A 56,663-nucleotide genomic window follows, 5' to 3' on the forward strand; every position below is an offset into this window, starting at 1 on the left:
TCAAAATTTTAGAACCTAACATGCTGTACACCGTTCCATTGCCCCCGTATCCGAGTAAATAAAAGAGATTGGGGCGGTCCGGGTGTTCCCCGATAAAGGGCAGTTGGTCGATTGACTCACCGAACAAGGCTACCCAGGCGTATTCAACTGTCAAATCATACATCGGGAACAAAGCCTCGACTTCTTGGCGCAACCGCTCGGCCCGTTTTTGAATGAGCGCCTCGCTATGCGGCGTCTCTGGTTTCTCTTCATCGAGCCCGCCGGCGATGATGCGGCCGTCGACGGTCGTCCGTAAATAAAGGTACGGCCGTTTCGTTTCCCAAATGAGCGCCTGGCCATCCCATTCTTTAAAATCAGGGACGGGATTCGTCGCAATCGCATAAGAACGGTTGAGTTCGATTCGATGCGTGTCGAGGAGCGGGGCCGGGCGATAGCCGGTCGCGAAGATGACGTGGCCCGCCTTGAACGTTCCTGCTGGAGTCAGCACGAGCCAGTCGTCTCCGTCGGCGACGACTTCCGTGACGTCCGTCTCTTCAAAGATGGGGACGTCCTGTGTCGACAAGTAACGGACGACTTGGCGGCTGAGTGTGAGCGGATTGACCTCGGCGTCCCCGTTCGTGATCAAGGCGGCCGGTTTGTCGAACGGATAGCGTGCGCGTAACGCCTCCCGGTCGAGCCATTCGGCTTGAAGCCCATGTTTCGTCAGCATCTCATACTCCCGTTTCAATTTGGAGACATCTGCCTCACTGCTGGCAAAGCAAAGGCTGTCGCGCCGGATGTAGACGTCTTTGGCATCGACCGTCTCGGCGACCTCGTCGAGCGCATCGACCGCCTCGGCACACAATTTATAGAAGCGGACGGCATCCTCTTCGCCGATTTGCTCGGCGAGTTCATGCAACATGATGTCGTTCGAGTATTGAATGAGCCCGGTATTCGCGGCCGTGCTCCCGGCACCGACTTTCCCTTGGTCGATAACGGCGAAATCGACACCATCCTTGTGAAGCGTATAGGCCGTCAGCGTTCCGGACATGCCGGCGCCGATGACGAGTACGTCGTAGCGTTCTTTTTTGATTGGTTTCTGTAAGACAATCTGTTCCGATTCCGTGATCGGCCAATATAAGTTCCCGTTGTGCATTTCCATGACGTCATCCTCCGATAATCAGCATCTCCTTCTTAATCCCCGAATTTCACGATTGAAAACGCCAAAAACCGCAGACGACGTGTCTGCGGTTTTTTAAATCGGATGTGTGTTCGTTACTTCTTGATGACGACCGTGTTAGCGGATGCGCCTTTCGTGTAGCTGATTCGTTTCACATTCTCTGCGCCACGGATTTCAGCCAAGTTCGTTCCATCTACCACGACTTCTTTGACAGTTGCGCCGTCGAAGTCGATGATGGCACCGGCTTCTTTCGGTTTCACTTGAACGACGACGTTTTTAAGCGGCTCACCTGTCAATTCAGTGTAAGCGCCACGTACGAAGATACCGTTCTTGAAGTTCGTGCCCTTGCCGATCGTCACGCCGATGAAGTCGTCTTGAAGGACGAGGCGAGCAGCACGGTTATTTTCGACCGTGTAACGTGTCAATTCCACTTCCGGCTCCGGAGTGAGATCGATTTGAGCGAGCACCGGATCGTGGTCACTTGCGCGACCAGACATTTCCGTGAAGTCTGCGTTGACGTGGATCATATCGATCTCGGTCGTCGCCGCTAAGTGGTTCGACACGAGGATATGGTCGAGCACTTGCGAGTTCCCTTGATAGACGTACGAGTAACGGTCGACGGCAGGTACTTTTTCGACCATGTTCGTCATCAAGTCGCCTTTGAAGATTTGCATCGCGTCTGAGAACTCGAAGTCGTTAAAGTCACCGAGGGCGACGACGTTCGCGTCCGGATTGTCCGTCTTCACATCGGCCACGAAATCATGGACGATTTGTGCGATTTGTTTCCGTTGGACTTCGCTGCCAAGAACGACCGGCTGTTTCGAGCCGAAGAAGCCAGTGTCGCCACCTTTCGAGTTCCAGTGGTTGGCGATGACGACGACGTTCTCGCCTTGGAAGTCGAATTGCGCCGCGAGCGGTTTACGTGAGCTGTTGAACGCCGGGTTGAGCGGGTCGATGCGGCCCGGGTTGTGCGTCAACTTGCCGTTCTCATAACCGACAGCTGTCGTCGCGTCACCGGCAGGGATGCCTTCTGTGAGCGAGACACGTTCCGGGTCATACAAGAAGCCGACACGGATGTTGGCGTTCGGTGCACCGCCATCTTTGTTGTTTTCTGGGTCGATGTTGACGTACTTGTACGATTTGCCGCCGATCGAGACGATATTGTCAATCAAGCGTTGATAGCTTTGGTCGGCCGCAGAATCGCCTGTGCCCTCACCGTTGTTGTCTTGAACCTCGGTCACGCCGATGATGTCCGGGCTGTTCAATTCCTCGACGAACGCTTTCGCGAGTTTAAGTGCCTTCTCATCCGATGTTTCCTTCACGTTGTTCGAGAAGTTCTCGAGGTTGTAAGAGGCGATCGTCAATTTGTCCTCTTCGGCTTCGATGAACGTCGTCTCGCGCTTGGCATCGCCTTTGACGAAGGCGGCTTTCATTTCGTCGAGTGAGGCTTGAATCTTGTAGTTTCCGAACGAGTATCCGACGATTCCGACGATCGGGCCGTTGAATCGGTCACCGGTCGCGACATCGAATTCACGCGCTTCCGCGTTTGGTTCGAGACGGAATTGGATCCGTTCCGGGTTGGCGTCATCTTTTTTAAGAAGCACACCACCGTTGAACGTCTCCGTCGGTGTTCCTTCGAGCACGGTCACGAGGTCGCCGTATTGTTGTGGGGAGACAGATTTAAGGTTGCCCGTCTCGACGCGCATCCCTTCAAGGCTCTCCCAGAAGTCGATGGCGTCTTTGTCCGGGTTGAAGACGGCGAGGGCGTCGCTGTCGATGAACTCGGTCGGCAAGTTCGACTCGTCGATTTTCACTGGCGTCGGGAGGGCGACACCGCTCTTGATGACGTCAACACCACCGTTACGTGTATCGATTTGCGTCATCTTCATGTCCGTCTGTTGACGGTCGCTATATCCTTCGATGGCGTACTCGCTGACGAGACCTTTCACGCTGACGAGGTCTCCGACTTGAATGCCGGCGATCGAACGGCCGCCATACAAGATGATTCCTTCTGACGTGCGTGCGTCTTGGTCCGCTTCCATGTCAGGTGTTTGAATGTAGTAATACGTCGTTCCGTTCGAGACGAACGAGTACGTGACGATTCCTTCGACACCTTCGACCGTCTGTCCGTTCATCGGCGACGTATGGCTCGCGCCTTGAATGTCGTGGATGCGGATCTTGTCCGTGATTTTATAGTCGAACGTCGTCACGGCGCTGAACGCATCACCTGATTTGACGGCCACTTTGAGCGTCTTCGTTTCTTCAATGCGGACTGGTGATGTATAAAGCGTACCGTTCACTTTCGGGTCCGACCCGTCGAGCGTGTAATAGATGTCAGCGCCCGCTGTCGTCGTCGAGAGTGTCACGTCTTGTGGTCCGACGAACGTGCCCGCACCTGGCTTCGCAGTTGCCGGACGGAGTACCGACGCGTCGATGACCGTGTCAGATGCGTCACGCGGGATGATTTGATACGTGTTATCGAACTGTTGCACGATTCCTGTGATTGACGAGTAGTTGACGTCCGTCTGTAAATCGAGAATGCCGCGCTCATCGCGCACGACGAATTCTTTCGTTCCGTCCGTGGCCGTCAAGTTTTGACCACTGCCCGAGAGCGTGACGTTATTGACGGTGACGAGTTCAGACTCGACGTCCTCATTGATCTGTTCGCCAGTGAGAACTTGCGCAGCCGGGACGCTCGCCGCTTGTTTTGAAACGACGACGGCGCTGTTCAATTGAAGCAGTTCACGATACGAACCGATCGCACCCGTGACGACGACTTCATCCCCGACGTTGACGGCGAGTGACGTCGGACGGACCGAGAGGCCGCCTGTCGCATCTTGAATCGAAATCGTGTTGGCCAGTTTCGCCGTGACGACGCCTTTAATCGTGACCGTTTCACCTTCGGCTTTCGTACGGGCGTCACTGATCGAGATCGGAGTGACCGGCGCCGGTGGTTCTACTGTACCGCCATCGCCGTAGTCGACGCCTTGGAACGTGTGGGCTCCGAGGTTCGTGAACGTATCGATTGGTTGTGTGTTCCATTCAGTGGCCGGGTCGAACGCATCGGCGCCGTTCGCATCCCCTGTCGTGACCGTATCTTTTCGAACCAACGACTGGTCAGCCGTGGCGACGCTAGTTCCCCATTTCGTACCCGGATCGAATCCGACTTGACCGAAGACGTCGAGCACCGTGTCGCCTTTTTTCAAGACGAGCGTGTCATCGCCGTTAAAGTTCGTCACACCGCTTGTCGTGTTCGACTTCGCTTTCAAGGCATCGCTCGCGTTGGCGTTGACGATGACATACGTGCCACCTGGCTCGAGCGTACCTGTCAAGTTGAGGGTCGTTCCTGGAGCCGTCCCGCCGTTTGAATACAGTTCAAGTTTATAGGCCGAGAGGTCGATGGCCGCATTCGTTCCATTGAACAGTTCGATCGCTTTATTGTTGCTAGAGCCTTCAACATATTCCGAAATGAATAAATCTGTAGCGTTCAACGTCTCTGCGTGTACGTTTGCCGCAATCGGCGTCATGCTGCTGACGATGAGTCCAGCCGATAAAGCGAGGCCGGTCATTTGTTTGAATGAACGTGCTTGTGGTTTCCCCATGTGTTAGTCTCCCTTTGATTATGTAGATGGCCGATACGATGTCCCAGTTCGTGTGGTCACTTGCTTGAGCGGATGCCCCCTTTAGGCCAAAACAAAATGATAGCGCTTACATTACTCGACTTGATGTAAGGAAGATGCGTTCGTATTCCCTCCATCGATTGACGGATTCCACTATCATTTACCAACTTTTCAACTACATGTTAAACATAACCAAGCAGACGTCAGAACTCAATCCACTTATTGCGAAGTTCATATTACAGTTTGATTACAGACCAGAAGAAAACAAGGCAGAGGTCAATCGGGTTGACGGGACGTCGTCCAACTCTTACAATTCATTAATACAATTAAGTATATCGGTTAACTGTGGATTAAATAGGGAGGAAACGAATGACGACAATTACTTATCCGGTCATCCCGGGAGCGGGCGCGTTTTTTTATGAAGGAAATGAAATAGGAATCTTATTGTGTCACGGCTTTAACGGAACGCCTCAAAGTGTGCGTGATGTCGGGATCGCTTTGATGGAGAAAGGATTCACCGTCTATGCGCCTCGGCTCAAAGGACATGGGACGGACCCGGAAGAATTCCGGCACTCGACGCGTCGCTGTTGGTACGAGTCGATGGAGGCCGGGATCCGTCTCTTACGCGAGCGATGTCGACACGTCATCGTCGTCGGGCAGTCGATGGGCGGAACGTTGGCGATGAAGGCGGCCTTGTCCGGTCATGCCGATGCGATCGTCACCATCAATGCGGCGTTGTCGGTCCCGGGCTATGCCTGTCACGCCACAGATGACGTCTGTCGCTTCATCGATGAAGACGAACCGGACATCTGTGCACCGGGCGTGTATGAGATCGTCTATGACAAAGTCCCGACGTCAGCCATCCGTGAACTGCTCGCGCTCATCGAGGAGGTGCGCCCGATGGTGGCTGAGGTGGCCGTCCCAACGTGCGTCATCCATTCCGCCATCGACAACGTCGTCCCTCCAGAAGATTCGGTATGGCTCTACGAACAAGTACAAGCACCGAAACAACGGGAAGTGCTCGAACGCTCGTACCATGTGGCCACGATGGATTATGATCGCGAGCGGTTGGCCGACGTCATCGGTTCGTTTTGTGAACAAGTTGCGACCGTCTCTAAAATGTAGTCCTCGGACTGCATTTTTTTATGTCTGATTATTTGCAAACGCTTGCACAAGTGCTATTGTAGGATTAGATTGAGCCTAAAACAGGTATTGCTGTTCAAGTATATAACTAGAAATCATGACATATAGGAGGCAGGCGGCGTATGGAGTCGATGGTCAGTAGACAACAAGAGAAACAGAAAACGGTCACCCGCACGTGGTGGAAAGAAGCGATTGCGTATCAAATTTACCCACGCAGTTTCAAGGATTCAAATGGGGATGGGATTGGTGATCTCCGTGGCATCATCGAGAAGCTCGATTATTTAGAAGACCTTGGTATCGATGTGATTTGGCTATGTCCGATGTACAAGTCCCCGAACGATGACAACGGCTATGATATCTCAGATTATGAAGACATCATGGAAGAGTTTGGGACGATGGAAGACTTTGACGCCTTGCTCAAGGCCGTCCATGCACGCGGCATGAAGTTGCTCTTGGACCTCGTCGTCAACCACACGTCCGATGAGCACCCGTGGTTCGTCGAGTCGAAGCGCTCGAAGGACGACCCGAAACGCGACTGGTACATCTGGCGCGACGGGACGGATGGGGGACCCCCGAACAACTGGGCGAGTATCTTTGGTGGTTCGGCTTGGGAATATGATGAAACGACCGAACAATACTATTTGCACGTCTTCTCGAAAAAACAGCCAGACTTTAACTGGGAAAATGAAGAAGTGCGCGGCGCCGTCTATGACATGATCAATTGGTGGCTCGACAAAGGCATCGATGGATTCCGTGTCGACGCGATCAGCCACATCAAGAAGATGCCGACCGAGACGATGTTGCCATCTCCAGACGGCAAATCGTTCGTCACGGCGTTCTCGATGTATTCGAATATCGACGGCATCCACGATTATCTTCAAGAGATGAAACAAGCGACATTCGCCAATTACGACATCATGACGGTCGGCGAAACGAACGGGATTGAACCGCAAGCGGCCGACTTATGGATGGGGCCGGACAACGGGGCGATGAACATGGCATTCCACTTTGACCACGTCGACATCATGCGCAAGTCACGCCTGGCACCGCTCGATGTCGTCGAATTGAAACGAATCTTTGACAAGTGGCAACAAGGCCTGCTCGAGACGGGATGGAACGCTCTCTATATCGAGAACCACGACATGGTGCGCGCCGTCTCGCTCGTCGGGGATGAGAACCATTACTGGCGCGAAAGCGCGACCGCCCTTGGCATGATGTACTTCTTCATGCACGGGACGCCGTTCATCTATCAAGGTCAGGAAATCGGCATGAAAAACGTACCGCTCCCTTCAATTCATGACTATGACGATGTGGCGACAAAAAATGAATATTTCGAACGGATTGCCAACGGGATGAGCGAAATCGATTCGATGCAGCACGTATGGGGCACGTCGCGCGACAACGTCCGCACCCCGATTCAATGGGACGCGTCACCGAACGCGGGCTTTTCGACGACGAAGCCGTGGATGCCAATCCACGAAGAATATGAGACGCTTAACGTCGACGCCCAATCGAAGGATGCCCACTCGATTCTATCGTTCTACAAGGCGATGATTCGTCTTCGTCGGGCCGAAGAGACGTTCACGTACGGCAGTTACCGTGATTTGCTGCCGGACCATCTGCAAGTGTTCGCCTATGAACGGAAGTTTGAAGAACAGACATTTTATGTCGTCGTCAACTTGACGGCAAACCCTGCCGAGGCGACGCTTCCTAGTCTCGATAAAGCGACGCTCGTCTTGACGAATGAGATGGACCCTGAGACGATTGAGACAGAAACGTTTATGATGCGGCCGTTCGAAGCAAGGTTGTATCGTTTATAATTGAGAAGGCACCTTCACGTCGAAGGTGTCTTTTTTAGGAGGTGGGATCATGCATCACTTCGAGATTAGAAACGAGGAGACGACATTCCGGTTCGTCATCGCGGAAGCGTCACGAACCACGTTGCGGCTCGTTCACGACCAGGAGCCAGAAACGGTTCGGACAAGTGATTACGTCCAGTTCGCGAATGATTTGACTCGCGTCTATCACGAGTTGAACGGTGCAGCCAGGCTTCAAAATGCAGACGGGCGAAACATTTTGACAATCTCATTTGAACGCGGCCGGGTCGAGGCCGAGACGGCGTGGGGGCAAACGAAGCGTCGATTGAGGACCGATCAAAGTTACTTGACGAGAACGGTCAGTCAAATTGGCATCGTGGAATAGATTGTGACAAACGCGGGAAAAGAGCATATGATAGAGGTTGACTATACGGAAAGGGGTGTCGGGTATGGATGGCACGAAACGCGCGGACATTCGCCCAGGGCTCCACGTCCAGATTGTCCTAAAACAAGATCAGCGGAGTGGGAAGTTGACGTCAGGCGTCGTCAAAGACATTTTGACGAACTCGCCGCGTCACCCGCACGGCATTAAAGTACGCTTAAGCGATGGACAGGTCGGTCGGGTGAAAGTGATCGAAGCTGGAGGTGAATGACATGAGTGAAAAGAAATTAAGTTTTCAAGAGGCGATGAAGCAAAAGCTCGCCGAGAAGAAACAAAACGATACGAAAGTGCCGACAGGACTTCGTGGGACGAAGCAGAAACCGTTGACGAACCAGTTGACGAAGAAGCCGAACAACCAGAAGAAACGGACGGGCATCTAAAAAGCAGCCGCTCAGTGAGCGACTGCCTTTTTTGTTTGTCCACGTTTGTTCAGTCATGTGACGTACCGATGAAATAGCCATTGTTGAAGTGGTCGAGCAGTTGTTGATAATACTTCATCTGTTCGATGTTCTTGCTTGCGAGCGCCGCGTCCGCACCGGCAAGCAACTCACCGACGGTCAACCCGACTTCACTATTGTCTATGGCGTAGACGAGTTCGAGGTCGAGCACATCAGCACCGTTTAACAAGACGTTAATTTTTGCCGCCGTCAGTTGCATAATCAATCGTTTCTCTTCGGTCATTCCTTTTTTCGCAGGATCCATGAGCAGGGCTAGTGCTTCACGGTCGTCAATCACGCTATAGGTTTGGCCGTCGATCGTAATGAGCGTTCCATAGGAGAACGTCACTTTGTCGAAGTTGAATGTGTTTTTCCAGAAGCCGATCGTATACACGTCATAGTCGTCCATTGGTGGCGGTGGTGGCGTACATTCTTCCACCGTCAACGTGACGTAGCGGACCCAAGGGGTACCTGATCCCGGATCACCAGGATAAGCCGTCTCGCTAGAGCCGTTCACGACCGTATCCAAGTGAAGGAAGACGTTAAATTGGAATCCGTCCGATTTGAGTGTCGACTCTAACACGCCTAAATAGCCCGCGAGGTCCGCATACGGAATTAGCAAGTGGGTCGGATCGACGTTTGAGTACGCTTTAAAGTCGTATCCTCCTGGGTTTCCTCGTTCCAATGAGCCGCTCAATAGACGGAAATCAATCTTGATATTCTCCGGTACATCTTGCAAGACGACTCCGTCATTCAAATCGATGACAATCTTCAGCCCATCGGTCACGAACTCAAAATCAACGGTACCAATCGGGATGTTTTGTCCCGCATAGATTGTCGTGTCCGATGTCGTCGACACACACCATTGTTGACTACTTTCTTCCGCAACGACTCCTTTCATTGGCAAGAGCGACAGTACGAACATGAGCACGAACAAGAGTGACCACCATTTTTGATGCTTCTTCATCTCGTTCCCTTCTTTCCTCCTGATGACTGAACGTGGTGTTATAGAAGGTGCGCACCTATAGTTATTTATTACCCGGTAAGTTTTGGTTCACTCAAGAATCAGGGAAATAATTCAAAGGGAACGAAAATAGTTTCATAACCTTCATAATAAAACCTATTCATAAAGCGAATGGTTTGAAACAAGTTGAATGTAGACATCAAAAATTAGTAGGGAAATAAAGATTTATTATTTCTTAGGTTTAACTTTGTAAGCGCTTTAAATAAAGCTATCACTCACTTTTTGTTATATAACATATGAAGTTTGTGTGAACTGACCTATAAAAAAATTATTGCTAATTGTCAGAATCTTTGTATAATTCAGAACTAAGACATCATAAAACATTTCAACTTTAGATTCACACAACAGGGAGGAACTTATTCATGGAAGCTGTACAAAACTTGCTGCAAGGAAGCGTCGACTTTTTAAACAACATTTTATGGTCGTACGTGCTCATCGTCGGATTGATCGGGGCCGGGATTTACTTTACGGTCAAAACAAGGTTTATGCAGTTCCGTTACTTAAAAGAGATGTTCCGGGTCGTCACCGAAAAATCAGATGTCACAGACAGTAAGAGCATCAGCTCGGCGAAGTCGTTCTTCATTGGAGCGGCAACACGGATCGGTACAGGGAACTTGGCCGGTGTCACAGTTGCAATCACGCTCGGTGGACCAGGGGCGGTCTTCTGGATGTGGGTTGTCGCTCTCGTCGGTGGAGCGACCGCGATGATCGAGAGTACACTCGCGCAAGTGTATAAAGTAAAAGACGATGTCGCATACCGCGGCGGTCCTGCTTACTACATCGAAAAAGGTTTGAACAACCGTGTCCTCGGTATTGTGTTTGCGGTTTTGATTGCCTTCACATTCGGTCTCATTTTCAACTCAGTCCAATCGAACACAATCGCGGCAGCGTTCGATAACGCCTTCGGTCTTGAAGCCGCTGTTGGTGGAATTGCACTCGTCGTCTTGACTGGACTCGTCATCTTTGGGGGCGTCCAACGTGTCGCCAACTTCTCAGCAATCGTCGTACCAATCATGGCTGTTCTTTACTTGGTGATTGCGCTTTACGTGGTCGTTGTGAACATCGCAGAAATACCAGCTGTGCTCGGTATGATCTTCAAGAGCGCATTCGGTATCGAGCAAGCGTTCGGTGGATCGGTCGGTGCAGCCATCATGATGGGTGTTCGTCGTGGTCTCTTCTCGAACGAAGCAGGTATGGGTTCGGCACCAAACGCCGCAGCGACGGCAGAAGTGTCACACCCAGCCAAACAAGGTTTCATGCAAACACTCGGTGTCTTCTTAGACACATTGATCGTCTGTACAGCAACAGCAGCCATCGTCCTTCTCTCTGACAGCTATGCGGCAGGGAATGGCGAAGGAATCGCACTCCTTCAAAACGCATTGTCTGAACAAATCGGTTCATGGGCTCCGGCCTTCATCGCTGTCAGTGTCTTCTTGTTCGCTTTCAGCTCGATCGTCGGTAGTTACTACTACGGTGAGACGAACATCGAGTTCATCAAGAAGAGTAAAGGTGCCGTCTTCGGCTTCCGCCTTCTCACGATGGGCTTCGTCTTCCTTGGATCGGTCGCAAGCCTCGGGTTCGTTTGGAGCCTTGCCGACTTGTTCATGGCCGGGATGACGTTAATCAACTTGGTAGCCATCACGCTTCTCGGCGGCGTTGCCTTCAAAGTCCTTCGTGACTACGAAGAACAGCGTGCCCAAGGTCTCAACCCGCGCTTCTCGGCCCGCAAACTCGGCATCGAGAACACGGAATGCTGGGATGTCGAAGAAGAAGAAGTCGCACAAGGAGCGGTCCAAGCGGCTGCTGCCGACTCATCTAAAGCTTAATTTCATTCAATCAAGCAATAACAGGGGCCCTGCGCATCGGGGCCCCTGTCTTTTTATGCGTTTTGACGGATCGATTCAATATTTTTCTCGGCAGGTTTCGCGTTCAAATGGACGTACGTCCCGGCGACGAACAAAGCGCCTCCGACGATGTTGCCAAGCGTGGCAAACACGAGATTGTTCAACGCCAGCCCGAGGTTGATCGCCTCAGATGGGGCGTAATAGAGCGCGAGCCCGAAGATGCCCATATTGGCAATCGAGTGCTCGAAACCGGCGGCGAAAAAGACGACGACCGGGAGCATCGTGAGCGTAATCTTCGCAACGTCATTTTTCGTCTTCAACGGCATAAAGATAGCGATACAGACGAGGATGTTGCACAAAATCCCTTTCAAGAAAATCGCGAGTACGTCTCCGCCCATTTTTTTCGCGGCGACGACCGATAACAGGTGGTCGGCACTGACGTCGCCCATGCTATGGGCACCGATGACGAGCCCGACGAGGATGAGCGCACCGACCAAGTTACCGAGCCAGCTGATGCCCCATACGGCCGTTAAATCGCGCCAGTCGACACGTCCGCGTTTCGCGCCCGTATACAAATACATCGTATTGCTCGTGAACAGCTCTCCGCCCGTCCAAACAATGAAGACGAGGGCAACCGAGAAACTCATCCCCGCGAACAGCATCGTTCCTGGCACATCGATGAACATGTTTCCGACGGAGAAGGCAAAGACGACCCCAATTCCAATCAGAAAACCGGCGACGATGGAGCGGAGTGCGTAGTGACCGAACGCGTGACGCAACAACGTCGCTTTTTTATAGGCGGCTTCTTCCATATACTCGACAGCTTGTTTTTCCATTTGAACACGGCCTCCTTTAGACAACTTAAGTCTAGGAGGTCTACAAAAAGTTTGCAATTGTTTTCACAAACTTTTTTGAAAGCCGTTTCAACTGTTCACATCGTTGCCACGAGTTCGACTTTCATCCGGTCCGGATCTTCAAAGTAAAGCGCGGTGTAGGACGGTCCTCCGGCGTGCGGGAACCGATCGGCGTAGAGCTCGGTGAATCCGTGCTGTGTCAGTTCTTCACGGAAACGTACGAGTTGCTCAATCGACTCGGCGTGGAAGGCGAGATGGTTCAACCCGGTCTTCTTGCGATGGTACGGCGGCTCGAGATAATCGGCCTCGGTTTGGACGAAGACGAGATACGTATCGCCGAAACGATAACTCCTTCCTTCTTCCCATTGTTGGTAGACGGTATAGCCGAGCTCAGTGAGGAGCCAGTCCCACGCCATGAGGCTCTTGTTCAAATCAGAAACGTACAGTTCGACATGATGTAACATCGGTCTCATCCTTCCGTCGGACGTTTCAAATTTGTCCGTTTAGTATAATGGTTATTATATAACGAATGCAGGGGGAACCATATGGACAACACGGGGCTTGTCTCGAACATATTGATTGCGGGGAAGACCGGGGTCGGCAAGAGCGCTTTTTTAAATTATATTTACGGGCGTGATGTGGCCGAGTCACGTGCCGGCAGCCCAGTGACGGCGGAAGGGCTGCATGAATATGAATACTATGACCTTGAGCGAGGCATCTTGTTCCGTTTCTTCGATACATGGGGACTTGAGGCGGACCGATCCGACGAATGGCATGAGGCGGTATTGTCCATCGTCAATCAACGGGAAGATGCACTCGATATCGCCGATTGGTTCCATACGATTTATTACTTACTGTCCATCAACTCGGGACGCGTCGAGGCGTACGAGTTAGAAGCCATTTTAAAACCGCTCTATGCGAAGCGAAGCAACGTCACGATCATCTTGACGAACTATAACCCGGACAGTGCGATGAACGTCGAGAAGGCGGAGGCGATGGAAGCAGTCCTCATGCGCGAGCTCGGAATTTCACGGGATGCGATGATTCGCGTCAACAGTGTCGAAAAGAAGTTGCTCGGTGGACAAGTCGTGCCGCATATCGGATATGAGGCGGTATGGCAACGTAATCGGACCAACCTCTGGAAAGACGTCGAACGAAAACTGCCACACAACTTGACGCGTCATTTATTGACCGAGTTAGAGGCGTGGCGCGCCCGAAGCTATCGTTCGGCTGAAACGATCCGCATGATCACACCACAAGTGATGATCAGTTGGAAAGCCCGCCAAATCGAAAAAGACTTGGAACAAACACTCGAAGCGGCCGCCGAGACCACAGAGGCCGCGATGGCCCAAGGTGTTCGTCACTACATTCAACTGATGGAGCGTTATCCGCTCGTCGGTGCCCCGTCTGACCTTGTGTTCAAAACACGCCGGGTCGAGCTCGGGTTTGACTATTCATTCAATCGCACCGTTCGGAAGATGGTGCTCGGGATGATCCCGGGCGTCCACTTCATCTATTGGGCGTTCAAACGGAGGACGGCGGAGCGAGGTATCAAAAAAGCTGTCGATCAGCAATACGAGTTGGTCAAACAGACGATTGAGCTGGATGTGCGCCGTGGTTTCGAGGAAGAGATGCGACGGCTTGGCCGAACGCTCAATCAATGAGGAGGAACTGACATGGAGAAAAAAGTCCCATTCAATTTGGATACGTACGATTTAAAAGAAGAACTCGACCGGTTGCGCGGAAAAGTAAAAAAACCGAACATCTTGATCGCGGGAGCGACCGGGTCGGGCAAAAGTTCCGTCGTCAACCACGTCTTCGGTCGTGACTTGACGAAAGTCGCCGCCGGCGAGCCGGTGACGCGCGGGATCCATCAGTTCATGAGTGACGACATCGCCATCGTGCTTTATGACAGTGAAGGGTATGAGATTGGGAGTGCCCGGCAACAAGCATATGCTGATGAAGTCATCGGTTTCGTTGAACGGGCCCAGACGAAAGGGGCGGCCGAACAAATTCATCTTGTCTGGTATGCCATCAACGCCTCGATGAAACGGGTCACGCCGCTTGATCGGGCGCTCATCAAACAATTGAACGAAGCGACGTCGGTCGCGGTCTTGTTGACGCAAATCGATCAAGTCGACCTAGATGAACTGACGGCGCTCCGAAACGAGTTAGTGGACGTTGTCCCGGAACAGGCCGTGTTCCAAGTCAGTGTCGCTGAAGAGCTGTTGAATGACCAAGAACTTCGGAACCATCTCGATTGGGAGCGTCTCGTCACCTGGTCTGTCGAACAACTCGACCAATCGCTCCAAGAAGGACTGCTCATGGAGATTCACGCAGAGAGCGAGGCGATGCTCAAGCTGAAACGGAAGAAAGCGAACCGGATCATCTCGGGTTATGTCGCCAGTGCCGGGACGGCGGCGGCAGTCCCGCTCCCATTCGCCGATGCGATCGCGCTCACGCCGATTCAAGTGACGATGAGTGTTCACTTGTTCCGTTATTGGGGTGTGAAAGCGAATGACGATATGTTGAAGACGCTGATTGGGAGCACGATCATCCCTCAAATCGGTCGGGCGCTCTCGAAGACGATTTTATTGAACGTCATGAAGTTCTTCCCAGGGGCAAACGCCGCCGCGAGTGTCATCAATGCGACTGTCGCGTCAGGCATCACCTGGGCGATCGGGCTCGCCATCAACGAAGTTGCGTACCGGAACGCGATGGACTCATCGAAAACAATCGAGCAACTGCTCAACAGCGACTTCGGCTCGCTATTCGAGCAGTTCATGGAGCAAAATCCAGTAACGAAAAAGAAACCTTGATTCGACACGTTTGATAAACTGGTCGAGACAAGACATAGGGGGAGACGGAATGAAGAAACGCATTTACATTACGAGACGGTTACCGGAAGAAGCAGTGGCGCCACTGCGAGACAAGTACGAGGTCCGCATGTGGGAAGAAGAAGCGAAGAGCGTCCCGCGCGACGTCTTGTTGAAAGAAGCGGCGTCAGCGCATGCGCTCTGGACGATGCTCAGTGATACAATCGACCGGGAAGTGATTGAACAGGCCTCGCAACTCGAAGTCATCTCGAACTTGGCGGTTGGCTATAACAATATCGATATTGGAGCGGCCAAGGAACGCGGCATCGTCGTGACGAACACGCCGGACGTGTTGACAGAGACGACGGCCGATCTCGCATTCGGATTGATGATGATGACGGCACGTCGGCTCGGGGAAGCAGAACGCGATTTACGAGACGGCGAATGGAAATCGTGGACGCCGATGGGTTACGTCGGGATGGACTTGTACCGGGCCAAACTCGGGATCATCGGCATGGGTCGAATCGGGGAAGCGGTCGCACGTCGGGCCCGCGGCTTCGACATGGATGTGTTGTACCATAATCGGACGCGTCGCCATGAATCGGAATCGATGTATGGCTTCGTCTATGCGGAACTCGACGAGTTGCTCGAACAGTCCGACTTCGTCGTCGTCCTCGCGCCGCTCACCGAAGAGACACGTGGGATGTTAGGCGCAGACCAGTTCGCGAAAATGAAAGAGACAGCGGTCTTCATCAACGTCGCTCGTGGCGAGATTATCGATGAGACGGCGCTCTATGAAGCACTGAAGGAACGGCGGATTTGGGCGGCGGGACTTGATGTGTTCGCTAAAGAACCGGTGGCGATGGACCATCCACTCTTGACGCTCCCGAACGTGACGACGTTGCCGCATATCGGCAGCGCCTCCATCAAGACAAGGCTTGCCATGATGGCGCTCAATCGGGAAGCCATCGTGAACGTGCTCGAAGGAGAAGAGCCGAAAAACCGATTAACGTAAAACAAGGACCTGACCGGGTTGTGGTCAGGTCCTTGTTGCATTTTGATTAGAAACGGCGGATATTGTCTGGATCTTCGTAATCGTTTCGGAGGGCCCGGTCATCGAGTCCACGCAACTTGTTCTCACGGTCAGTCAACTCGGATTTTTTATCCAATTTGTCCTGCTCGGGGTCGACGGCCCGGTTCGGATTGTCGGCCGTCGATTCGTTGAACGGTTTCGAATCGATTTCTACACCATCAGACGTATGGCGATCGTCCCGGTTCGCGTCACGATGTTTCGGGTCATTATATGGCTCCGAATCAATCTCCACACCATCGGACGTGTGATGATCTGAGCGGGTCGAACGGGTCGTGTCAGATTTCGGATCATTATACGGCGTCGAATCGATTTCAAGCCCATCGGCCGTATGGTGGCCTTGGTGACTCGTATCGTGTCTCGAGTCGGTATAAGGTGACGAATCGATCGTCAGCCCTTCATTATGACGACGCTCGAAATCTTCATCCACATAGATTAAAATCTTTCCAGCCTCGACATCGCTGTAGTGGCGCTTCACCTCGTCTTCGCTCAAGCCCATATTGCGAAGTCCGGCATGGACGTCCTCATGTCCGCTCAAGAAAGCCCGTACCTTATCAAACCAGCCGGCGTGGTGTGCTGCTTCGGTATGGACGTCCGTTTGACGACGCAAAATCGAGACGTTATCTTCATGTTTGGCGACGACATAGATGTCTGAGTCTTTATAGCCCTTCGCACGCAACTCCTCGACTTTTCCGAGTGCCGCGTCCTGTGTGTCATACATGCTGATAAACCGTTTCTCACTCATCTTCGTTTCCTCCTTATAATCGACGGTGGTCTTCTAGACCGGAATGTCCGCGGACGATCGGGTCCTCTTTCGTACCGCGAGGTTCTTCGTCGTGATCATTGAATGGCTTCGCGTCGAAGGCGATGCCATCCGCTTCTTCCCCTTTATCATGGTCGAGTTCACTATCTTTCTTATACATATTCGGATAGCGTTCGTATGAGTGTTTATCGATGTAAAGCAATAATTTGCCGGCATCGATCGACGTATAATACTCTTCAGCCTCCGCATCACTGAGTCCCATGTTCCGCAATTCATCACGAATGCGGTCACTGCCGTGAAGGAACGCTTTCACACGGTCCAGCCAGTTGACATCACGAATCCCCGATTCGGCGTTCACATCGGTATGGTAGCGCAAGGCGGAAATTTCCCCGTCCCGCTTGGCCACGACATGCATGTTTTTCTCTGCTTCCCCAGCTTGTTTGAGTTCGTTCACCTTATCCATTACTTCTTGCTCGTCATGGAACAACCCAATAATTTTGCGATCCGACATGTTGTGCCTCCTTCGATTTCGTTTCATTTTTTAATTGACGTCACGCTATTAGTAATTTCCGTTCTAGCAAAGGTTCAAACAAAAAACGCCATCTCCTAGAGAGAATGGCGTGATCAATAATAAATCATTAACGTCTCATTGCCGAGGTGGCACCGCGTGTTCTTCCAGACGAACTCGACCAATGTCCACATGGCCATGAATCCGCTGATCGCAAGCAGGATGAGCGCATACACAGGTGTCAATTGAATCAAGAACGACCATCCGAGTGCGAACAAGATGGGCTGGGTCAATAACACGAAACCGACGTACAAGGCTATGATGAGCAATGCGAAGACAATCCGTCGTCCTAGCGTTTGGAAGTGGTGACGGAAACGCGTCAATAGGCCAAAGATGGCACCAGTCAATAGAACAGGGAGGACGAAGCCGAAATAATCGAGCGGGTAAGGCGTAGCGGGTGCCGTGAACAAGCGCAGACTGAACACATCATCCATCACAAGCAATAAGTTGGCGTAGGCGAATGCCAAAATCATACCGAGTAGCCAACCGAATTGATTCCAGACGCGACGAGATGACTTGATTGCCTCAATTTTCGTATAGGCTAAAAAGGAGACATCACGCATCTCGACATCCTGGAGCTTGACTTGAACTTCGTTGAGCCGCTCAATCGCCCAATCGAATTCCCGATTCGCCTGCGCTTTCTCATGAGGTTTCAATTCATCCGTCGCCTCAATCATCATATGGTAGCGACGTTGGTACTCCTCGTTTGTCGCCGGTTGTTCAATTAAAAATCGAGCATAGTCGTGCGGGTTTTGTTTCGTGAGTCCTTCGAGAGGCTGCCCGTTCTTTTCCGCCTGTTGAATATAGCCGGCTAAACTGTCGAGCAAGCGATCGGCTTGCTGCTTGTCATCTAATAGGTCGTTTAAATGCGTACGGACTTGATCGTAAAACTGTTGAACGACCGGGTCGTTCGATACGTGTGGTTTCAGAAAAATTCCTCTCTTCTTCTTGATAAGTTGTTCATACAGGTGGTTTGTCATTATGGGTCAAGGTCAGCGATTCAAAATCGCCTTGCTCGATACTGCGGATGAGAATCTCACTTCCACCCATATTAGTGGCCAAAGGGATGGAATAGACATCACAGAGACGCATCAAGGCACTCACATCAGGTTCGTGCGGTTGAGCCGTCAATGGGTCACGGAAGAAAATAATCATGTCCATCTCACCCCGGGCGACGGCGGCACCGATTTCTTGGTCTCCGCCGAGCGGGCCCGACTGAAAGCAATGGACGGGCAATCCGGTCGCCTCGGCAATGCGCTTACCGGTCGTGCCAGTGGCGAACAGATGGTGTTTTTCCAAGACATGAGCGTAGGCTTTCACAAGTACGATTAAATCATCTTTCTTCTTGTCATGGGCAATTAGGGCGATGTTCATCTTACTTCCTCCTCAAAAAGACTTCTTCTTTTAATTCGTATCACATTTGACCTAGAAAGACACGCCTTCTTTCTTTAAGAATGCTTTCTGAAAAAGCTGTTTTCCCATCAAGTCTTTATCGGGAAATAGGAAATGGCAAGGTTTAGGTAGATGAAAATGTTGGTATTTATACAAAGAGTCAAATAAATGAAATCATTTTTAAAAAGAGATGGGAGGAAGATGTTAGATGAACGATACTACTTATAATTTCAACACGTTCATGTCATGGCTGCCTGAGCTTTTGCTCGCATTGCTCATTCTTGTCGTCGGATTCATTTTGGCGAAAGTTCTAGAAAACGTGACGCGCAAAGCGCTTCGCAAAGCACGCCTCGACGATCGTGTCGGTGTCAAACCAGAAGGGGAACCTGGAAAACCGGGTAAAGAGGAGAAACGATGGACGCCTGAGCGGATCATCGGGAAAGTCGTCTTCTTCGGCGTATTGCTTCTCGCATTTTTAATCATCTTCGAATTCATGAACGTACCAGCTATCACACAACCGTTCAGTCAAATCTATGCTGGCTTCTCTGGGTTGATCACAGGGGTCATCAAAGCAGGTCTCATCTTGCTCGTCGCATGGATTATCGCGACGCTCTTGAAAAAAGGTATTCAAATGGCGGGTCATCGCCTCAACTTGAACAAGTTGATGGAGAAGACGGGCCAAGAGTCGACGAGCGTCAATCAGACGAAATGGGTCGACACGGTCGCCAATATCGTCTTCTACCTCGTCTTATTGTTAGCTCTTCCGGCGGTGCTTGATGCGCTTGGGTTGCAAGGCATCAGCGGACCGTTTGAAGACTTGTTGAACAGTTTCCTCGCCTTCATTCCGAAACTTGTCGCGGCTGCACTCATCTTCGCGATTGGTTATATCGTTGCGAAAATCGTCCGTGACATCTTGACGAAGTTCTTGGAAGCAGCAGGTCTTAACCGCTTCGCTGAAAAATTGCACTTGTCAGACTACGTAAAAGGGTCAAGTCTCGCGAAAGTGGTCGGTACGATCGTCTTCATCTTGATTATGATCCCGGTCACGATTTCAGCGCTTGAAGCGCTCGATATTCGCGGAATCTCGGATCCAGCCATCTCGATGCTCAACGACGTCTTGGCAATGATTCCAAATATCATCGTGGCCATCGTCTTGATTCTCGCAGGTGTCTTCCTTGCTAAATGGTTGAAAGGCGTCGTCGTGTCTCTCCTTGAGAACTTAGGCGTCAACTCACTCGCTAGTAAGATGGGTCTCGGTGGTCGCTCGTCGTCATCGACATCGATCGCACAAGTGATCGGAACAATCGTTCAAATCATCATCATCTTGTTGTTCGTATCGGAAGCCCTTCAAGTCGCAAACCTCGACTTTATGGCTTCGCTCGCGACAGCAATCTTCGCATACTTGCCAATGGTCATCGCTGCCATCGTCATCTTGGCGGTCGGTTTCTGGCTCGCGAACATGGCAGAGCGTCTCGTCGGGAGTGTGCTCGTAGATGGAGCTGGCCAACCGAGCGTCCTGCGCCACGTCGCGAAGTACGCGATTCTTGGAATCGCCTTCTTCATGGCCATCAGCCAACTTGGCATTGCGCCAATGATCGTCAATACGGCATTCTTGCTCATCCTTGGTGCAGTTGCGCTCGCCTTCGGCCTTGCCTTCGGTCTCGGCGGACGTGAGACAGCAGCTCGCTACTTGAAGAAAGCTGAGAAGCGAATCGATGAGACAGAAGTGTCAAAAGAAGGTCTCGAGCAAGAAAAAGCCCAAATGAACCAAGAAGCCGAGGCTGCGAAGCGACAGGCGAAACAAGGCATGGAGCAGTCGAAGCGTGAAGCGGATCAAACGAAACAAGAGTTGAAACGTGAAACGAATCGTCCGCAAGCCTCACAATCTGATGTGACGAACGTGGACGGTCCAGAACCGAACCCGTTCCATGACAACATCACACCAGATCAAGACAATCGTTCACTTGATGACAACGAAGGTCCACGTCGTCCGTAACGGTGAAGGACGGGTCCCTAAAAAGGGGCCCGTTTTTGTATTTCTGTAAAAAAGTGTCACTTTTGTCGATATAATAAGAAAGAGGTCGACGAAAAGGCAGGAGTGAGGCGAAGATGTTTCAACGATTTCAATACACATTAATCATGAATTACATATGGGGTTCAGGCATCGCCGTGTTCGGTGTCGGGGGGCTGTTCATCTTTCAGACGCTCGATTTATCCAAGACGGAGATGCTCATCCTCTTGGCTATCATGGGGCTGTCCGGGATGATGATGATTGGGCTTGAACTGCTCCTTTATCGACGTCACATCCGGCCGATCCGTCGTGTGTTTCAAACAGAGACACCAACGTATGAGGAGCTTCAACAGGCGTTCGATCAAACGAGTCACTTTCCTACGTTGACGGTGAAACGGATTCTCGGTCCGCATTTGTTCGGCTTGTCCGTGCCGGCGATGAGTATGACGGCACTCGCCATCGAACAAGGGTGGATTGACTTGCCGTATCGGTTGATTGGCTTGGCGGCGTTCGGTGCTATTTTAATCGCCATCTTGCATGCGTTGATTGAATTCTTTTTGACCTATCGCTCGGTTGAACCGTTGTTGCTTCAGTTGCAGGAGATGAGCGGAAACTTGTACGGGCGGCCGCTCCAAGCGACGTATCGCTCCATTAGCGTCCGGACGAAACTATTGATCAGCATGCTCGTCATCGGTGTGTTCCCGGTCGCATTGTTCATCCTCGCGTCAGGGGTGCAACTGTCGACTGTCAATCAGGTCGATGCATACTGGCAGTGGGCGGCTGTGATTTTAGTCGTTATCATCGGGGTCGCGACGTTTAGCAGCTTTTTGCTGTATGACAACATCAAACGTCCGATCAGTGCATTAACCGAAGGGGTCGCCGCGTTAGATGCCGGACGATTGAATCAGATTGACAACCCTTACTCGGATGAGTTCGCCCAACTCGTCACGGGCTTTAATCAGATGGTCACGAACGTCACGTATCGAGATGCGGAAAACGAGCAACTGTTGAACAGTCTGTTCGTCTTGTTCGCTGCAACACTCGATGCCCGGGATTCGTATACGGCCGGGCATTCCGAGCGAGTCGCCGCCTATTCTGTCGAGTTGGCACAGGCGCTCCAGTTGCCGACCGGACAAATCGAGCTGCTCCGCAAATCGGCGCTACTCCATGATATCGGGAAGATTGGTATCCGTGACGATGTGTTGTTGAAGGAAGGGAAGCTGACGGATCATGAGTTCGCGCAAATTCAAGAACACCCGACCATCGGAATTCATATTTTGAATCAAATTTCTCTACCGGCTGCGTTACAACCGATATTGGCAGGTGTCCGGTCCCATCATGAACGGATTGATGGGCGCGGATATCCGGATCGATTGGTCGGAGAGGAGATTCCGCTCTTCGGTCGTATCATGGCAATCGCCGACGCATATGACGCTATGACCTCTGACCGTCCATATCGGGACGGGATGCCAGTCGAGAAGGCTCTATCGATTTTAGAGAGCGGTCGCGGTACACAGTGGGATCCGGCGTTCGTCGATGTATTCATTAGGTTACGACGTCAGGCCATCTCTGCTTAAACAAACAGGTCCGCCCCACAATTGGGCGGACCTGTTTGTTAAAGGAACGTTTCAATGAGATACACCCCGACGATGCCGCCGATGACGACGAGCATCAAGTTGACCCGAAGGAATGCGAGCGTTGCGGCGACCACCCCACCCGCTAAAGCTGACGTAAGACTGGTCGTTGCCTGCAGGATGCCCGGGAAAATGAGACTGGCGAGCACCGCATAAGGCGTGAAGAGTAAAAACCGCTTCAAGAGCGGAGGTAATTTCAAGTCCCGGAGCCAAAGCAGCGGCACGAGTCGCGGGATATATGTGACGAGCGCCATGGCAAGGACGAGCAACAAGAGGCTGATCATGTTTCGTCCTCCTTATACAGCAAGGCTCCGGCTCCAGCGGCGACAATCGTGGCCAAGATGATGCTCAAGCCGGACGACAGCGGGATGAATGGAGAGACGCCGAAGTAGAGAATGGCTTGAGTCAAGACGGCGATTGCAGCCACGACGATGACCGGTTTGCGGGTAAGGGATGGGACGAGTAGGCCGATGAACATGGCGTACAAGGCGATGCCCATACTCGCTTGGACCGAGGCGGGCAAGCCGAAGGCGAGAAAGACGCCAATCCATGTTCCGACGTTCCAAGCCAAGAAGGCGATTAGGTTTAGCCCGAGCACAAAGTGGCCGCGCGTCGATTCGTCACGCGTCGAGGCGACACTGAACGTCTCGTCGGTCACGCCGAACGCGATGGCGGCCAGAAATCGATTCGAGGTCGTCTCGAGACGCTGGGACAACGACGCCGACATGAGGAAGTGCCGTAAGTTCAGGATGAACGTCGTCAAGATAATCTCCCAATACATCGAACCGGCCATGATCAGTTGGACGCCAATAAATTGACTGGCGCCGGCAAAAATGAATAATGACATGGCGAGCGTGATGACGTTTGGCATATCGAATGATTTCGCAAGCAGCCCGAAAGCGATGGCAATCGGGATATAGCCGACAGCGACCGGTATACCGGCCCGCATGCCGGAACGGAAGGCGTCCTTATTCGGGATCGGTGTCATTTGTGAGACCGGAGTTGCCATGAGACCCCCTCCATTTCAGAGATGATTAGTTGTGGATTCGAGATTGGGTCACGCTTTCCTGCTCGAACCCGAAAAAAATAGGGTATATATAGGCGATAAGGAGTGTGAATATATGAGTCGTGCAGAAGAATTTATCGCATCGTATCACCGGATCGAGGATCATTTGAGTCGCGAGATGGGGGACGGCCAGCATTTCAGTTTCAGCAACATGGTCAATCGTCTCGCCAAACATAATCCCATTATCGAACGCTATAAAGAAGATTTACATCAGATGAGTCAGTTGCGCAACGCCATCGTTCACGAGCGGCGTGAGCCGGATTTCATTATCGCCGAACCGCATGAATCGATTGTCAAGTTGATTCTTGAAGTCGAACGGGAGTTGCTTCACCCGCGTCAAGTCATTCCGATGTTCCGTAAAATCGTGACGACGTTCGACGCCGACGACTCGTTGGTCGACGTGCTCGGTGAGATTCGGGATAAGAACTACTCGCAGTTCCCGGTCTATAATCATGACGGGTCGTGGCGCGGATTATTGACGAAAAAAGGAGTGACCAGTTGGCTCGCCGAAACGGTCGACGGGCCTCGTGTGTCACTCGAAGGCGTGCAGGTCAAGCACGTGCTCCATCACGACCCGCACCTGCGACGGTATCGGTTTATCGCGAAAGAGACGTCGGTCATCGAGGCGCATCATCATTTCATCAACATGAAAGACGGGGTCCGGCTCGATGCCTTATTGATTACCGAGACAGGACAAGAAGATGAACCTTTGCTCGGGATCATCCGGCCGCAAGATATTTTATACGTCATCGGTTGAGGCGCCGTGCTCGATGGCGACCTCATATTGGGTGACCGTGTTTCCAAGGACGATGGGCTTCACTTCAGAAGTGCCGTCGTCCCGTTTTTTATGGGCATGTTTATACGCTCCGCTATCACGCCAATTTTCGAAGCTCGCCGCATCGCGCCACGTCGTCATGATGACGACTTGATCTTTCGTCTCGTCCGACGTATCGGTCAACACTTGCATCCGAACGAACCCATCCATCGACTCGATGCCTTTCGTCGTCTGGAAACGGGCCGTGACCGCAGCGACTTTCCCTTTTTCAACGTCTAGTTTGTTCATGACAATCCACATGCACATGTCCTCCTCTGCGATATCGTACGCGTCCATTATACCTTGAACGCATTCAATGAATCGCTCGAGATGCTCGCGTCAACGTTTCGCCCACCAGTCCTCGAACGTCCAGTTTTGTTGTTTGATTATCGTCGCTTCTTTTACACCGACATAACGAAGATGCCACGGTTCATAATTGTAGCCGGTGATTTTCTCTTTGCCTTTCGGATAGCGAACGATGAACCCGTAACGGTGTGCCTGTTGGAGCATCCATTTTCCTTCAGGGGTTTGGTCGAACGAGGCATAGAGCCCCATCCGCATCCGCGCACTCGTCATATCGACGGCGAGTCCGGTCTGATGTTCGCTATGGCCGGGACGGGCGACATATTTTGAGGCGTATGCCGTGCCGCGGGTATTGACCCAATACGTGTAAAGCGATTTTTGCGTGGCATAGGAGCGATAGGCGCTGAGCGCATACAGCGTATGTCCTTCTTTTCGACCGGCATAATAGAGACGAGCGAGGGCGTGAGCGGCTTCAGCGGCCATGAGGGTGCGCTCGCTTCCTTTTGTATAGACGGTCGGGATGGTCAACGTGACGAGTTGACGAGAGCGATACGTGCTCGATAGTCCGTGTTGTTTATTGACGAGTCGAAGCCGTTCTGTAGCCGTAAGTTTTGGGATCCCGGCTTTCAAATTACTAGACGGAGTGTAGTAGCGTGTGCCATTGATGTAGACGTTCGACCAGCTTCGGTTGTAGGTCGTGTAGCGGACAGGCGTATTGGTCAAAAGCGTCTTGGCGACCGGAGACGATTGCATCGCCCGCCAATACAATTTCGTCGTCTTGATGGTATAGCCTGGCTGAGGTGAAGGCGTCGCGGCAAAGGTGGACGTGGTGGGGAAGACGAGCAACAGGACGAGGAGTACACGGATGAGCTTCACAGGAAAGACCCCCTTTTTGCTGGATAGTCTTCTTTTCCCGGTTTTTAAGGGGATGAAAAGAAGAGAAATTAGGGAATAGTGAACAGGACTGTCTCCGCCTCTTGACCTGCTTTCTGTACTGCGCGAGCCCGATGTGATGGAGAGCAGGAAGTAGTACACTGGATGTAAGAGAATGGTTGAGACTAGAAAGGAGTGAGCGTATGGAACTCATTTTTGGTTTACCGTTATTGTTGCTCGTCTTGTTCTTCGCCTTTTTGTATTTCAACATCAAAGGGTTATCGAACATGTGGAAAGACTATGATCGGACGAAATCGATGATGCCGCTCGGGTTCTTTATCGTCGGGATTATCGGGATCTTCACCGGCGTTTGGACGTGGCTCGTCATCTTGATCTACTATGCAGTCCGTCCGAAAGCCTGACCTGACACCGTGTGCGAAAGCGCATGGTGTTTTTTTGTTATACTGGGGGTGAGGTGTTGTCATGGAGAAATTGATCAAGGCGTGGTTCATCATCACGCTCATAACGTTTGTATTATTCAAACTCGGCGAGACGATGACTGCCGCCTATACAGAAACGGCGGGTGAAGGGAATCCCTACGTGCTCGTCTTGCTCATCGGTTGGCCGTTCGTCCTGTTGTTCATCTGGATTACGATTCGGCTTGCTCGGCGTGCGGTCGAATCAGTTCATCGCCTGGGACGAGTCGGTCTTTTAGCCGGGAGCCTCGTGATGGCTGGAATCGGTCTATATATCAACGCCGGTCAAGCGGCTTCGCTCCGGGCTGGAATCCGTGCTTCTGAGAATGCGGCGTACGCATCAGGATGGAACCAGTTCACGAACATCATTTATGCGAACCAATTGACGTTTTTCGTCTTGACGGTCAGTTGCATGGCAATCGGGGTAACGTTTTCCTTCGTCACGCGAAAACAAACGAACGAGGAACGGCTCAACTAGCCGTTCCTCGTTCTTGTTCACTGCAATTTGTTTTGATAGAGACGAGCGTACCGGTCGGCCGCGATGATGGCATCGGCCACTTGTTCAGCGGTCACATCGAACCCACTATGAATCGTCTCACCTTCCGCCGTTGCCGCTTGACCGACTTTTAGGATGTCTTCACGGGAAGCGTCTTTCAACTTCACGTCTTCGAGTGTGACCGGCAACTCGAGCGCCATATACAAGGCGACGTAGCGGTCGAACTCTTCCTGCGTTCGGCCTTCGAGCGCAAGTTGGACGAGTGTGCCGAACGCGACTTTTTCCCCGTGCGTCAAATGGTGGATGTCTCCGTGGAGGGCGGTGAAGCCGTTATGAATGGCGTGGGCCGCTGCGAGCCCGCCGCTTTCAAAACCGAGACCACTTAGAAGTGTATTCGCCTCGACGACGGACTCGAGTGCCGGAGTGACGACTTTGGCCTTCACCGATTCATAAGCAGGGATTCCGTAATCGAATAGCACCTCTTCGCAGCGTTTGGCGATGGCTTCCGCCGCAATCGTCGGGACACCACCCGCCATCGTTTTGCCACCGAAGGCGAGGACGCTCCGGACTTCGACCCATGTCGCGAGCGCATCGGCAATCCCCGAGGCGAGGAATCGGGCCGGGGCCTCGGCGATCAATTTCGTATCGACGAGGACCAAATCCGGATTCTTTTTATAGAAGCGATAGCTTTCAAAGTTTCCTTCATCCGTATAGATGACGGACAAGGCGCTCGTCGGGGCATCCGTTGAGGCGATGGTCGGGACGATGACGATGCGGGCATCGAGTTCGTCGGCGACAGCTTTCGCCGTGTCGAGCGTTTTTCCGCCGCCCATTCCGATGACGAAAGCAGTATGGCTCTCTGCTGCTGCTTTGGCGATCCGTTCAATCTCGTGACGGGACGCTTCCCCGACAAAATCGGCCTTTTCTGCGTTCACGCCGCTCGACTTGAGTGAATCGGTCACCCGTTCCCCAATCAAGCGCCAGACGATGTCATCGGCAATCAAGAGAGCCTGTGATCCAAAATGGCTAACGTGCTCCCCGATGCGATCGATTGTATTTTTTCCTTGCACGTACTTGGCCGGACTGATAAATACGCGTTCTGACATATTCAACATCCTTTCTAAAGTAACAGTGACGACAGGACAACAGTAGGTTTGTTCCCGATACAGCCCCTCCTTCAAACAGTCCTACATGTGACATCTCGGTGAAACTGCTTTGGGCTTTCTTCACAACCCACCAATAATCACGAGTAACACAATCAAAGCGACGACGGCAAGAAATCCCCAGTCGAGTACATGCTTCATCACGGTCGTTCCCTCCTGCCAGCTGATGAGACCAGTATAGATGGTGGATGGATTTCTGCCGTTCTAAAAATAGGACCGGGTCAAAAAAAGAGTAGCGTTACGGGTTCCAAGGTTTGAATGAACTCACAGCGGGAACAACTCTTTCGTATGCTTAATTTAGAAGGAGGAATTTGCAATGTCTAAACATGTACTGATTGTCACGACTTCTGCGAATCAACTGGAGAACGGTCACGCGACAGGGCTTTGGCTCGAGGAGTTTGCTGCACCGTATCTTCAATTCGAGAAACAAGGTTATAAAGTCACAGTAGCGAGCATCGAAGGTGGAGACGTGCCAATCGATGCGAACAGCCTAGAAGGCGATTTGCCGCAAGAGGTGTTGGACACGAAGCACCTGTTGAAAGATACGGCGCGACTCGATCAAGTGGCCGATGACACGTATGACGCAGTCTTCCTTCCGGGAGGACACGGTACGGTCGTTGATTTCCCGAACAGTGAAACGTTACAGCGTGTCATCCGTGATACGTATGAAGGCGGAAACGTCGTCGCGGCCGTCTGTCATGGACCGATTGGACTCGTCAACGTTAATTTGAGCAACGGAGATCCGCTCGTCAAAGACAAGCGCGTGACAGGATTCACGGATGCCGAGGAACGCGAGATGCAGCTTGACTCAGCGGTACCTTTCCTCCTTGAATCGGCGATGCGCGAGCGCGGTGGAAAATTTGATGGCGCAGACAACTGGGCTGTCAACGTAACGGTCGACGAACGTCTCGTTACCGGACAAAATCCGCAATCTTCAGAACAAGTCGGAGCAGAAATCGTCAAATTGCTCGGATAATCCCACAGACAGCTTAGGTTACTCCTAAGTTGTCTTTTTTTCGGACATATGTCCTTTTCAAGCCTTCTCATCTCACGTAAAGTCAGACGAGGAGATAGGAGGAAATCGGATGGGTCTGTTATTTGCCGTGCTTTCGGGCACGTTCATCGCATTGCAAGGGATCTTTAATGCCAAGCTCGGCTACGCGGTCGGTGCTTGGATGTCGGTCACGGTCGTTCACCTCATTGGTCTTGTACTTGCTCTTCTCATTTATGCGTTCAAGCGGGATGCAGACATGACGGCGTTTCGGCGCGTACCTTGGTACTATAGCTTGGGTGGTCTGTTCGGGGTGTTTGTCGTTTTCGGAGAACTGACCGCTATTCAACAGCTCGGTGTGACTTGGGCGATCTGCGTCTTGCTCGTCGCCCAATTGATCGGGGCGTTTTTGATTGATGTGAACGGATGGTTTGGTGTGAAACGGAAACCGCTCAACCAAGGTCAGCTCACAGGACTTGCCTTGATGGTCGCCGGGATTGGCATTTACACGTTCACGTAAGGGGGAGACGGATGAAAGTAGAGGCAGCACTAGAACGACTCGGGTGGGCCCACCTGTTCTCGGAACAAACATTAGAGGCATCGACGATTGTGACGTATCCGTCCGGAGCGATGCTCTGCACGAACGATAACCCGATCGAGTCTCTCTTCGTCGTGTTAGAAGGGCGTGTCAAAATCTATACGTTGAGCGAGGAAGGCAAGTTGCGCTTGCTCCGTTTAAAGATGGCCCCGACATTGATTGGGGATATCGAATACGCCAGCGGACGCAACGTACTCCACACGGTCGAGGCCGTCGGGGCAGTAACCTGTCTGCGCGTGCCGTTTGATGTGCTCCGCACGCATAACCGAACGATCGAGTTCACGGAGCATCTTCTGCGCGGCGTATCTGAGAAACTGTTCATCGAGGCGAATGCCTCGTCGAACCATCTCATGTCGACACTCGAAGAACGATTGGCGGGATATCTCGTCTCGCTCAGCGAATCAGGGAACGACTTGTTCCAAGACGAGATGAGTCAGTTGAAACGAAAAGAAGTGGCGGAATGGCTCGGGACGAGTTATCGTCATTTGAATCGGACGTTACAATCGTTCGCGGATGAAGGACTCGTCGAAAAGACGCGGACAAAAGTAACGATTTTAGATGCGACTCGATTAAAAGAACGTGCCAATGGCATGTTGTACGAATAAGGAGGCAACTCATGATAGTAGGAATCATCTGTTCGGCGGTAGCCGGCGCATTCATTAGTGTACAAGCTGCAGTCAATGCCAAAATGAACGCCCATCTGGGGGCATGGGCGACAACGGTGCTCGTCTTCATCGTCGGCTTGCTTGGATCGCTCGTCCCACTCGCTTTGTTCGGTGGTAATGTTCACGGCGTATTCGAAATCTCGCCGATATACGCGCTCGGTGGGTTGCTCGGGGTCGGTGTCGTCTTCTGTGTGATGCGAAGCATTCAATTGCTCGGACCGACGCTATCGGTGTCCATCATTCTCGTATCTCAGTTGATATGGGCGCTCGCCGTCGACTTAACGGGAGCGTTCGGGATGCAACAGTTGTCACTGTCCCCAGGGCAGGTCATCGGGTTGATGGTGTTGCTCTTAGGCGTCATCGTCTTCAAACAATCTCAAGCGGCGGCCCTGCATCAGGAAGCCGCACCCGAAGCCACTTCACGTTGAAGGGGCTTTTTTCTTGAGTGAAACGGGTACAGGTGAATAACAAATCTTTGATATGATGAGATTGTAGTACGAAATATACGCAGAGGTGATGAAAACAGTGGATTCTTCCATAGTGATCGATTTACTGATCGTTTTATTCTTGATCGTGTTGAACGGGATTTTCGCGATGACGGAAATCGCACTGATCTCGTCCAAACCGGCCAAACTTGAAGTCGAGGCGAGCCGTGGTAAACGCAGTGCCGAAATCGCACTCAAGTATTCAAAAGATCCGACCGACCTGTTATCGACGGTCCAAGTCGGAATCACGTTGATCGGTATCATCAACGGGGCTTACGGGGGTGCGCGTTTCTCGGCGCCGCTCGCCGATGTGTTCGCCAATCTTGGCATGAGTCCCCAGTACGCACCGACCGTCGGTTACGTCGTCGTCGTCACGATTATTACGTATTTGTCGCTCATCATCGGTGAGCTCGTGCCGAAACGGATTGCGCTCGTGGCTCCGGAAAAAGTCACGATGGCGATCATTCCGGCACTCGACTTATTTAGTAAAGTGATGCGACCATTTATTTGGATTTTGTCGAAGTCGACACTTTTCCTTTTCAAATTGCTTGGCCTGAAAGCGGAGCAGTCGAGTGGTGAGACCGAGCTCGAAATCAAGCAACTCTTGTTCGAAGGAGCCCAGCAAGGGGCATTCGCACACGAGGAAGTGCAGCAGGTCGAGCGTGTGTTTGCGTTCCATGACCAGCTGATTTATGAATTGATGCAACCGCGGACGACGCTGGAATGGGTCGACCTTGAAGACGATATGGACGATATCAAGAAATCGATTTATGAGAGTAAACACAATAAACTCCCGGTCGGGCGCGATACGCTCGACGAGTTCGTCGGTTATATCGATGTCCGTGACATTTTGACATTATCGACGCTTCGGGAGCCCTCACAAATTTTGAAGCGAATCAAACAACCACTCATCGTCCCAAAACAGCGAGAAGCGAGCCAAGTGTTGCAGATGATGCAAAAGAATGGCGTCGAAATCGCCTTCGTGCTCGATGAGTACGGCGGATTCCTCGGGATGGTCACATTGTTCGATATTCTAGAAGAAATCGTCGGCGAAGTGATGATTGAAGAAGAAACACCGGAAGTCGTGCGCCGTGAAGACGGTTCGTACTTGGCCGATGGTTTGCTCGGGATTGAGGATTTGAAGCGGACGTTCGGAATTCGAGACAATCGTTTTGATGAAGGGCGTAACTCGTATCATACTCTTGCCGGACTTGTTATTTATGCGCTCGGCGATTTCCCGAAACGGGGAGACGTTGTCGAAGCATATGGTCTTCGATTCGAGGTCGTCGATATGGACGGCAAACGTGTTGACCAAGTGCTCGTATCGATGTTGCCTGAACAAACAAAAGAAGACTGACGCCGCGGCGTCAGTCTTCTTTTTTAGGCGCGTTCCATGTCTCGAATGCCGCCTGCATGAGGACGCGGGCGGTATGAAGCATCGCCCGTTCGTCCACATCGAAGCGGGGATGATGATGAGGGAAGACGGCACCGACTTCCGGGTTACCGGCTCCGGTGAAGAAGAAGCTGCCCGGTACGTGTTGCATATAATAGGCAAAATCTTCTCCGACCATGAGCGGGGACATCTCGATGACGCCATCGGTGCCAACGACGCGAGCGGCGCTGCGACGGACGTGATCGGTCTCGATGGGATGGTTGATCACGGCGGGGTAGCCCCGGATATAGTCGAGCTCGTAGTGCGCTTCGCTCGCCGAACAGATATGGGCGATAGTCCGCTCCATCTCGGCGATGATGCGTGTTTGCGTCTCCGGTGTGAACGTCCGTACCGTGCCAGACAGCTTCGCTTCATCGGCGATGACGTTGAATGCCTGACCGGCAACGAACGTGCCGACAGTTAAGACGGCCGGTTCGAGCGGGTCGATGCGACGACTGATGACTTGTTGCAACTGGCTGACGATATTCGTTCCGACCATGACGGCATCGACCGTGTGTTGCGGGATGGCCCCGTGACCACCTTTGCCTTTGACGGTCAGTTCGAAGCGATCAGCCGCGGCCATGATCGGTCCCGTCTTCACACCAATCGTCCCGTATGGAAGCGGGGTCCAAATATGAGAGCCGTAAATATAATCGACACCGTCAAGACATCCATCTTCGATCATCGGTTTGGCCCCACCTGGCGCGAGTTCTTCCGCGAACTGGTGAATGAGGACGACATCTCCCGGAAGGTCGATTTCCGTGAGTGCTTTCGCAAGGACGAGCAACGTCGCCGTATGCGCATCATGACCGCAAGCGTGCATCGAGCCATTTACTTTCGAGCGGTACGGGACGTCCTTTAAATCTTGAATCGGCAAGGCGTCAAAGTCGGCCCGAAACGCGATGGTCGGGCCTTCGCCGCCATGAATGCGTGCGACAACACCGTTGCCACCGACATGTTCGCGCACATCGAGGCCGAGGTCGCGCAAATAAGCTGCAATCGTCCGAGGTGTCTCTCGTTCTTCGAATGAAAGTTCGGGATGTTGATGGAAGTGGCGGCGGAGCGTCACCATCTCGTCGTATAGCTCAGTCAAGCGTGAATCGAGGTCAGTCACAAGCATGATTTACACTCCTGTCCGTTGATCATTTTTGGTTGAAGCAAGGTCCATACGTCGTGTGAATTCAAATCGTCGAGAATCGGACGATGTAATAAGGTTTGCGCTTCGTCAGCCGTCACCCATCTGGCATCACTGTGCTCCTCGGAGAGGGTGACGGTCGTCGCGACCGGGTGAGCCAAGTACGTCATGATGACGACTTGACGATCCGGGGCGGTCAAAAACGTCGTGGCGTACAACAATTGCTGGACCGCCACATGCAAACCGGCCTCTTCGAACACTTCCCGTTCAAGAGCGTGTTCGAGCGACTCGCCAAAGTCGAGTTTGCCTCCGACGAGTTCCCACGTGCCGGGATTGACCTCGTCATCATCAGCTCGTTTGATGATGAGCATGTGGTCGTCTTGCACAATCACCGCTTTCACGGCAACAACGATGGTAGGAACGGACATGATGACACTCCTTTGTATGAATTCGTGAGAGAACCCACAGCATATATGAATCATTTTCTACATATTCCCTAAGTTATGCTTATGGTATACGACAAAAGGGAATTAATACAGGAGAAAATCATGAAATGAGGTGTCGAAATGGGTTGGATTATCGCAATCGGTATCATCGTTGTCTTGGCGTTCATCTATTTTTCGATGTACAACGGACTCGTCAAATATCGGAACTGGGTCGACGAGGCGTGGGCACAGATTGATGTGCAGCTGAAACGGCGTTACGATTTGATTCCGAACTTGGTCGAAACGGTAAAAGGCTATGCCAAGCATGAGCAAGAGACGCTCGCAAAAGTTGTTGAGTTACGGAATCAACTCGGTTCGAAGACGAGCCGTCAAGAACAGATGGAAGTGAACGATCAATTGAGCGGCGCATTGAAGAATTTGTTCGCGCTTCGGGAGGCATACCCAGATTTGAAAGCGAACGAGAATTTTAAGATGCTCCAAGAAGAATTGACGCAGACGGAGAATAAAGTCGCCTATTCACGGCAGTTATATAACAATACGGTCATGAAATATAACACGAAAGTCGAATCGGTCCCGACGAACATCATCGCCTCCGTCCATAATTTCGAAAAACGCGACATGCTCGAAGCACGTGAGGAAGAACGCGAAAACGTGCGTGTCTCATTCTAATGGATTGGGGTGGCGACGATGATCCTGTATGAACAAATTCGTAAAAATAAAATCAAAACCGTGTTCATCGTGGCCGGATTCGTCCTGCTCGTCTTGGCCGTTGGAGTGGTCATCTCATATTTGAACTATGGTGACCCGCTCCCAGGCCTCATCTTCACTCCGGTGTTCTCGTTGTTTTATATCGGGATTGTCATCATGTCGAGCACGAACATCGTCATGAAGATGAACCATGCCCAAGAAATCACCTCGGTCGACCAGCACCGATTTCTGTGGCACACGGTTGAGAACATGGCCATGGTCGCGCGTGTCCCGATGCCGCGCATCTTTATCATCAATGATGCGTCACCGAATGCGTTCGCGACCGGCCTGAAACCAGAGAAAGCGGCCGTCGCCGTGACGACCGGACTGCTCGATCAGTTGACGCGAGAAGAAGTCGAAGGCGTCATCGCCCATGAAGTCGCCCATATTAAAAATTACGATGTGCGATTGGCGACAGTGACGCTCGCCCTCGTCTCGGTCATCGCCATCATGAGTGATATCGGCTCACGGATGCTCTTCTTCCGAAGTGTCGGTGGACGCCGCGACAACAACCAAAATCCGATTTTTATGATCGTCGGGCTGGTGTTATTGATTCTTGCGCCGCTCATCGCCACGCTCGTCAACTTGGCCATCTCGCGAAATCGCGAGTTTTTGGCGGATGCGAGCGGGGCCGAGTTGACGCGTAATCCGGATGCGCTCGCGTCGGCGCTAGAGAAAATCGCGAATATCCAAACACCGGTGAAGGAAGCCTCTCGTGCCTCGGCGTCGCTTTACTTTTCAGACCCGCTTAAGAAAAAGCTGAGCGGTCTGTTCTCGACGCACCCGAACCCGGCTGAACGGATTGCCAGACTTCGCAGTATGTAGCCTATACGAAGGTCCTCTTTTTAGAAGAGGGCTTTTTTGTACGTGAATAGGACCAACTCATTTCGCAAATCCAGTTTGTATCAATATTAAATGGGAATGATAGTAAAAAGAGGATGAAATGGAGGAGATTCCATGTTTGAGTCGGCACTCGAGTTAGGCATTGTCCTATTTTTATTGATTTATTCCATCACGGTTTCGCTCATGTTGATGTCAGTCAAAAAGAAGAGCTGAGTGAACGACAATTTTGTTAACATATGAGCCAAGACGGCAAAAAGCCACCTCGTGCGCGAGGTGGCTTTCGTCAGTTACCCGGCGCGATGGCTCCGGAGTTTTTCAATCTCTTCGAGGACGAATTGGACGTTCGTTCCGACGATGACTTGAATGTGGTTCGGGCTGACAACCTTGATACCAGGGATGCCCGCTTTCTTGATTTGGGCTTGGTCGACCGTATCCATGTCTTTCACATCGACGCGGAGGCGCGTGACGCATGACTCGATGCCTGTGACGTTTTGATCGCCACCGAGACCATCGTAAATCATCGCTGCCATCGCTGAATATTGACCGCCGGCAGCGACTGGAGCCGTTTTTGTTTCGCCTTCAGGAGCAGTTTCCGTTGCGACCGCGTCAACAGCTTCGTCTGACTCACGGCCTGGCGTTGCCAAGTTGAGCTTGACGATCATGAAGCGGAAGATGACGTAGTAGATGGCACCGAAGACGAGACCTTGAACGAGCAACATGTACGGCTGGTTCGCGAGCGGTAACCGTGAGCTGAGGACAAAGTCGACAAGACCGGCGCTGAAGCCGAATCCGGCCGTCCATTGGAACGTCGCCGCGATGAAGAGGGAAACTCCTGTCAAGACCGCGTGGACGAGGTAGAGAACTGGTGCGAGGAACATGAACGAGAATTCGAGCGGTTCCGTGACACCTGTGAAGAACGATGCGAACGCTGCGGCGAGAAGGAGCGAGGCCGCTTGTTTTTTACGTTTTGTTTTCGCTGTATGGTACATGGCGAGGGCTGCTGCCGGAAGACCGAACATCATAATCGGGAAGAACCCGGCTTGATAGCGTCCAGTAATCCCTTTCACACCTTCACCTGACCAGAAGTTACCGATATCGTTAATGCCGGCCACATCGAACCAGAATACCGAGTTCAAGGCGTGGTGAAGACCAGTTGGGATTAACAGACGGTTGAAGAAGCCGTAAAGGCCTGCCCCGATTGCACCCATTTTAGAGATCGTTTCCCCAAATCCGACGAGTCCTGTGTACACGACCGGCCAGACGAAGTAAAGGGCGACCGAGACGAGGATCATCGAGAATGCCGTCATGATTGGCACGAGACGCTTCCCACTAAAGAAGGCGAGCGCGTCTGGAAGTTTCACATGACTGAAGCGGTTGTACATTTGAGCGGCGACGATACCTGACAAGATACCGACGAACGCGTTGGCAATCTTACCGAACGCTGGGTTGACGGCTTCGACGTCGACACCTTGGAACAAGGCGACCGTTGCCGAAGACAAGAGTGTCGTGACCGTGAGGAAGGCGACAAGTCCGCTTAGAGCGGCTGAGCCGTCACGGTTTTTCGCCATACCGAGGGCGACCCCGACTGCGAAGAGAATTGGAATGTTATCGATGATTGCTGAACCGGCTTTGATCAAGAATGCGGCGGCGATGTTTTCAGAACCCCAGCCGACCGGGTCGATCCAGTAACCGATTCCCATGAGAATGGCCGCTGCAGGAAGTACCGCAACCGGCAACATGAGGGAACGTCCGAGACGTTGTAAAAAGTTCATCATTGTGAATGTCCTCCTTTTTGATGGTGTTGATCTTGCAGGCGTTGAATGTGGAGCGTGATGTAACCAAGCTCTGATTCGGGCAAGACGATGCCGTATAAGTCTTCCATTTCGTTGGCGACGTCAGACGCACATGCATAGGCCGACGAGAACTTCGTTTGAATCATGAGAAGCATATCTTCGTCGATCGTATGGTGATCGTAATGGTTGACCCGATCCATGACGAATCGTAAATGAGTTAATAAGCGTTGATAGGATAAGTCATCTTCTTCTATAGATAGATCGAGTCGTCTCGAAATCGATTGAATCATGTCACGTACGATTGTCGTCTGTTTGACCGTCTTGCGTAAATCACCTCCCTTCACTTTTAGTGTATGGATGTGCAGCGCGATGAAGGCCGCCTCATCTTTCGGCATCTTCACGCCGAGTTTGTCCTCGATGAGGTGAAGCGCCCATAACCCGATTTCGTATTCGTTGCGATATAAAATCTTAATCTCATTCAACAGCTTGTTGCGAAGCGAGATGCCTTCTTGCTCGCGCTCGATGGCAAACGAGATATGATCGGTGAGCACGATATGGATGTGTTCGTTGAACGTCGTCTCGAGCCGTTTTTCCGCATGCGAAATGATTTCTTCTGAAATCGTGAAGTGCTCAATCGGAATCCGTGTCAGCAGTTGTTGAAACTTATCATTCTCCGACATGACGAACAGCTTTTCCACCTTATGCGGATTGACGATATCGTTGCGAGCCTTCTTGAACGCGACGCCTGGTCCGATGGCGATCTTCTCTTCGCCCTCGTCCGAGACGATGACCGCGTTGTTGTTTAAAATCTTTTTAATTTTTAACATGTGTCCTCCTAACGAGGAGTCATTGTTCCGCTTGAGCGACGACGGTTTTCCCGGGAAGCGATGGGCCTCCTGCATGGAACGAATACGGGTGCTCTAACGTGCTCCCGTTTGTGATGACCATCGGAGTGACCGTGTCTTTACCGGCTCGCTGAATTTGTTCCAAGTCGGCCGTCAAGAGTGGCTGTCCGGTCGTGACCGTGTCACCGACTTTGACGTGGACGTTGAATGGGCTACCCGCAAGTTCGACCGTATCGAGTCCGACATGAATCAAAATTTCAGCTCCGTCTCCCGAACGGATACCGATCGCGTGCTTCGTCGGTGCGACCTGAATGATGGTTCCATCTACCGGTGCGACGACCGTTCCGTCCGTCGGCATGATGGCAATCCCGTCGCCCATCATCTTCTCGCTGAAGACGGGGTCGGTCACTTCCTCAAGTGGAATGATGTCTCCTTCCATGGGTGCGTAAAGTGTCAGTGTATGTCTCTTCATCCACTTATTCAATAACATGTTCGATTCATCCTTTCGCTTGAAAAATGATTGTGAAAAAACAAAACAGGCATGGAGTATAGACGGGTGGCGTGAGCCTTTCGTCTTACCCCATGCCTGATCGAATCAGTCACATGTGATCATTATTCGTTTCGTCACCCTCAAGATAGCACGCCGATGTATAGATATCAAGACCTAATTTGAAAGCGTTCTCTAGAAATTTTACTTCTTCGAAAATCTGTTGTATAGTTAGGGCGAAACTGAATGGGAAAGGTGTTGCATGTTAATGAGTGAGGTTGTATCTGCCTAACGAACTGAAAAATGTTGGATGACGCGTCTTTTTGTCATGCCTTCATGTTCTGTTACAGATACCGCCCTTCATAAACTGCCAGACACCGGTCTGTCTTTTTGCGTTGGTCGTCATCGGCCGACGCTTTTTGTTTGCGCGGTATCTCCATCACAAAATAAGGAGACTCCATCATGAATGAACAAACATTAGACAAACTACAATACAACGACTTGATTCATCACGTCGAACGATACTGCATCAGCGGATTCGGACGCAACTTGTTACGAAACCAGCGTCCGACGAGCCATCTGCAAACGGTGAAAAAACGGCTTCAAGAGACATCGGAAGCACGCGCGATTCTCGACGCGACGTCACACGTCCCCTTTATCGGGGTGTCTGCTATGGAACCGCTCATCGGTAAAATCAACCGTGGCATCCAGCTCGAGGCAAGCGAACTCGAAGCCGTCGCCGAATTTTTCCGCGGGGCCCGTAAACTGAAGCGGTTCATGGCCGAGCAGGCGTTCTTTGCCCCGCTCTTGTCCCTTTACGCGGATGAGATGAGCGAGTGGCGCAGCATCGAGGAAGACATCGTCCAATCGATTCGCGGGGGACGGGTCGTCGACGAGGCGTCCAAAGAATTGAAACGGGTTCGCAAACAAATCGACATTCTCGAAGGACGGATCGAGGAGCGGTTGAGCAAGTTCTTGAAGAGCGCCACAAACCGGGAAGCGATTCAAGACGGCTTTGTGACGAAGAAACAAGACCGATTCACGATTCCGATTAAAGCGTCGTATAAACATAAAGTCGCTGGGGCGATCATCGACACGTCGAGCCGCGGCACGACTGTGTTCATCGAACCGGAAGCGGTGGCGAAGCTGAACGCGGAACTCGTCGTCAAACGAACGGAGGAAGCGGTCGAAATCTATCAAGTGCTCGCCACGCTCACCGGCATGGTGGCGGAAGCGTTGCCGACCATCGAGGCGACGCTCGACGTCATCGCCCAATACGATATGGTGTTCGCGAAAGGGAAGTATAGCCAAGCCATCGATGGTATCGCCCCGCGTGTGAACGGTGTCGGGAACATTCGATTGAAACAAGTCCGCCATCCGCTCCTCGAACGGGCGGTCCCGCTCGACTTCTCGCTCGGGGACACGTACCGCGGTCTGATTATCACCGGACCGAACGCCGGCGGGAAGACGGTCGTCTTGAAGACGATCGGTCTGCTCAGTTTGATGACGATGAGCGGGCTTCATATCCCGGCCCATCCGGACACGGACATCTCGACGTTTGACGACGTATTCGTCGATATCGGGGACAACCAGGATATGGGGTCGGCGCTCAGCACGTTCTCGGCCCATATGCATAACGTGGCGAACATCATGCAGAAGGCCGGGAAACGGTCGTTACTATTATTCGATGAGATTGGAAGCGGGACCGAGCCGAACGAGGGAGCGGCCCTCGCCATCGCGATTTTAGAGGAAGCATATAAACGAGGCTGTCTCGTCGTCGCCTCGACCCATTACGGCGAAATCAAAGCGTACTCCGAGACGCATCCGGACTTTATGAACGCGGCCATGCAGTTCGACCCAGACACGCTCGAACCAAAATATCGGTTGTTGATCGGGCAGTCCGGCGACAGCAACGCCTTGTTCATTGCCCGGAAAATGAAATTACCCGAATCGATTTTGAAGCAGGCAGCACGCTATATGCATGACAAGACGTACGACCAGTCGCTCGTCGATCCGGCACGTCTGACGCAAGCAGTCGTCTCATCCGTCATCGAACCAGATCAAGTTCTGTCAAAAGGGGACCGGGTCCGTCTGCTCGAGACGAATCAAGTTGGACTCGTCTATGAGATGGACGCATCGTTGCGCCAAGTCACCGTATATGTCGACGGTGTCTTCGGCAAGCACCCGCTTCGTCGGGTCCGACGCGAGGCGAAAGCGCTCGACTTGTATCCAGCTGGTTATGACCTCGAGACGTTGTTCGTCGACTATCGGGACCGGAAAGAAGCGCATGACTTTGCCCGTGGTTCGAAAAAAGCGCTCCGTCGCGTCGAGAAAGAGATTCGGGCGCGACAGCGGGCCGAACGAGGAGAGTGAGTGTATTCTAGAGGGCACTCGGGTAAGGAACAAGGACCGGGAGTCATCACGTACAGTACGGCTTTCGGGTAACGTGTCGGAGGTGACTGGATGTTTTGGTTAAGCTTGTTGTTCGCCATCGGATTTGCCTTGATTCATTACTTCTCTGGACAATTGATTCACGTGCGCGAGACACCGCGGAGCCGTTTTTTGTCGCTCGCCGGCGGTGTCGCCGTCGCCTATGTGTTTCTACACCTTTTACCTGAGCTGAACGAATATCAACGCGAGCTCGAAGGACATCTCGAGAGTGGGCTGTTCGCCTCGATCGAGAATCATATCCTCGTCGTCAGCATGCTCGGATTGGCCGTGTTTTATGGGCTGGAACGATTGGCCACGCAAATGAAGAACCGTGGGAAAGGCAATGTATTTTGGATTCATATGGCGTTGTTCGTCGTTTACAACTTCAGTATCGGCTATGTGCTCGCGGAGAGCGAATTTGATACGGTGTGGGCGATGATGCTCTACTTTCTTGCGCTAGGGATTCACTTCGTCACGGTCGACCAAGGTTTGAGGCACCACCATCGCCAGCAATATGACAGGCGAGGCCGATTGTGGTTGTCGTTGGCCGTGCTTGCCGGGTGGGGCGTCGGCGTATTTTCCGCGCTCCATGAAGTGACGCTGTCGATGATTGTCGCGTTCTTGGCCGGTGGGATTATTTTGAACGTCATGAAGGAAGAGTTGCCGGAAGAGCGGGACAGCAGTTTCCGCGCCTTTGCCGTTGGGCTTATCGGATACGCTCTGCTGTTATTGGCCATATGAAAAGGCAACCCTCGTGGTTGCCTTTTTGCTTACAGTGAATTGGTGCTCTGTTTGTCTACATTGTCGTCCGTTGAAGGGACAGCTTCGTCGTTTTGGTTCGGTCCACCGAATTGGCCACCGTGATGAGGACCATGCCCACCTCCGTGACGTCCACCGCCAAAGCCGCGCATGTCGCCTAAGTCGTCGTAACTCGTGACGTCAGCAAAACGCTCTTCGTGGTCGGCAAGAATCGCGTCGGCCTCATCTTGCGTCAAGTCACCGGATTCGACCGCGGCGTCAAGTTTCACTTCATGAGAAGAGATCATCGCCTCAATGAACTGTTCGATCGTGATGCCTGTTTCTTCCGCGAGTTCGGGAAGCGATTGTCCTTCTTCTCGCGCTGCTTCCACCTCGGCTTCGGTCAAGCCAAGCGCCTCGAGCAAAGCGGCCTGCCCGGCTGCTCGGTCACCGAACATGCCTCGCTCGCCACGTTCCCCACGTTCGCATTGGGTCGTCGTTTCCGTTCCGTCGGTCGTTGTCGCATCGTTTGTGGCGGCATAGACGCCGGTACCTGAGACGGCAAGTAGACCGGCCAGGGCGATAGCTAATTTAGATGTCTTCATATCAATCTCCTCCTTTACTACTTCAAGTGTAGAGCGAGGACGTACAAAAGTTGTGAGGGAGTTGCAAGGTTTCTGCAAATTGTCTTTGGGAAACGATGGGTTCGTTACCCGATGCGATATAATGGGAGTGGAGGCGATAGAGATGAACGTACTCGTAGTCGAAGATGAACCGAAATTAGCGGACGGGCTCGCCCGCTTTTTAACGTACGCGGGGTTTCACGTCAGTGTGGCCGGTACACTCGCCGAAGCGAAGCGGCAGCTCGAGCAACCGTTCGATGCGGTCCTGCTCGACGTTCGTCTGCCGGACGGGGAAGGTTGGACGCTCATTCCAAAACTGAAGACGCTCAAGCCGCGGCCGGCCATCATCTTGGCGACGGCACGGGGAGAGGCGGATGACCGTGTGTTCGGCCTCGAGCTCGGGGCCGACGATTATTTGGTCAAACCGATCGTGTTAAAAGAACTCGAAATTCGCCTGAAACGTCTCGTCAAACAGACGGACGAGATTTCGTTCGGCGACATGACGGTGGACGCACGTTCACGCACGGTGACCGACGCCGGGCAAGCGATTCGAATGACCAATAAAGAATACGAGTTGCTCCTCTTCTTCTTGAAACATAGTGGAGAAGCGCTCGATCGCAACCGCCTACTCGACGAGGTGTGGGATTATACGTTCGCCGGGGACACGCGCACGGTCGACACGCACGTCAAACAGTTGCGTGACAAATTGCCGACGATGAAGCGGTACTTGAAGACGGTGCATCGCGTCGGTTATCGATTGGAGGAAGTCCGATGAGCCGGTTGATGAAGAAGTTGCTCTGGACCGCGATCCTCCCTCTCGTCGTCATGGCGGTGCTCACATTTGGTCTGACATCACTCCTGATTGGGCGTTTCGCGGAGACGGAGAGCTATGACCAACTCGAGCGTGAAGCGGACATCGTGTATGAGGCGCTTGTGGATGGACGCGGCATACCGGGTCAACTCGATGTTCTCGTGTTTCAAGACGGGGAAGCGGTCAATCTTGATCGTGGGGGCAGGATGCGTCGACATATGTCGCCAGGCCTCGATCCAGACTCACTTTCCGAACGAGATGAGGTCAGCGTGAACGGGGCGCGGTTATTGACGTTTCTTCGGGAAGAAGGAGATGTGCAAATCGTGACGTACGCACCCGTCCCGCTGTCGAATCCGCAGTTTCGTCAAATCTACGTCATTCTCGGGAGTGGGTTCTTGCTCGCGCTCATCGTCGCCGTCGGTGTGACGTATTGGATGGGGCGGCGTTTGACGTCCCCGCTCGTCGAGTTGAAGCAGGCGACCGCAGCCATCATGTCGGGTCGGCATGACATCACACTACCGCCTGTCACCGACGACGAGATTGGAGATTTGACGGAAGCGGTCCGTCAGATGAATACATCACTCGAAGAGAAAGAACGGATGCAAAATACATTCATCTCAGGGGTTACGCACGATGTCCGGACCCCGCTTGCCATCGTCCGGAACGAGGCCGAAATGCTTGAACTCGGTGTCGTCAAACAAGAAGATGTGGCGACGACGGGTCGAAGTTTAACCGAGGAAGTCGATCGGATCGATCGGCTCGTCAGTCAGATGCTCGAATACTCCAAACTATCCGCGGGCAACGTGACACTTTCGCTCGAATCCATTCGTTTGGATGCATTGATCAAAGAGACTGTCTCGCGGATGGATGAATGGTTCCGTCATAAGGAAGTGACGGTCACACTTGAACTCGTCGAGGACGCGGTCGTCCAGGCGGACCGATTGGCGATGGAGCGTGTGCTGTCGAACTTTCTTCAGAACGCGTATCACGCCAGTCCACTAGGAGGTGTGATCACGATCAGGCTCTCCGAGCGACGGCTTGAAATCGAAGACGAAGGGCCGGGCATTGCCGAGACGATGCGCGCCAACATCTGGGATATGTATGTGAAAGGGGACCGTTCGAACGGTCACGGACTTGGTCTGGCTATCAACAAGCTGTTGCTCGAGGCTCAAGGACTCGTTTACGGAGTCGAATCGAGAGAGGGAGAGGGGGCGTTGTTTTGGATCGAATGGGACTAAATTTATTTTTGCGGGGTGTCCGCTTAGAGCGAGATCGGATTGAAAAGCCAGGTTACCCGTTCTCGCTACCGATTTTTGATGGATTTGATGAATTGACGCTGACGAAGCCGGTCACGTTCTTGGTTGGTGAGAATGGGAGCGGGAAATCGACGTTGGTCGAAGGGATGGCCATCGCCGCTGGATTCAATCCGGAAGGCGGCGCGACGACGTTCCGTTTTGAGACCGAGTCGACACATAGCCCGCTGTTCGAAGCGCTTCGTCCGATTCGGGGCGCGTACCGGCCGAAAGACGGATTTTTCCTCCGGGCCGAGACGGCATATCAACTGTCGAGCTATGTGGATGAGATCGCGCGAACGTCGCCCGACCCGGAACGGTTTTATGCGTCCTACGGCGGTCGATCGCTCCATGAGCAGTCGCACGGGGAGGCGTTTTTGTCGCTCATGCTCCATCGTTTCCGAGACGGCGGACTGTATATTTTAGATGAGCCCGAGGCCGCCTTGTCCCCGATGCGGCAGTTGACGATGCTCGCAAGGATGCATGAACTCGTCCAGTCGGGAAGTCAATTCATCATCGCGACCCATTCGCCGATCCTCATGTCGTATCCGGACGCCGACATCCTCCAAGTCGAGACGGGACTCCGGCCGACGACGTTCGATGAACTCGAACACGTCCGTGTCATGCGCGACTTTCTAGCGGCACCGGAACGGATGCAACGTATCCTATTCGAATGAAAAACGGTCACGGTGTAAGCGTTTTATTTTTATGTTGACGTCAAGATTTCAAGGGAGTATGCTAGTAGCGAGAAGAAGAAAATCCACTTTGGGATTGTTACTGGTCAAGCAGGCAAAACCTAAATTGATGCCGATCATCCAGATGTGGGGACCGGTGTGAATTTAGGTTTTTTTCTTTTCAATCGAACTTGAGCGGAGGTGAATTGATTCCATGCAAATTTCAAAAGTGTTCAACAATAACGTCGTGGCCATTCAAGCGAACGGTCAAGAACAAGTCGTCATGGGACGGGGAATCGCGTTCCAAAAGCGTCCAGGCGATGCAATCGATCAAACGCGGATTGAAAAAGTCTTTACGCTCGAGAGTAAAGAAAGCCATGAACGGTTCGTCCATTTTTTGAATGAGATGCCAGCTACCGAGATGGATACGGTCAAAGAAATCGTCAAGCTCGCGGAGACGCGACTCGAGAAGCCGGTCCATGACTCGCTTTATGTGACCCTCGCCGACCACATCCATTTCGCTCTCAGCCGATATCGAGATGGAATCATCATCCGTAACCCGCTCGTTTGGGAAGTGAAGCGGTTTTATGGACCCGAGTTCGCGATCGGGAAAGAAGCGGTCGCCCTGATTAACGACCGGCATGACGTCAAGTTAGACGAGGATGAGGCGGTCGCGATCGCCCTCCATCTCGTCAACGCGACGATGTCGGGTGCCAAAGGTGAGAACTTACATCTCGTCACCGAGATGACGCGTGCCACGCAAGCGATTCTCACCATCATCACGTACCACTTTCAAATCGATTTGGACGAAGAGTCGTACGCCTACTCACGGTTTTTGACCCACTTGAAATACTTCGTCCAACGGCTCGCCTCCGGGGAGAAGATTAAACCCGGCGGTGATGAGACGCTGTTTGAGATGGTGAAGCTGCGCTATCCGGACGCTTATGAGTGTGTCGAGAAAATCGCAGGGGTGATCGCCACGAAGTACAATTACGAGGTCTCGACCGATGAGCGGTTGTATATGATGATTCATATCGAAAACTTAATGAAAGAACGACGATCCTAAGGATGGTTACTGATGATGCAGGCCAAACCTAAATGACGACACTTCTCGTGTGCGTTCATTTAGGTTTTTCTTTTTATCCAAATTAAAGGAGTGAACACTATGAGCCAAACAAAAACGCTCGCGGCGGACATCATTCGTCACGTCGGCGGGAAAGATAACGTAAAAAGCGTGTTCCATTGTGCGACACGGCTACGTTTTAAATTAAAAGATGAACAGAAAGCCAATCCCGAGGCGTTAAAAAACCATGACGGTGTCATCACGGTCGTCCAAAGCGGCGGTCAGTTCCAAGTCGTCATCGGCAACAACGTCCCTTACGTCTACCAAGACGTGATCGAGGCGGGCGGATTCCAGACGTCATCGAACGACGATACGGAAAAAACGGGCGTCTTTAACCGGTTGATTGATGTGATTGCGGGGATTTTTACCCCGATTCTCGGTCCGATGGCCGGTAGCGGTCTATTGAAAGGGTTGCTCGCGATTCTCGTCGCCCTCGGTCTGCTCACGCAAGACATGGGCACGTATATTGTTTTGAACGCAGCGGCTGACGCACTCTTCTACTTCCTACCGGTCATTCTCGGCCATTCGGCAGCGAAGAAGTTTGGCGGCAATCCGTATATCGGGATGATTATCGGGGGTGCGCTCGTCTACCCGGCCATCGTCGCGATGCAAGGAGCGGGCGAGTCGCTCACGTTCCTCACGGTACCGGTCGTCTTGATGAGCTACGCGTCCTCGGTCATTCCAATCATCTTAGCAGCGTATGTGTCATCGAAAGTTGAGACATTCTTTAACAAACACACGCATGAAGCGGTCCGTAACTTCACCACACCGATGATGGCACTCTTGATTGTCGTCCCGCTCACATTCCTCGCGATCGGTCCGGTCGCGACATACGCGAGCCAAGGACTCGCCGGCGGCTATTCGTTCTTATATGAACTTAGCCCGGTCGTCGCTATTGCCTTCATCGGCGCGTTCTGGCAAGTGCTCGTCATGTTCGGTCTCCACTGGGGGCTCGTGCCGATCATCATCAACAACTTGGCGGTCGTCGGCATGGACACGATCGTCGTCGGAGTCCTCATGGCGACGTTCGGTCAGGTCGGGGCAACGCTCGCCATCACATTGAAGGCGCGTGACCCGAAAACGAAAGGGCTCGGGACGTCATCGACGATTGCCGGCGTGTTCGGCATCACCGAGCCAGCGATTTATGGATTGACGCTTCCGCGCAAAAAACCGTTCGTCTTCGGGATGGTTGGCGGTGCGGCCGGCGGGGTCGTCGGCGGTATGCTTGGCACGGCGGCTTACGCGATGGGTGGTCTCGGCGTGTTCAGTATCCCGGTCATGATTCCGGCGACGGGTCTCGATATGACGTTCTACGGCGCCTTGATCGGTCTTGCGGTCGCGACACTCGTCTCGTTCGGACTCACGTTCGCATTCCATAAAGAAGTCGAGACAGGCGAACAGACAACGGCAGAAGTAGCGCCGGCCGTATCGGAGCACGTCGGTTTCCCGGTATCGGCTCCAGTCAAAGGAGAAGCGGTTTCCCTCGAGACCGTTCGCGATGAAGTGTTCTCGAGCGGTGCGATGGGGAAAGGACTTGCTATCATGCCGACAGAAGGGGTCGTCTACGCCCCATTCGATGGCGAAGTCGTCACGGTCTTCCAATCGAAGCACGCCATCGGACTCCGTTCACATAGCGGCGTCGAAGTATTGATTCACGTCGGGCTCGACACGGTCCAGCTCGGTGGGAAACATTTTGAAACGTTCGTCCAAGCCGGACAGCGTGTGACCGAGGGCGATGTGTTAGTGAAATTTGATTTAGAGGCCATTGCCCAAGCCGGTTATGACACGATTACCCCGGTAATTGTCACGAATACAGGGAATTACTTAGATGTCTTGCCGACACATGTCGGCATCGTCGAACCAAACCACGGCGTCTTGCGCGTCTTAGCCTAAGAGGAGGAACAAACATGAAACAAGTAGCGAAGAACTTTTTATGGGGTGGCGCCACGGCGGCGAACCAATTTGAAGGTGGATACCAAGAAGGTGGAAAAGGGCTCTCGATCGCGGATGTGATGCCGGGCGGCAAAGACCGAATGAAAATCATTCATGACCCGACGTTCGATTTCGAGTTGCATGACGAGTACACATACCCGAACCATGAAGGCATCGACTTCTATCATCACTACAAGGAAGACATCGCCCTCTTCAAAGAGATGGGCTTCAAGACGTTCCGCATGTCGATCGCTTGGTCGCGCATCTTCCCGAATGGAGATGAGCTCGAACCAAACGAGGAAGGGCTCAAATTCTATGACCGCGTCATCGATGAACTCGTCGCGCAAGGAATCGAGCCACTCGTCACGATTTCACATTACGAGTTGCCGCTCCATTTGGCGACAGCATACGGTGGTTGGCGCGACCGTCGCCTCGTGACATTCTTCGAGCGATACAGCCGTGTCTTGTTCGAACGTTACCAAGGCAAGGTCAAATATTGGCTCACGTTCAATGAAATCAACGGGGCCCAGTTCATGCCGATGCTCAGTCTCGGAATGGCGATTCGTGAAGGGGACGACCAGTTGCAGTTGACGTACCAAGGGTTGCACCATCAACTCGTGGCAAGTGCGCTCGCGACAAAAGCGGCAAAAGAGATCGATCCGTCGATGCAAATCGGCTGCATGCTCATCGCGGCGCCGGTCTATCCGTACAGCTCGAATCCGGAAGACATCTGGTATGCACACGACGCCGAGCGCATGATGAACTTTTTCTGTGGCGACGTCCATGTCCGTGGTGAGTATCCATCATTCGCGAAACGCTTCTTCCGTGAGAACGGAATCGAACTCGTGATGGAAGACGGGGACCTCGAGACACTGAAAGCGAACACGGTCGACTTTTTCTCGCTCAGCTACTATATGTCGCGTACCGAGAAAGCGGAGAAGACGGAAGACGAGGCAGCGGGGAACATTATGAGCGGGGTGAAAAACCCTTACCTCAAGGCGAGCGACTGGGGTTGGGAAATCGATCCGATGGGACTTCGCGTCATCTTGAACAAACTGTATGAGCGCTATGAATTGCCGCTCTTCATCGTCGAGAATGGTCTCGGTGCTTATGACAAGGTTGAAGCGGACGGTTCGGTTCATGACGATTATCGGATTGAGTACTTGCGTGACCATTTGAAAGCGATGGTGGAGGCGATTGAAGACGGTGTCGACGTCATCGGCTATACGAGCTGGGGCTGTATCGACCTCGTCAGTGCATCGACCGGGGAGTACAGCAAGCGTTACGGCTTCATCTACGTCGATAAGCATGACGACGGGTCGGGGACGCTCGAGCGTTCGCGGAAAGACTCGTTCTTCTGGTATCAAGACGTCATCCAGACGAACGGGGCGAGCTTGTTCGAAGATGAGACGGTAAAATAAGAAAAGAGCGGCCGCGGCCGCTCTTTTCTTATGCTTTCGTGACTTTGCGCAAGACGATGATCGCGAGACTGACACCACCGGCAATCAACATATACGTGAGAATCTCCGTCCAGGCTGCCATCAGACGTCTTCCTCTGCAAAGACGGCCAAGTCCCCTTGAGGCATGGCGACGAGTAAGAAGTGTTCGCCTCCGAGCGGACGGGCGTCTCCGGCCTGCCAACTTTCATACTGTTCGTGATAGCCGTTCACGAACAGGACGGCTCCAGATTCAAATGTCAGTTCAAGATGGGGATTGTCTTCAGATAACAGGATGGAACGGACGCGTTCACGCCGGAGTCCGACGAGGTGATGGAGTTGTTCATCTTCGTTGAACGAAGGTCCCGATGAATGGACGTACCAAGGTCCTTCAATCGAGAGCCACGACTCGTTGCCGTCTCGGTTGAAGTAGAGTAGATGATGATTGGGGCCGGAACCAAAGTCGATTCCGACGAAGGAAGACGCGTTAAACAAATGCTGTAAAATCCGTGTTGCTTCAAGATGTTCGGTACGGGTCACGCTTCCACCTCGCTTAAATAGGTTAGTTAATTCCATCATTCCACGTTACTTCGCTAAAGTAAATGAAAGGATTATGTGAAATCACTCATATGAGAAAGAACAAGCGAGTTCGACAACTTATGGAAAATACTTCAAGTAAGTTAAAAGTTTGGTCAGTGATTGGACAAATCCGGTCCCGCGTTCGATGATTCGACTTATAATCAAATGTATAGATGACTCGATGAAACGAGGGGTAACCATGGTTTATGGCCTATTGATTGGCGGCATCATCCTAATCACCATCGTCCTCAACGTCCTTCGGTTGATGACGACCCCCGCCTTGAATCGCTGGCTGCTCGCAGGGACGAGCAGCCTTGTCGTGATTTGGCACGGGGTGTTGTTCGATTTTTATGATTTACATTGGTCAGTGCTGTTATTGATTATGACAGGGCTCGTCTGTTTTCACTGGAAAGGCATGACTGTTGCAATCATGGTCAGCTGGCTTTTAGTATACAGTCAATCGGGAACGCTGTCGTTCCCGCTTTTGCTTAGTTATATCTTCTTCGGGCTAGGGGCAGCGTTGCTCTTTGGTTACGTCAACCAGTTGAAGCGAGAGCGATCAAGCCGGTTGCGGATGCTGACGGCGAGTTCCCGTCAATTGAACGTCTTCCGGGAAGTCAGTTTTACGATGCAAGACACGCTCGACCCGGACCGATTGCTGCAAACGATTTTGACATCGGTGACGGCGGGGCACGGACTCGGCTTTAACCGATCGATCATCTTTTTCGCTGATTTGGAAAAAGATAGTATTTACGGAGTCATGGGAACGGGTCCGATGAATCCGGAAGACGGGTTTCACATTTGGGAAGAAATCACCCGGCAACATTATGATCTCCAAGGACTGATTGATGAGAAAGAGACGGACTCGACACACGATGAACAGTTGAACGAACGGATTCGGAAAATGACGATCCCGTTTCATGCAGACCATCTGTTCAAACAGACACTTGACTCGGGACGGCCGCTCCACGTCTACGCGAGCATCACCGATGATCCGGTGCTGCGCATGTTACATACCGACTTACAGATGGACGAGTGCACGATTTTTCCGCTCCATCATCAAGGAATTCCATACGGACTTCTCGTCATCGACAATGTCGTCAATAAAAAACCGATCACCCCTCAAAAGATTGACAGTGTCCGACCGATTGCGGAACAAGCCTCGCTCGCGCTCCATCAGACGATGCTGTACCAGCGCATCGAAACGTTGGCGCTTCGTGACGGGTTGACGCGTCTTAAAAACCATCGCTCGTTTGAACAAGATTTGGACGTTTTGTTCCGGGAGTGCGAAACGGACGAGCTGTCACTGATTGTGATGGATATTGACCATTTCAAGCATTTCAACGACACAAACGGTCACTTGGCTGGAAATGAGTTACTCACGCGGCTCGCGAGTGTCATTCGACGAAGCGTGCCGGATGAACAGATGGCGTATCGGTTCGGTGGCGAAGAGTTTGTCGTTCTCTTGCCGCAGTTCGACGAAGTCGAGGCGTCCCACGTCGCGGAGACGATTCGTGCGGCCGTGCTCGGCACCAACTTCATGTACGGGGAGCGACAACCAGGTGGTCAGTTAACGCTGAGCTTCGGTGTCGCTTCGAAGCACACGCTTCCCGAACAGTCACGCGAACAGTTGATTGAGTGCGCCGATCAAGCGTTGTATGCGGCTAAATCACGAGGGAAAAACCAAGTCTGCCGCTGGGAAGGGGTACCGCTATGACCGAATTCAGTGTCATGATCATGACCGTCGCCTTTATCGCGACCATCTTGTTTACGAGCCGTCCGAGTTATCGGTTTGTGACGGGTAGTGTGGCCAACCGACATGCGGAGGCATTGGGCGTCTCGCTGAAAGACGTCTCATTCTCGTTCGACCAAATGGTGTATTTCATCGCCTTGCCGACAACGATTCCCGTAGTGCGGGATGCGATGAAAGAAGAGCTAGCCGTCGAACCGTATTATGAGTCGTATTTCTTTCCAGAAGTGAACGGCGTGCAAGTCTCGGTGAAATCAGGGTCCGCCGTGATTCCTATCGCCTATTTGCCGATTGACGACTTCAGCCTTCCCGTGTTGGATCGACACTTGGAGGCCGGCAAGGTTAATGAACGCGTCAACCGAACGATTCGGGCACACATGATCGTTCATGAGCGTACGCTCGCAGCGATTCGAGACGAGGTGTATCATCACCTCCATGAAGACCGTCTGGCACAATAAAAGGGTTTCCATCACAAACTTGTGATGGAAACCCTTTTTTACTGCGCTAACATGTGAAACCGTGCGGCACCGATCAAGTTGGCCTCGTTGAAGTGGGCACACGTCTCGACGTCGATGCGGAATGTTCCGAACGCGTCGCAAAGCGCATCCAAGTGTCGCTTGATGCCGTCCCGAACTTCCGGGCGACGACTGATGCCGCCACCGATTAAAATACGCTCCGGGTCGAGCCCGAATTGGAGGTTGTAGATGCCAATCGCGTTCCAGCGATAGAAGCGCTCCAGTTCCACCTGGATGATTGGGTCGCTTTGAAGCGCGAACACATCTTTTCCGGTAAGGGGACGTCCGAGTTGTTCACCGCATCGATGGACAAGAGCGGCCGTGGCACCGATTTTACTCCATGTCCCATCTGGGTGGGGAAGAGACGGGTCGAGAATCCAATATCCGAACTCACCGCCATGGAAGTGGGATCCGATCATCACCTGATCATGGTCGACGAATGCTCCGCCGACGCCCGTCCCGATGACGACCGTCGCGTAGCTCGTCACCGACGCCGCGGCACCGGTCCATCCTTCTGCGAGCGCTGCCGCGTTGGCATCGTTCAAGACAGTGACAGGCAAGTCATACCGTTCTTTGAACGCCTGTAAGAAAGGGCGATCATGAATGTAGGGAAGTGCACTGATTCCATGAATCACGCCGGTCGTCGAATCGACGGCGCCGGGCGCACTGAAGCCGATACCGTCGAAGCGGGCTTCGGCGGTCGTTTCGTTAAAGATCACATCGACTTGTTCGAGCAAGCCGTCCCACGTCGCAGGGGTTGGGACGTGTTTGTTTGACAGTAGGGTGCCATCGGATCGGACGACTCCGTATTTGATACTAGTTCCACCGATATCGATGGCTAAATAATGTTGCATTTCTTTCCACTCCTTATGGCAAGAACGCGGCCCCGATGACGCCAGCGTCGCCGTGCAACTCATGCAGGACGAGGGGGGTCGCTCCTCTCAAATGGGGGTATACTCGCATCGCGACCGCGTCTTGTAACTGATTCCAGTATAACGGAGCCGACGCTGTCACGCCTCCCCCGAGGATGATGATATCGGGGTCGACCGTATGGATGATGTTGGCGAGACCCGTTGCTAAATCCTCGACGAACGTATTGCGTTCGATGTTGTCTGTCAAAAGCGTCATCGAATCAGTCACTCCTTTAGTGAGGGCGCGTTCGTGAAGTGCCGTTCCACTCGCATGCGTCTCAAGCGCTCCGACGTTCAGTGTCGGATGTGCTGGTCCGTCCGTACGAATGATCATATTGCCGACTTCTCCGGCGCTACCGTGAGCCCCGCTAATCAAATTTTGCTTATAGACGAAACCGCCGCCGATCCCTGTGCTGACCGTGACGTAAAAGACGGAGTCGACATGACGGCCGGCCCCAAACTTTGCTTCGGCGAGCGCTGCTGCGTTGGCATCATTCTCTAACGTGACAGGTAGACCGAGCAGAGTGCATAGCGGCTCCACAATCGTCTGATGGTGCCAGTTCGGGAGGTTTGGCGGGGTCAAAAACGCACCTCGTTTTAGGTCGAGCGGACCCGGTGCAGCGATACCGACGTGCGTGATGTCATATTCGAGTTGGAATCGTTCGACGGCAAGTGTGATTTGATTTAACAAGGCGTCGAGCTCAAGGTGCGGCTGTGTCTTCAATTTATATTGTTTCTCGACACGTCCGTCCGTCGACACGACGGCGACGCGTGTATTCGTGCCGCCCAAGTCGATGCCGATGCGGGCTTTTTGTTTGATTGGGGATGAGACACCGGCGATGAGGCAGGTGGCCGTTCCGTCCAGCTGAAATGACTGACCTGCTGGCAATAGCAACGTCGCACCAATCTCGAAGGACGAACCGTCAATCTCAAGTGTCCCTTCGACGACCGAAAGCAGGCGGAACGTATCCGTCGAGACGGATTCCTCGCGTTCGATGTTCCATTTTTCGACGAAGAAATACGGGTTACGTGTCAACTGTGTCCGGAAATGATCCAGGCGCAGGACAGGTTCCGCATAGTCGAGATGGGGTGCGAACGAGGCAAGGGTACCTTGATTGACGTGGAGATCACGCGTGCGGCCTGTCGTCGGTTCAGTGCGTCCGTAATCATAGAGGCGGTACGTCGTATCCGAACTTTGTTGAATTTCGAGAACAGATACGTCTTTCGTCAAAGCGTGGATAGTCCCGGCCGGCACGTATAAAAAATCGCCGCGGCTGACAGGTTTTCGAATTAAACCGGATGTGACATCACCGGCTTCGAGCGCCTGTTGTAACGTCTCTTTCGATTCGAACGTATGGCCATAGATGATTTCTCCCCCTTCTGGCGCGTCGAGGATGTACCAGCATTCATTTTTTCCGTAAGGTTGACCCTCGAGCGACTGTGCCAACGCATCGTCGGGATGGACTTGAATCGAAAGGTCATCGTTCGGATCAATCCACTTGATCAATAACGGAAACACAGGTGAATCAATGCCGAACAGTTCTGGATGCGTGGCATAAAGGTCGTCTAGCGTTGTCCCGATATGCGATCCAGCAGACACGACGGAACTGCCTTGCGGCAACGCCGAGGCGGTCCATGCTTCGCCAATCGAGGCCTCGTCAAAATGAAAACCGTAACGTTTTAAGCGGTCGCCTCCCCATAAGCGATATTGGTAATGCGGTTGTAACGGGATGATCTTCATCGTCAATTCCCTCACTCTCGTTTATTATCATATACACTTTTAAATTTAAAAACTAAACAAAGTTTAAATCAAGTATAGACATGAAATAAATCATGTGTATAATAAAACTTGTAAACGATTTCAAAAAAGGAGTGGTTGAACATGAAAAAAGTATTACTCGCTTGTAGCTCAGGGATGTCGACGAGCCTGCTCGTCACGAAAATGCAACAGCACGCGGCGTCAATCGGGGACGAAGCGAAAATTTGGGCAGTCGGTCAAGACCAGGTCGGTAAGGAGATGGAAGAAGCGGACGTCATCCTCATCGGACCGCAAATGCGCTTTTTGCTCGACAAATTGAAAGCGCAAACATCGAAACCGGTCGAAGTCATCGACATGATGGCCTACGGAACGGCGAATGGGAAAGCGGCGTATGAGCAAGCAATCAAATTGATGGGGTGAGGTCATGGAAGGAACGGAAGAGTTAACGTTAGAACAGATGGCGTTCATGATGATCTTGCACAGCGGCAACGCTCGGAGCACGATTCAAGAAGCCATCCAAACGTATAAGAACGGTTCATACGAAGCGTTTGAAGCGCAGCTGGCGACAGCACGTGAACAGTTAAAAGAAGCGCATCAGACGCACTTCGGCCAAATTCAAAAAGAGGCGAACGGGGAGAAGACGGACATGTCACTGTTGCTCCTTCACGCCGAAGACCATCTCATGTCGACCCAGACGATGCTCGATTTGACGGCAAGCCTGATCGAGATGATGGAGCAAAAGATTGTAAATCCTAATCAAGAAGGGTGAATCCTATGTCACAGGACAACAAAATGTTCTTACTGATCAGCAAGTTGCTCATGCCGATGGCGACTTACTTGAACAACAGTCGGTATTTGCAAGTATTACGGGATGCGTTCATGCTCGCGTTCCCGATTACCATGTTCGGTTCGATCGTCGTCGTTATCGCCAACTTGCCGTTCTTAGACAAGTTCATGTCGGAAGGGACGCTGAACGCGTTCAAATCGTCACTTGGTAACGCCCCATCGGCCACGATGGGAATCATGTCAATCTTCGTCGTTTTCGGTATTGGCTATTATCTTTCGAAAAGTTACAACGTCGAAGCCGTCTTCGGTGGGGCGATCTCCCTCGTATCGTTCCTCTTGTTGACACCGTTCCTCATCGAAGTCGAAGGAATGACAGAAGCGGTCGGTAACGTCCTCCCGCTCGATCGTCTTGGCGCCAAAGGAATGTTCCTCGCCATGATCACCGGTTTCCTCTCAGGTGAGATTTATCGATTCGTCGTTCAAAAGAACTGGACGATCAAAATGCCGGACGGCGTACCGCCGGCGGTGGCGAAGTCGTTCTCGGCGCTCGTACCGGCCTTGTTGACGCTCACGGTCTTCTTGCTCCTCAACATCGGTGTGACGAGCTTGTTCAATACGAACTTACATGACGTCATCTTCAACGTCGTGCAACAGCCGCTCGTTAAATTGGGTAACGGTCTCGTCCCAACGTTGATTGCCATCTTCTTCGTCCAATTGTTCTGGTTCTTCGGGTTGCACGGACAAGTCATCGTCAACTCGGTCATGGATCCAATTTGGAATACGTTGTCGCTTGAAAACTTGAACGCGTACACGGCGACCGGAGATGTGCCGAACATCATCAGTAAACAATTTGTCGAAATCTATACGGTCGGCCTTGGCGGCTCGGGCTCGACGCTTGCCGTCATCGTAGCGATTTTGTTGTTCTTGAAATCGAAGCAGTTGAAACAAATCGGGAAACTGTCACTCGGACCAGGGATCTTTAACGTCAACGAACCGGTCATTTTCGGTCTACCGATCGTTATGAACCCGCTC

General features: G+C 52.4%; 57 protein-coding genes (2 of these 57 cut by a window edge). 34 read left to right on the forward strand and 23 right to left on the reverse strand.

Going from position 1 to position 56,663, the window contains the following annotated elements; translation table 11 throughout:
* Together KNP60_RS09630 and KNP60_RS09635 are read right to left on the reverse strand one after the other, a co-directional pair.
* Positions 1-1,141, reverse strand: partial view of an NAD(P)/FAD-dependent oxidoreductase gene (locus KNP60_RS09630; protein ID WP_034780469.1) — the 5' portion only. Its footprint begins 65 nt before the window's first position; the window shows 1,141 of its 1,206 coding nt (coding positions 1-1,141); it begins with the start codon at positions 1,139-1,141; the stop codon falls past the left edge of the window.
* A gap of 113 nt (positions 1,142-1,254) precedes the next feature.
* Complete coding sequence (locus KNP60_RS09635; RefSeq protein ID WP_214797370.1) at positions 1,255-4,761, reverse strand: chitobiase/beta-hexosaminidase C-terminal domain-containing protein; 3,507 nt, start codon at positions 4,759-4,761, stop codon at positions 1,255-1,257.
* 387 nt (positions 4,762-5,148) lie between these two features.
* On the opposite strand from KNP60_RS09635, the gene KNP60_RS09640 reads away from it, so the two are divergent.
* From KNP60_RS09640 to KNP60_RS09660, 5 genes are all read left to right on the forward strand, one after another.
* The gene (locus KNP60_RS09640; RefSeq protein ID WP_034780472.1) at positions 5,149-5,904 is read left to right on the forward strand and encodes an alpha/beta hydrolase; all 756 of its coding nucleotides are present in this window, start codon (positions 5,149-5,151) and stop codon (positions 5,902-5,904) included.
* Between the two features lie 140 nt (positions 5,905-6,044).
* The gene (locus tag KNP60_RS09645; protein ID WP_483299262.1) at positions 6,045-7,742 is read left to right on the forward strand and encodes a glycoside hydrolase family 13 protein; all 1,698 of its coding nucleotides are present in this window, start codon (positions 6,045-6,047) and stop codon (positions 7,740-7,742) included.
* Positions 7,743-7,791: 49 nt separating this feature from the next.
* The gene (locus KNP60_RS09650; RefSeq protein WP_214797371.1) at positions 7,792-8,124 is read left to right on the forward strand and encodes a hypothetical protein; all 333 of its coding nucleotides are present in this window, start codon (positions 7,792-7,794) and stop codon (positions 8,122-8,124) included.
* A gap of 64 nt (positions 8,125-8,188) precedes the next feature.
* Positions 8,189-8,392, forward strand: coding sequence for a YwbE family protein (locus KNP60_RS09655; protein WP_021067949.1), 204 nt, complete (start codon positions 8,189-8,191; stop codon positions 8,390-8,392).
* Between the two features lies 1 nt (position 8,393).
* Positions 8,394-8,561: a hypothetical protein gene (locus tag KNP60_RS09660; RefSeq protein ID WP_200881508.1), complete on the forward strand. Its 168-nt coding sequence runs from the start codon at positions 8,394-8,396 to the stop codon at positions 8,559-8,561.
* A 49-nt stretch (positions 8,562-8,610) separates the two neighbouring features.
* Here the strand turns inward: KNP60_RS09660 and KNP60_RS09665 are convergent, their stop codons facing one another.
* Positions 8,611-9,585 carry a hypothetical protein gene (locus tag KNP60_RS09665; RefSeq protein ID WP_034780476.1) on the reverse strand — a complete coding sequence of 325 codons (975 nt, stop codon included), beginning with the start codon at positions 9,583-9,585 and terminating at the stop codon, positions 8,611-8,613.
* 419 nt (positions 9,586-10,004) lie between these two features.
* Between KNP60_RS09665 and KNP60_RS09670 the strand changes: the two genes are divergently transcribed.
* Entirely contained in the window at positions 10,005-11,468 is a 1,464-nt protein-coding gene (locus KNP60_RS09670) for an alanine/glycine:cation symporter family protein (RefSeq protein WP_034780477.1), read from the forward strand.
* A gap of 53 nt (positions 11,469-11,521) precedes the next feature.
* On the opposite strand, the gene KNP60_RS09675 is transcribed toward KNP60_RS09670, so the two are convergent.
* Both KNP60_RS09675 and KNP60_RS09680 read right to left on the reverse strand, forming a co-directional pair.
* Positions 11,522-12,322, reverse strand: coding sequence for a formate/nitrite transporter family protein (locus KNP60_RS09675; protein WP_214797372.1), 801 nt, complete (start codon positions 12,320-12,322; stop codon positions 11,522-11,524).
* A gap of 95 nt (positions 12,323-12,417) precedes the next feature.
* Positions 12,418-12,804, reverse strand: a complete 387-nt coding sequence (locus KNP60_RS09680; RefSeq protein WP_214797373.1) for a VOC family protein — start codon at positions 12,802-12,804, stop codon at positions 12,418-12,420.
* 81 nt (positions 12,805-12,885) lie between these two features.
* On the opposite strand from KNP60_RS09680, the gene KNP60_RS09685 reads away from it, so the two are divergent.
* The 3 genes from KNP60_RS09685 to KNP60_RS09695 are packed head-to-tail and all read left to right on the forward strand — an operon-like array spanning position 12,886 to position 16,171.
* Positions 12,886-14,004 carry a GTPase gene (locus KNP60_RS09685; RefSeq protein ID WP_214797374.1) on the forward strand — a complete coding sequence of 373 codons (1,119 nt, stop codon included), beginning with the start codon at positions 12,886-12,888 and terminating at the stop codon, positions 14,002-14,004.
* Between the two features lie 12 nt (positions 14,005-14,016).
* Entirely contained in the window at positions 14,017-15,159 is a 1,143-nt protein-coding gene (locus KNP60_RS09690) for a YcjF family protein (protein ID WP_034780484.1), read from the forward strand.
* A gap of 49 nt (positions 15,160-15,208) precedes the next feature.
* Positions 15,209-16,171 (forward strand): 2-hydroxyacid dehydrogenase, encoded by a 963-nt coding sequence (locus KNP60_RS09695; RefSeq protein WP_034780487.1) that lies wholly within the window; start codon positions 15,209-15,211, stop codon positions 16,169-16,171.
* A 46-nt stretch (positions 16,172-16,217) separates the two neighbouring features.
* On the opposite strand, the gene KNP60_RS09700 is transcribed toward KNP60_RS09695, so the two are convergent.
* The 4 genes from KNP60_RS09700 to KNP60_RS09715 form a co-directional block, all read right to left on the reverse strand.
* Positions 16,218-16,991 carry a YflT domain-containing protein gene (locus tag KNP60_RS09700; protein WP_214797375.1) on the reverse strand — a complete coding sequence of 258 codons (774 nt, stop codon included), beginning with the start codon at positions 16,989-16,991 and terminating at the stop codon, positions 16,218-16,220.
* A gap of 13 nt (positions 16,992-17,004) precedes the next feature.
* Complete coding sequence (locus tag KNP60_RS09705; protein WP_214797376.1) at positions 17,005-17,520, reverse strand: YflT domain-containing protein; 516 nt, start codon at positions 17,518-17,520, stop codon at positions 17,005-17,007.
* 113 nt (positions 17,521-17,633) lie between these two features.
* A complete protein-coding gene (locus tag KNP60_RS09710) occupies positions 17,634-18,557 on the reverse strand; it encodes a hypothetical protein (RefSeq protein ID WP_233005141.1) in 924 nt (307 codons plus the stop codon).
* Positions 18,538-18,951 (reverse strand): methylglyoxal synthase, encoded by a 414-nt coding sequence (locus tag KNP60_RS09715; RefSeq protein ID WP_034780495.1) that lies wholly within the window; start codon positions 18,949-18,951, stop codon positions 18,538-18,540. The genes KNP60_RS09710 and KNP60_RS09715 overlap by 20 nt, the downstream gene beginning before the upstream one ends.
* Before the next feature lie 226 nt (positions 18,952-19,177).
* Between KNP60_RS09715 and KNP60_RS09720 the strand changes: the two genes are divergently transcribed.
* Together KNP60_RS09720 and KNP60_RS09725 are read left to right on the forward strand one after the other, a co-directional pair.
* Positions 19,178-20,965: a mechanosensitive ion channel gene (locus KNP60_RS09720; RefSeq protein WP_214797377.1), complete on the forward strand. Its 1,788-nt coding sequence runs from the start codon at positions 19,178-19,180 to the stop codon at positions 20,963-20,965.
* 113 nt (positions 20,966-21,078) lie between these two features.
* A complete protein-coding gene (locus KNP60_RS09725) occupies positions 21,079-22,557 on the forward strand; it encodes an HD domain-containing phosphohydrolase (protein WP_214797378.1) in 1,479 nt (492 codons plus the stop codon).
* Positions 22,558-22,595: 38 nt separating this feature from the next.
* On the opposite strand, the gene KNP60_RS09730 is transcribed toward KNP60_RS09725, so the two are convergent.
* A complete protein-coding gene (locus KNP60_RS09730) occupies positions 22,596-22,898 on the reverse strand; it encodes an AzlD domain-containing protein (protein ID WP_138860152.1) in 303 nt (100 codons plus the stop codon).
* A complete protein-coding gene (locus tag KNP60_RS09735; RefSeq protein WP_214709642.1) occupies positions 22,895-23,623 on the reverse strand; it encodes an AzlC family ABC transporter permease in 729 nt (242 codons plus the stop codon). The genes KNP60_RS09730 and KNP60_RS09735 overlap by 4 nt, the downstream gene beginning before the upstream one ends.
* Positions 23,624-23,735: 112 nt before the next feature.
* Here KNP60_RS09735 and KNP60_RS09740 point away from each other — a divergent pair, with 112 nt between their 5' ends.
* Positions 23,736-24,437, forward strand: a complete 702-nt coding sequence (locus KNP60_RS09740; RefSeq protein ID WP_214754374.1) for a CBS domain-containing protein — start codon at positions 23,736-23,738, stop codon at positions 24,435-24,437.
* On the opposite strand, the gene KNP60_RS09745 is transcribed toward KNP60_RS09740, so the two are convergent.
* Positions 24,420-24,755: an antibiotic biosynthesis monooxygenase gene (locus tag KNP60_RS09745; RefSeq protein WP_034780505.1), complete on the reverse strand. Its 336-nt coding sequence runs from the start codon at positions 24,753-24,755 to the stop codon at positions 24,420-24,422. The two genes, KNP60_RS09740 and KNP60_RS09745, sit on opposite strands and share 18 nt — an antisense overlap.
* A 78-nt stretch (positions 24,756-24,833) precedes the next feature.
* A complete protein-coding gene (locus tag KNP60_RS09750; protein ID WP_214754372.1) occupies positions 24,834-25,673 on the reverse strand; it encodes a M15 family metallopeptidase in 840 nt (279 codons plus the stop codon).
* A 200-nt stretch (positions 25,674-25,873) separates the two neighbouring features.
* Between KNP60_RS09750 and KNP60_RS09755 the strand changes: the two genes are divergently transcribed.
* Together KNP60_RS09755 and KNP60_RS09760 are read left to right on the forward strand one after the other, a co-directional pair.
* A complete protein-coding gene (locus KNP60_RS09755) occupies positions 25,874-26,092 on the forward strand; it encodes a hypothetical protein (protein ID WP_034780509.1) in 219 nt (72 codons plus the stop codon).
* A 61-nt stretch (positions 26,093-26,153) separates the two neighbouring features.
* On the forward strand, positions 26,154-26,624 hold the full coding sequence (locus KNP60_RS09760) for a hypothetical protein (protein ID WP_214797379.1): 471 nt from the start codon (positions 26,154-26,156) through the stop codon (positions 26,622-26,624).
* A gap of 17 nt (positions 26,625-26,641) precedes the next feature.
* On the opposite strand, the gene KNP60_RS09765 is transcribed toward KNP60_RS09760, so the two are convergent.
* Positions 26,642-27,748 carry a glycerol dehydrogenase gene (locus KNP60_RS09765; RefSeq protein WP_034780513.1) on the reverse strand — a complete coding sequence of 369 codons (1,107 nt, stop codon included), beginning with the start codon at positions 27,746-27,748 and terminating at the stop codon, positions 26,642-26,644.
* A 373-nt stretch (positions 27,749-28,121) separates the two neighbouring features.
* On the opposite strand from KNP60_RS09765, the gene KNP60_RS09770 reads away from it, so the two are divergent.
* The 5 genes from KNP60_RS09770 (at position 28,122) to KNP60_RS09790 (ending at position 31,901) form a co-directional block, all read left to right on the forward strand.
* Entirely contained in the window at positions 28,122-28,781 is a 660-nt protein-coding gene (locus tag KNP60_RS09770) for a type 1 glutamine amidotransferase domain-containing protein (protein WP_034780515.1), read from the forward strand.
* 109 nt (positions 28,782-28,890) lie between these two features.
* On the forward strand, positions 28,891-29,316 hold the full coding sequence (locus tag KNP60_RS09775) for a DMT family transporter (protein ID WP_214710743.1): 426 nt from the start codon (positions 28,891-28,893) through the stop codon (positions 29,314-29,316).
* A gap of 11 nt (positions 29,317-29,327) precedes the next feature.
* Positions 29,328-29,999, forward strand: coding sequence for a Crp/Fnr family transcriptional regulator (locus KNP60_RS09780; RefSeq protein WP_084592951.1), 672 nt, complete (start codon positions 29,328-29,330; stop codon positions 29,997-29,999).
* Positions 30,000-30,010: 11 nt separating this feature from the next.
* Complete coding sequence (locus KNP60_RS09785) at positions 30,011-30,487, forward strand: DMT family transporter (RefSeq protein ID WP_131471707.1); 477 nt, start codon at positions 30,011-30,013, stop codon at positions 30,485-30,487.
* An 88-nt stretch (positions 30,488-30,575) separates the two neighbouring features.
* The gene (locus tag KNP60_RS09790; RefSeq protein ID WP_138860144.1) at positions 30,576-31,901 is read left to right on the forward strand and encodes a hemolysin family protein; all 1,326 of its coding nucleotides are present in this window, start codon (positions 30,576-30,578) and stop codon (positions 31,899-31,901) included.
* Positions 31,902-31,911: 10 nt separating this feature from the next.
* Here KNP60_RS09790 and KNP60_RS09795 read toward each other — a convergent pair whose 3' ends face one another.
* Both KNP60_RS09795 and KNP60_RS09800 read right to left on the reverse strand, forming a co-directional pair.
* Positions 31,912-33,096, reverse strand: a complete 1,185-nt coding sequence (locus KNP60_RS09795) for a M20 metallopeptidase family protein (RefSeq protein ID WP_214797380.1) — start codon at positions 33,094-33,096, stop codon at positions 31,912-31,914.
* Positions 33,087-33,539 carry an NUDIX hydrolase gene (locus KNP60_RS09800; protein WP_138860142.1) on the reverse strand — a complete coding sequence of 151 codons (453 nt, stop codon included), beginning with the start codon at positions 33,537-33,539 and terminating at the stop codon, positions 33,087-33,089. The genes KNP60_RS09795 and KNP60_RS09800 overlap by 10 nt, the downstream gene beginning before the upstream one ends.
* A gap of 138 nt (positions 33,540-33,677) precedes the next feature.
* Between KNP60_RS09800 and KNP60_RS09805 the strand changes: the two genes are divergently transcribed.
* Together KNP60_RS09805 and htpX are read left to right on the forward strand one after the other, a co-directional pair.
* On the forward strand, positions 33,678-34,226 hold the full coding sequence (locus KNP60_RS09805; protein ID WP_034780526.1) for a LemA family protein: 549 nt from the start codon (positions 33,678-33,680) through the stop codon (positions 34,224-34,226).
* Positions 34,227-34,247: 21 nt separating this feature from the next.
* The gene (gene htpX / locus KNP60_RS09810; protein WP_034780909.1) at positions 34,248-35,129 is read left to right on the forward strand and encodes a zinc metalloprotease HtpX; all 882 of its coding nucleotides are present in this window, start codon (positions 34,248-34,250) and stop codon (positions 35,127-35,129) included.
* A gap of 305 nt (positions 35,130-35,434) precedes the next feature.
* Here the strand turns inward: htpX and nagE are convergent, their stop codons facing one another.
* Genes nagE through KNP60_RS09825 form a run of 3 tightly spaced genes read right to left on the reverse strand, consistent with a single transcriptional unit; the run spans position 35,435 to position 38,275 of the window.
* Positions 35,435-36,922: an N-acetylglucosamine-specific PTS transporter subunit IIBC gene (gene nagE, locus KNP60_RS09815; RefSeq protein WP_034780529.1), complete on the reverse strand. Its 1,488-nt coding sequence runs from the start codon at positions 36,920-36,922 to the stop codon at positions 35,435-35,437.
* Entirely contained in the window at positions 36,919-37,767 is an 849-nt protein-coding gene (locus KNP60_RS09820; protein WP_034780531.1) for a PRD domain-containing protein, read from the reverse strand. The genes nagE and KNP60_RS09820 overlap by 4 nt, the downstream gene beginning before the upstream one ends.
* 19 nt (positions 37,768-37,786) lie before the next feature.
* Positions 37,787-38,275 (reverse strand): PTS sugar transporter subunit IIA, encoded by a 489-nt coding sequence (locus tag KNP60_RS09825; protein WP_051627763.1) that lies wholly within the window; start codon positions 38,273-38,275, stop codon positions 37,787-37,789.
* Between the two features lie 459 nt (positions 38,276-38,734).
* On the opposite strand from KNP60_RS09825, the gene KNP60_RS09830 reads away from it, so the two are divergent.
* Both KNP60_RS09830 and KNP60_RS09835 read left to right on the forward strand, forming a co-directional pair.
* Positions 38,735-40,645, forward strand: a complete 1,911-nt coding sequence (locus KNP60_RS09830; RefSeq protein WP_214797381.1) for an endonuclease MutS2 — start codon at positions 38,735-38,737, stop codon at positions 40,643-40,645.
* A 90-nt stretch (positions 40,646-40,735) separates the two neighbouring features.
* A complete protein-coding gene (locus KNP60_RS09835; RefSeq protein WP_214797382.1) occupies positions 40,736-41,443 on the forward strand; it encodes a hypothetical protein in 708 nt (235 codons plus the stop codon).
* A gap of 29 nt (positions 41,444-41,472) precedes the next feature.
* Here KNP60_RS09835 and KNP60_RS09840 read toward each other — a convergent pair whose 3' ends face one another.
* A complete protein-coding gene (locus KNP60_RS09840; protein ID WP_214797383.1) occupies positions 41,473-42,045 on the reverse strand; it encodes a hypothetical protein in 573 nt (190 codons plus the stop codon).
* Between the two features lie 142 nt (positions 42,046-42,187).
* Between KNP60_RS09840 and KNP60_RS09845 the strand changes: the two genes are divergently transcribed.
* The 6 genes from KNP60_RS09845 (at position 42,188) to KNP60_RS09870 (ending at position 49,316) form a co-directional block, all read left to right on the forward strand.
* On the forward strand, positions 42,188-42,838 hold the full coding sequence (locus tag KNP60_RS09845; protein WP_214754360.1) for a response regulator transcription factor: 651 nt from the start codon (positions 42,188-42,190) through the stop codon (positions 42,836-42,838).
* Entirely contained in the window at positions 42,835-44,112 is a 1,278-nt protein-coding gene (locus KNP60_RS09850; RefSeq protein ID WP_214797384.1) for a sensor histidine kinase, read from the forward strand. Before KNP60_RS09845 ends, KNP60_RS09850 begins: the two co-directional genes overlap by 4 nt.
* A complete protein-coding gene (locus KNP60_RS09855) occupies positions 44,103-44,843 on the forward strand; it encodes an AAA family ATPase (protein WP_084592953.1) in 741 nt (246 codons plus the stop codon). The genes KNP60_RS09850 and KNP60_RS09855 overlap by 10 nt, the downstream gene beginning before the upstream one ends.
* A gap of 211 nt (positions 44,844-45,054) precedes the next feature.
* A complete protein-coding gene (licT, locus tag KNP60_RS09860) occupies positions 45,055-45,906 on the forward strand; it encodes a BglG family transcription antiterminator LicT (protein ID WP_214797385.1) in 852 nt (283 codons plus the stop codon).
* Between the two features lie 99 nt (positions 45,907-46,005).
* Entirely contained in the window at positions 46,006-47,856 is a 1,851-nt protein-coding gene (locus KNP60_RS09865) for a beta-glucoside-specific PTS transporter subunit IIABC (RefSeq protein ID WP_214797386.1), read from the forward strand.
* A 14-nt stretch (positions 47,857-47,870) separates the two neighbouring features.
* Positions 47,871-49,316: a glycoside hydrolase family 1 protein gene (locus tag KNP60_RS09870; RefSeq protein WP_214754354.1), complete on the forward strand. Its 1,446-nt coding sequence runs from the start codon at positions 47,871-47,873 to the stop codon at positions 49,314-49,316.
* 120 nt (positions 49,317-49,436) lie between these two features.
* Here the strand turns inward: KNP60_RS09870 and KNP60_RS09875 are convergent, their stop codons facing one another.
* On the reverse strand, positions 49,437-49,871 hold the full coding sequence (locus tag KNP60_RS09875; protein WP_214710730.1) for a DUF6188 family protein: 435 nt from the start codon (positions 49,869-49,871) through the stop codon (positions 49,437-49,439).
* Between the two features lie 238 nt (positions 49,872-50,109).
* On the opposite strand from KNP60_RS09875, the gene KNP60_RS09880 reads away from it, so the two are divergent.
* Both KNP60_RS09880 and KNP60_RS09885 read left to right on the forward strand, forming a co-directional pair.
* Positions 50,110-51,627: a sensor domain-containing diguanylate cyclase gene (locus KNP60_RS09880; RefSeq protein ID WP_214797387.1), complete on the forward strand. Its 1,518-nt coding sequence runs from the start codon at positions 50,110-50,112 to the stop codon at positions 51,625-51,627.
* On the forward strand, positions 51,624-52,118 hold the full coding sequence (locus KNP60_RS09885) for a hypothetical protein (protein ID WP_034780556.1): 495 nt from the start codon (positions 51,624-51,626) through the stop codon (positions 52,116-52,118). The genes KNP60_RS09880 and KNP60_RS09885 overlap by 4 nt, the downstream gene beginning before the upstream one ends.
* A gap of 38 nt (positions 52,119-52,156) precedes the next feature.
* On the opposite strand, the gene KNP60_RS09890 is transcribed toward KNP60_RS09885, so the two are convergent.
* Both KNP60_RS09890 and KNP60_RS09895 read right to left on the reverse strand, forming a co-directional pair.
* Positions 52,157-53,029, reverse strand: a complete 873-nt coding sequence (locus KNP60_RS09890) for an ROK family protein (protein ID WP_214754348.1) — start codon at positions 53,027-53,029, stop codon at positions 52,157-52,159.
* A gap of 13 nt (positions 53,030-53,042) precedes the next feature.
* On the reverse strand, positions 53,043-54,827 hold the full coding sequence (locus tag KNP60_RS09895; RefSeq protein WP_214797388.1) for a type I phosphomannose isomerase catalytic subunit: 1,785 nt from the start codon (positions 54,825-54,827) through the stop codon (positions 53,043-53,045).
* Between the two features lie 141 nt (positions 54,828-54,968).
* Here KNP60_RS09895 and KNP60_RS09900 point away from each other — a divergent pair, with 141 nt between their 5' ends.
* The 3 genes in view from KNP60_RS09900 to celB are tightly spaced (at most 23 nt apart) and all read left to right on the forward strand, a layout consistent with a single transcriptional unit that may run on beyond the window.
* Positions 54,969-55,265 (forward strand): PTS sugar transporter subunit IIB, encoded by a 297-nt coding sequence (locus KNP60_RS09900; protein WP_021067999.1) that lies wholly within the window; start codon positions 54,969-54,971, stop codon positions 55,263-55,265.
* A 4-nt stretch (positions 55,266-55,269) separates the two neighbouring features.
* The gene (locus tag KNP60_RS09905) at positions 55,270-55,614 is read left to right on the forward strand and encodes a PTS sugar transporter subunit IIA (protein ID WP_021068000.1); all 345 of its coding nucleotides are present in this window, start codon (positions 55,270-55,272) and stop codon (positions 55,612-55,614) included.
* Between the two features lie 23 nt (positions 55,615-55,637).
* Positions 55,638-56,663, forward strand: partial view of a PTS cellobiose transporter subunit IIC gene (gene celB / locus KNP60_RS09910; RefSeq protein ID WP_214797458.1) — the 5' portion only. It continues 285 nt past the right edge of the window; only the first 1,026 of its 1,311 coding nucleotides appear in the window; the start codon lies at positions 55,638-55,640; the stop codon falls past the right edge of the window.

The organism is Exiguobacterium sp. s5, assembly GCF_018618075.1.
Taxonomy (GTDB): domain Bacteria; phylum Bacillota; class Bacilli; order Exiguobacteriales; family Exiguobacteriaceae; genus Exiguobacterium; species Exiguobacterium mexicanum_A.

Bases quoted from the DNA above. Each gene is read 5' to 3' on its own strand.
- KNP60_RS09635 (WP_214797370.1), bottom strand. From the start codon at position 4,761: ATGGGGAAACCACAAGCACGTTCATTCAAACAAATGACCGGCCTCGCT.
- KNP60_RS09640 (WP_034780472.1), top strand. From the start codon at position 5,149: ATGACGACAATTACTTATCCGGTCATCCCGGGAGCGGGCGCGTTTTTT.
- KNP60_RS09645 (WP_483299262.1), top strand. From the start codon at position 6,045: ATGGAGTCGATGGTCAGTAGACAACAAGAGAAACAGAAAACGGTCACC.
- KNP60_RS09650 (WP_214797371.1), top strand. From the start codon at position 7,792: ATGCATCACTTCGAGATTAGAAACGAGGAGACGACATTCCGGTTCGTC.
- KNP60_RS09655 (WP_021067949.1), top strand. From the start codon at position 8,189: ATGGATGGCACGAAACGCGCGGACATTCGCCCAGGGCTCCACGTCCAG.
- KNP60_RS09660 (WP_200881508.1), top strand. From the start codon at position 8,394: ATGAGTGAAAAGAAATTAAGTTTTCAAGAGGCGATGAAGCAAAAGCTC.
- KNP60_RS09665 (WP_034780476.1), bottom strand. From the start codon at position 9,585: ATGAAGAAGCATCAAAAATGGTGGTCACTCTTGTTCGTGCTCATGTTC.
- KNP60_RS09670 (WP_034780477.1), top strand. From the start codon at position 10,005: ATGGAAGCTGTACAAAACTTGCTGCAAGGAAGCGTCGACTTTTTAAAC.
- KNP60_RS09675 (WP_214797372.1), bottom strand. From the start codon at position 12,322: ATGGAAAAACAAGCTGTCGAGTATATGGAAGAAGCCGCCTATAAAAAA.
- KNP60_RS09680 (WP_214797373.1), bottom strand. From the start codon at position 12,804: ATGTTACATCATGTCGAACTGTACGTTTCTGATTTGAACAAGAGCCTC.
- KNP60_RS09685 (WP_214797374.1), top strand. From the start codon at position 12,886: ATGGACAACACGGGGCTTGTCTCGAACATATTGATTGCGGGGAAGACC.
- KNP60_RS09690 (WP_034780484.1), top strand. From the start codon at position 14,017: ATGGAGAAAAAAGTCCCATTCAATTTGGATACGTACGATTTAAAAGAA.
- KNP60_RS09695 (WP_034780487.1), top strand. From the start codon at position 15,209: ATGAAGAAACGCATTTACATTACGAGACGGTTACCGGAAGAAGCAGTG.
- KNP60_RS09700 (WP_214797375.1), bottom strand. From the start codon at position 16,991: ATGAGTGAGAAACGGTTTATCAGCATGTATGACACACAGGACGCGGCA.
- KNP60_RS09705 (WP_214797376.1), bottom strand. From the start codon at position 17,520: ATGTCGGATCGCAAAATTATTGGGTTGTTCCATGACGAGCAAGAAGTA.
- KNP60_RS09710 (WP_233005141.1), bottom strand. From the start codon at position 18,557: ATGACAAACCACCTGTATGAACAACTTATCAAGAAGAAGAGAGGAATT.
- KNP60_RS09715 (WP_034780495.1), bottom strand. From the start codon at position 18,951: ATGAACATCGCCCTAATTGCCCATGACAAGAAGAAAGATGATTTAATC.
- KNP60_RS09720 (WP_214797377.1), top strand. From the start codon at position 19,178: ATGAACGATACTACTTATAATTTCAACACGTTCATGTCATGGCTGCCT.
- KNP60_RS09725 (WP_214797378.1), top strand. From the start codon at position 21,079: ATGTTTCAACGATTTCAATACACATTAATCATGAATTACATATGGGGT.
- KNP60_RS09730 (WP_138860152.1), bottom strand. From the start codon at position 22,898: ATGATCAGCCTCTTGTTGCTCGTCCTTGCCATGGCGCTCGTCACATAT.
- KNP60_RS09735 (WP_214709642.1), bottom strand. From the start codon at position 23,623: ATGGCAACTCCGGTCTCACAAATGACACCGATCCCGAATAAGGACGCC.
- KNP60_RS09740 (WP_214754374.1), top strand. From the start codon at position 23,736: ATGAGTCGTGCAGAAGAATTTATCGCATCGTATCACCGGATCGAGGAT.
- KNP60_RS09745 (WP_034780505.1), bottom strand. From the start codon at position 24,755: ATGTGGATTGTCATGAACAAACTAGACGTTGAAAAAGGGAAAGTCGCT.
- KNP60_RS09755 (WP_034780509.1), top strand. From the start codon at position 25,874: ATGGAACTCATTTTTGGTTTACCGTTATTGTTGCTCGTCTTGTTCTTC.
- KNP60_RS09760 (WP_214797379.1), top strand. From the start codon at position 26,154: ATGGAGAAATTGATCAAGGCGTGGTTCATCATCACGCTCATAACGTTT.
- KNP60_RS09765 (WP_034780513.1), bottom strand. From the start codon at position 27,748: ATGTCAGAACGCGTATTTATCAGTCCGGCCAAGTACGTGCAAGGAAAA.
- KNP60_RS09770 (WP_034780515.1), top strand. From the start codon at position 28,122: ATGTCTAAACATGTACTGATTGTCACGACTTCTGCGAATCAACTGGAG.
- KNP60_RS09775 (WP_214710743.1), top strand. From the start codon at position 28,891: ATGGGTCTGTTATTTGCCGTGCTTTCGGGCACGTTCATCGCATTGCAA.
- KNP60_RS09780 (WP_084592951.1), top strand. From the start codon at position 29,328: ATGAAAGTAGAGGCAGCACTAGAACGACTCGGGTGGGCCCACCTGTTC.
- KNP60_RS09785 (WP_131471707.1), top strand. From the start codon at position 30,011: ATGATAGTAGGAATCATCTGTTCGGCGGTAGCCGGCGCATTCATTAGT.
- KNP60_RS09790 (WP_138860144.1), top strand. From the start codon at position 30,576: ATGAAAACAGTGGATTCTTCCATAGTGATCGATTTACTGATCGTTTTA.
- KNP60_RS09795 (WP_214797380.1), bottom strand. From the start codon at position 33,096: ATGCTTGTGACTGACCTCGATTCACGCTTGACTGAGCTATACGACGAG.
- KNP60_RS09800 (WP_138860142.1), bottom strand. From the start codon at position 33,539: ATGTCCGTTCCTACCATCGTTGTTGCCGTGAAAGCGGTGATTGTGCAA.
- KNP60_RS09805 (WP_034780526.1), top strand. From the start codon at position 33,678: ATGGGTTGGATTATCGCAATCGGTATCATCGTTGTCTTGGCGTTCATC.
- nagE (WP_034780529.1), bottom strand. From the start codon at position 36,922: ATGATGAACTTTTTACAACGTCTCGGACGTTCCCTCATGTTGCCGGTT.
- KNP60_RS09820 (WP_034780531.1), bottom strand. From the start codon at position 37,767: ATGTTAAAAATTAAAAAGATTTTAAACAACAACGCGGTCATCGTCTCG.
- KNP60_RS09825 (WP_051627763.1), bottom strand. From the start codon at position 38,275: ATGTTATTGAATAAGTGGATGAAGAGACATACACTGACACTTTACGCA.
- KNP60_RS09830 (WP_214797381.1), top strand. From the start codon at position 38,735: ATGAATGAACAAACATTAGACAAACTACAATACAACGACTTGATTCAT.
- KNP60_RS09835 (WP_214797382.1), top strand. From the start codon at position 40,736: ATGTTTTGGTTAAGCTTGTTGTTCGCCATCGGATTTGCCTTGATTCAT.
- KNP60_RS09840 (WP_214797383.1), bottom strand. From the start codon at position 42,045: ATGAAGACATCTAAATTAGCTATCGCCCTGGCCGGTCTACTTGCCGTC.
- KNP60_RS09845 (WP_214754360.1), top strand. From the start codon at position 42,188: ATGAACGTACTCGTAGTCGAAGATGAACCGAAATTAGCGGACGGGCTC.
- KNP60_RS09850 (WP_214797384.1), top strand. From the start codon at position 42,835: ATGAGCCGGTTGATGAAGAAGTTGCTCTGGACCGCGATCCTCCCTCTC.
- KNP60_RS09855 (WP_084592953.1), top strand. From the start codon at position 44,103: ATGGGACTAAATTTATTTTTGCGGGGTGTCCGCTTAGAGCGAGATCGG.
- licT (WP_214797385.1), top strand. From the start codon at position 45,055: ATGCAAATTTCAAAAGTGTTCAACAATAACGTCGTGGCCATTCAAGCG.
- KNP60_RS09865 (WP_214797386.1), top strand. From the start codon at position 46,006: ATGAGCCAAACAAAAACGCTCGCGGCGGACATCATTCGTCACGTCGGC.
- KNP60_RS09870 (WP_214754354.1), top strand. From the start codon at position 47,871: ATGAAACAAGTAGCGAAGAACTTTTTATGGGGTGGCGCCACGGCGGCG.
- KNP60_RS09880 (WP_214797387.1), top strand. From the start codon at position 50,110: ATGGTTTATGGCCTATTGATTGGCGGCATCATCCTAATCACCATCGTC.
- KNP60_RS09885 (WP_034780556.1), top strand. From the start codon at position 51,624: ATGACCGAATTCAGTGTCATGATCATGACCGTCGCCTTTATCGCGACC.
- KNP60_RS09890 (WP_214754348.1), bottom strand. From the start codon at position 53,029: ATGCAACATTATTTAGCCATCGATATCGGTGGAACTAGTATCAAATAC.
- KNP60_RS09895 (WP_214797388.1), bottom strand. From the start codon at position 54,827: ATGAAGATCATCCCGTTACAACCGCATTACCAATATCGCTTATGGGGA.
- KNP60_RS09900 (WP_021067999.1), top strand. From the start codon at position 54,969: ATGAAAAAAGTATTACTCGCTTGTAGCTCAGGGATGTCGACGAGCCTG.
- KNP60_RS09905 (WP_021068000.1), top strand. From the start codon at position 55,270: ATGGAAGGAACGGAAGAGTTAACGTTAGAACAGATGGCGTTCATGATG.